Raw genomic sequence first — 43,099 nt, forward strand, 5'->3', positions numbered from 1 at the left:
GTGGAAATGGAAGTGCGCGAGCTGCTCTCGAAGTACGACTTCCCGGGCGACGACACCCCGATCATCAAGGGTTCGGCCAAGCTGGCGCTGGAAGGCGACAAGGGCGACCTGGGCGAGCAGGCGATCATGCGCCTGGCCGACGCACTGGACACGTACATCCCGACGCCGGAGCGCGCTGTGGACGGTACGTTCCTGATGCCGGTGGAAGACGTGTTCTCGATCTCGGGCCGCGGTACCGTGGTGACCGGCCGTATCGAGCGTGGCGTGGTGAAGGTCGGTGAAGAAATCGAAATCGTCGGTATCCGTCCGACGGTCAAGACCACCTGCACGGGCGTGGAAATGTTCCGCAAGCTGCTGGACCAGGGTCAGGCTGGCGACAACGTGGGTCTGCTGCTGCGCGGCACGAAGCGCGAAGACGTCGAGCGCGGCCAGGTGCTGTGCAAGCCGGGTTCGATCAAGCCGCACACCCACTTCACCGGTGAGGTGTACATCCTGTCGAAGGACGAAGGTGGCCGTCACACGCCGTTCTTCAACAACTACCGCCCGCAGTTCTACTTCCGTACGACCGACGTGACTGGCTCGATCGAGCTGCCGAAGGACAAGGAAATGGTAATGCCGGGTGACAACGTGTCGATCACCGTCAAGCTGATCGCCCCGATCGCCATGGAAGAAGGTCTGCGCTTCGCTATCCGCGAAGGTGGCCGTACCGTCGGCGCCGGCGTTGTGGCAAAGATCCTCGACTAATTAGTCGAACTGGCGAACGCAGCACCAACCGGCTGCGTTCGTTTGCCAGAGGGGTTGGCTATGCCAACCCCAAAGTAGTTTTAGGGGTATAGCTCAACTGGCAGAGCGTCGGTCTCCAAAACCGAAGGTTGGGGGTTCGATTCCCTCTGCCCCTGCCAAATTAATCAGCCGCGTCGCGAGGAATAATCGTGACGCGGCTTAGTCTCGTTTGCGAAACATGGCCAATCCCAATGTCGAAACCGTAGGCGCCTCCAGTGGCAAGTGGCTGCTTGGCGTAGCGGTGCTCCTGGTGGTTGCCGGGGTCATCGGCTTCTACGTGCTCGCACAGCAGCCCTCGTACGTGCGAGGCGCCGCGCTGTTTGCCGGTATCGCGCTAGGCGTTGTTGTGGCGCTGGTGTCGGCACCGGGCAAGGACTTCGTGGGTTTTGCCCGTGAATCGTATCGGGAAGTTCGCAAGGTCGTATGGCCGACGCGCAAGGAAGCCGGCCAGATGACCGGGCTCGTGTTTGCGTTCGTCGTAATCATGGCGCTGTTCCTGTGGTCGGCTGACAAGCTCATCGAGTGGGTGATTTTCTCCCTCGTGCTGGGCTGGAAATAAGAGGTAGCACATGACGGATAACGCTCAGCAGGAAACCACGGCCGCGGAATCGCCTTCGTCGAAGAAGCGCTGGTATGTGGTGCACGCCTACTCCGGCATGGAGAAGAGTGTGCAGCGCGCGCTGCAGGAGCGCATCGAGCGCGCCGAGATGCAGGACAAGTTCGGCCGCATCCTGGTGCCCTCGGAAGAAGTCGTCGAGATCAAGGGCGGCCACAAGTCGGTCACCGAGCGTCGTTTCTTCCCCGGCTATGTGCTGGTGGAAATGGAAATGACCGATGAGACCTGGCACCTGGTGAAGAACACCAGCAAGGTGACCGGTTTCGTGGGCGGTGCACGCAACCGTCCGAGCCCGATTTCCCAGCGGGAAGTCGACAAGATCATGACCCAGATGCAGGAAGGGGTCGAGAAGCCGCGTCCCAAGACGCTGTTCGAAGTGGGCGAAATGGTTCGCGTCAAGGACGGTCCTTTCACCGATTTCAACGGCAACGTCGAAGAAGTGAACTACGAAAAGTCGCGCCTGCGCGTGACGGTCACGATCTTCGGGCGCGCTACGCCGGTCGAACTCGAGTTCGGTCAGGTCGAGAAGGTTTAAGTATTTTTGGCTGCTGCGCTCCGTAAGGAAGGCGGCAGCCAGGATAGGGCAAGCGAAAGCGAGCCCAAGAGGAGCGCGAGGTTGTGCCAAGCGGTACAACGACAGCGCGTTACGACTCAACAGGATCTGATTCCCGAAGGAACGGATCCGGATTGGAGTAAAGATGGCCAAGAAGATCGTTGGCTTTATCAAGCTGCAAATCCCGGCTGGTAAAGCAAATCCCTCCCCGCCCGTTGGTCCCGCACTGGGTCAGCGTGGTCTGAACATCATGGAGTTCTGCAAGGCGTTCAACGCCCAGACCCAGGGTATGGAACCTGGTCTGCCGGTGCCGGTGGTGATTACCGCCTTCGCCGACAAGAGCTTCACCTTCGTGATGAAGTCGCCGCCGGCGACCGTGCTGATCAAGAAGGCAGCAGGCATCACCAAGGGTTCGCCCAAGCCGCACACCGACAAGGTTGGCAAGATCACCCGTGCCCAGGCTGAAGAAATCGCCAAGGCCAAGAACGCTGACCTCACCGCCGCTGACCTCGACGCCGCCGTGCGTACGATCGCTGGTTCGGCGCGTTCGATGGGCATCACCGTGGAGGGTCTGTAAATGGCTAAGGTTTCCAAGCGCGTCGCCGCCAACAAGGCGAAGATCGAGCGTACCAAGTTCTACCCGATCGACGAGGCCCTGGGCCTGGTGAAGAGCTGCGCTTCGGCGAAGTTCGACGAGTCGATCGACGTTGCCGTGCAACTGGGCATCGACGCCAAGAAGTCGGACCAGGTGGTGCGTGGTTCCGTGGTGCTGCCGGCTGGTACCGGCAAGTCGGTTCGCGTGGCCGTGTTCGCTCAGGGCGAAAAGGCTGAAGCCGCCAAGGCTGCCGGTGCTGACATCGTTGGCATGGAAGACCTGGCCGAGCAAGTGAAGGCCGGTAACCTGAACTTTGACGTCGTGATCGCTTCGCCGGACACGATGCGTATCGTCGGTACGCTGGGCCAGATCCTCGGCCCGCGCGGCCTGATGCCGAACCCGAAGGTTGGCACCGTGACGCCGGACGTGGCCCAGGCTGTGAAGAACGCCAAGGCTGGTCAGGTGCAATTCCGTGTCGACAAGGCCGGTATCATCCACGCCACCATTGGCCGTCGCTCGTTCGAAGACGCCGCGCTGAAGAGCAACCTGAGCGCCCTACTGGACGCCCTGGTCAAGGCCAAGCCGGCAACGAGCAAGGGTGTGTACCTGCGCAAGATCGCCGTGTCGTCCACGATGGGCGTTGGCGTTCGCGTCGAACAGACCTCGCTGTCGGCCTGAGCTGACGGCAATCACCTGACCGGATCCCGATAACACCGGCCAGGGCAGGAATTGAAGATCCCGGCATTGCCGGGGTCGTCTCCGGCGCCGGAAGGCGATGGAGGATGGCTTTGGGCAGTGGCCTCGGCCGTGCGATGAGCGCAGGCAGATGCCGCTGGTTATCAAAGACCGCTGGTGTTCACACCGCCGTAGTCTGGCAGCGTGGACTTAATCGGTCGGCACGTGCGGGGCATGCCCCGACGACAGCCGTCCCGCCAGCGCAGATGGCGCACCCGAAGGGATTGATGAAGCCGGGCATGACCCGGGTGATTCGGGCCAATCGGACGCCGTTCGTTTGGACTGATGTGTTTGTGCCAGGTTCGCCTGGTGTATTCGCATCGTTTTGGAGCTTAACCGTGCCACTCAATATTGAAGATAAGAAGGCCGTCGTTGCTGAGGTTTCGGCGCAAGTCGCCAAGGCCCAGACCATCGTCGTGGCCGAATATCGCGGCATCACGGTTGGCGATCTGACCAAGCTGCGTGCCGCCGCTCGTCAGCAAGGCGTGTACCTGCGCGTTCTGAAGAACACGCTGGCTCGCCGTGCTGTCGAAGGTACGCCGTTTGCAGGCCTCGCAGAGCAGATGACCGGTCCGCTGATCTACGGTATTTCCGAAGATGCAGTGTCCTCGGCCAAGGTTCTGAACGACTTTGCCAAGACCAACGACAAGCTGGTCCTGCGCGCAGGGTCGTATAACGGCAACGTTCTCGATGCTGGCGCCGTGAAGGCCCTGGCTTCGATCCCGAGCCGTGACGAACTGATCGCTCAGCTGCTTGGCGTGATGCAGGCACCGGTGTCGGGCTTTGCCCGTCTGCTGGCTGCACTGGCCGCCAAGAAGGCAGAAGGTGCTCCCGCGGAAGCGGAAGCTCCGGCCGCCTGAGCCGTTGCATAGACAGATCGCATTACCGATCCCGAATCAAATCTAGTAGGAGTAATCCAAATGGCAATCACTAAAGACGACATCCTGGAAGCCGTAGGCGCGATGTCCGTGATGGAACTGAACGACCTGGTCAAGGCGTTCGAAGAGAAGTTTGGCGTGTCGGCTGCTGCCATGGCTGTGGCTGCTGCTCCGGGCGCTGGCGGTGCCGCCGCTGCTGAAGAACAGACCGAGTTCAACGTGATTCTGGCCGAAGTTGGCTCGAACAAGGTTGGCGTGATCAAGGCCGTGCGCGAAATCACCGGCCTGGGTCTGAAGGAAGCCAAGGACCTGGTCGATGGCGCACCGAAGCCCGTCAAGGAAGGCGTGGACAAGGCTACTGCCGCCGACGCGAAGAAGAAGCTGGAAGACGCTGGCGCAAAGGCCGACGTCAAGTAAGTGGTACCACGCGTGCCCTCTGGGGCACGCGGATGGGGCTGGCAAAGGGAAATTCCCGGCGCCAGCCTTTTTGCGCTTCTGTGGGGTGTGTTTGACAGTGCACCCAAAAGGCGCAAAGGTGCGCGAAATGCGCCAAGAAGTGCGGCATAAGATGCTTGGCAAGCGACAATTATTCGCTGCCTTAGCAGAAGCCAAACATCAGTGGCACACTAGGTGGTTGCTGATGTTTGTCTTCTGAACCGACTGCAGAAGACAAGTTTGGTCGGGTGTCCCCCGGGCGAGTACAGGCATTGCGCCGTGCAATGACCACACCGCCCGCAGCGTGCGGGCACCGTCAGCCAGAGGTTGGTAGCGGCCAACCGCCAAATCCCCTCCCAGTCGCTGAACACCTCAGGTGCCGGCCAGGTCCAGCCAGCCCTGCGATGATTCGGAGATCCCATGGCGTACAGCTTCACCGAAAAGAAGCGCATTCGCAAATCCTTTGCGAAGCGTGCGACTGTTCATCAGGTTCCATTCCTGCTTGCCACGCAGATTGAATCCTACACCCAGTTCTTGCAAGAGGATACGCCGCCCGCGCGTCGTAAGACCGAGGGCCTGCAGGCCGCTTTCAACGCGATTTTCCCTATCTCCTCCCATAACGGGCTTGCCCGTATGGAGTTTGTCTCGTATCACCTGTCCAACCCGCCGTTCGACGTCAAGGAATGCCAGCAGCGTGGCCTGACGTTCCACTCGGCACTGCGCGCGAAGGTTCGCCTGATCATCAATGATCGCGAGAACCCGGGCAAGGTGAAGGAAGTGAAGGAACAGGAAGTCTACATGGGCGAAATCCCGCTCATGACTTCGACCGGTTCCTTCGTGATCAACGGCACCGAGCGTGTCATCGTCAGCCAGCTGCACCGTTCGCCGGGCGTGTTCTTCGAGCACGACAAGGGCAAGACGCACAGCTCGGGCAAGCTGCTGTTCTCGGCACGGATCATCCCGTACCGTGGCTCGTGGCTCGACTTCGAATTCGACCCGAAGGATATCCTGTACTTCCGCGTTGACCGCCGCCGCAAGATGCCGGTGACGATCCTGCTGAAGTCGATCGGCCTGACGCCGGAACAGATCCTGGCCCACTTCTTCGTGTTCGACAACTTCACGCTGCAGAGCGAAGGCGCACAACTCGAGTTCGTGCCCGAGCGCCTGCGCGGTGAAGTCGCGCGCTTCGACATCGTCGACAAGAACGGCCGCGTGGTCGTGGAGAAGGACAAGCGGATCAACGCCAAGCACATCCGCGACCTGGACTCCGCCGGCACCAAGCTGATCAGCGTGCCGGAAGACTACCTGCTGGGCCGCGTGCTGGCCAAGAACATCATCGATCCGGATACCGGTGAGGTGATCGCCAACGCCAACGACGAGCTGACCGAGTCGCTGCTGGAAAACCTGCGCGAAGCCGGCGTCAAGGACATCCAGACGCTGTACACGAACGATCTGGACCAGGGCCCGTACATCTCGCAAACGCTGCGTGTGGACGATACCGCCGACCAGACGGCCGCGCGTATCGCCATCTACCGCATGATGCGCCCGGGCGAGCCGCCGACCGAGGACGCCGTCGAAGCGCTGTTCCAGCGCCTGTTCTACAGCGAAGAATCGTACGATCTGTCGCGCGTTGGCCGCATGAAGGTCAACAGCCGTCTGTCGCGCCCGAGCGGCGAGGGCAGCATGGTGCTGCAGGACGAGGACATCCTCGAAACGATCAAGATCCTGGTGAACCTGCGTAACGGCAAGGGCGAAGTCGATGATATCGACCACCTGGGCAATCGTCGCGTGCGTTGCGTCGGCGAACTGGCCGAAAACCAGTTCCGTGCCGGCCTGTCGCGCGTCGAGCGCGCCGTGAAGGAGCGTCTGGGCCAGGCCGAGACCGAGAACCTGATGCCGCACGACCTGATCAACTCGAAGCCGATTTCGTCGGCGATTCGCGAGTTCTTCGGTTCGTCGCAGCTGTCGCAGTTCATGGACCAGACCAACCCGCTGTCGGAAATTACCCACAAGCGCCGTGTTTCGGCCCTTGGCCCGGGTGGTCTGACGCGCGAGCGCGCCGGCTTTGAAGTCCGTGACGTGCACCCGACCCACTATGGCCGCGTGTGCCCGATCGAAACGCCGGAAGGTCCGAACATTGGTCTGATCAACTCGCTGGCTCTGTACGCTCGCCTGAACGAGTACGGCTTCCTGGAAACGCCGTACCGCAAGGTCGAGAACAGCAAGCTGACCGACCAGGTGGACTACCTGTCGGCCATCGAGGAAGGCAAGTACGTGGTGGCCCAGGCCAACGCTACCGTTGACGCCGAAGGCAACCTGACCGACGAACTGGTGTCGGCGCGTGAAGGTTCCGAGCGTGAAACGCGTATGGTCACCCCGGACCGCGTGCAGTACATCGACGTGGCGCCGTCGCAGATCGTGTCGGCCGCAGCTTCGCTGGTGCCGTTCCTCGAACACGATGACGCGAACCGTGCACTGATGGGCGCGAACATGCAGCGTCAGGCCGTGCCTTGCCTGCGTCCGGACAAGCCGCTGGTTGGTACCGGCATCGAGCGCACCGTGGCCGTTGACTCGGGTACGGCCGTGCAGGCGATGCGTGGCGGCGTGGTCGACTACGTCGACGCGATGCGCGTGGTGATCCGCGTGAACGACGACGAAGCCGTGGCCGGTGAAGTCGGCGTGGACATCTACAACCTGATCAAGTACACGCGTTCGAACCAGAACACCAACATCAACCAGCGTCCGATGGTGAAGGTTGGCGATATCGTTGCCCGCGGCGACGTGATCGCTGACGGCGCCTCGACCGACCTGGGCGAGCTGGCTCTGGGCCAGAACATGCTGGTCGCGTTCATGCCGTGGAACGGCTACAACTTCGAGGATTCGATCCTGATCTCGGAGCGTGTGGTGGCCGAAGACCGCTATACCTCGATCCACATCGAGGAACTGTCGGTCGTTGCCCGTGACACGAAGCTCGGACCCGAGGAAATCACGCGCGACATCTCGAACCTGGCCGAAGCGCAACTGGCGCGTCTGGACGAGTCGGGCATCACGTACATCGGCGCCGAAGTGGAAGCCGGTGACGTGCTGGTGGGCAAGGTAACGCCGAAGGGCGAAACCCAGCTCACGCCGGAAGAGAAGCTGCTGCGCGCAATCTTCGGCGAGAAGGCTTCTGACGTGAAGGACACGTCGCTGCGCGTGCCGTCGGGCATGAGCGGTATCGTGATCGACGTGCAGGTCTTCACGCGTGAAGGCGTGACGCGCGACAAGCGTGCCCAGTCGATCATCGACGACGAACTGAAGCGTTACCGCCTGGACCTGAACGACCAGCTCCGTATCGTGGAAGGCGATGCGTTCCAGCGTCTGGAGCGCCTGCTGCTCGACAAGACCGTCAACGGCGGTCCGAAGAAGCTGGCCAAGGGCGCCAAGCTGACCCGCGAGTACCTGGCCGATCTGGACAAGTACCACTGGTTCGACATTCGTCCGGCCGACGAGGAAGTGGCCGCCCAGCTCGAGGCCGTGAAGGAAGCCATCGAGCAGAAGCGTCACGAGTTCGACCTGGCCTTCGAAGAGAAGCGCAAGAAGCTGACGCAGGGCGACGAACTGCCGCCGGGCGTGATCAAGATGGTCAAGGTGTACCTGGCCGTGAAGCGCCGCCTGCAGCCTGGCGACAAGATGGCCGGCCGTCACGGTAACAAGGGTGTGGTGTCGAAGATCGTCCCGATCGAAGACATGCCGTACATGGCTGACGGTACGCCGGCAGACATCGTGCTGAACCCGCTGGGCGTGCCGTCGCGGATGAACGTGGGCCAGATTCTGGAAACCCACCTGGGCTGGGCCGCTCGCGGTCTGGGCCAGCGCATCGGCGACATGCTCAAGGCACAGGCCAAGGCACAGGAACTTCGCGCACTGCTCGCTCAGATCTACAACGAGAGCGGCAAGCCGGAAGACCTGGACAGCCTGTCCGACGCCGAAGTGCTGGAACTGGCCACCAACCTGAAGAAGGGTGTGCCGTTCGCCACGCCGGTGTTCGATGGCGCGCATGAAGACGAAATCCGCCGCATGCTCGACCTGGCCTACCCGGACGAGATCGCACGCGAGCGCGGCCTGACCGCATCGAAGCAGCAGGTCACGCTGCACGACGGCCGCACCGGCGAAGCGTTCGAGCGTCCGGTCACGCTGGGTGTGATGCACATGCTGAAGCTGCACCACCTGGTCGACGACAAGATGCACGCCCGCTCGACCGGCCCGTACTCGCTGGTGACGCAGCAGCCGCTGGGCGGTAAGGCCCAGTTCGGTGGCCAGCGTTTCGGTGAGATGGAAGTGTGGGCACTGGAAGCCTATGGCGCGTCGTACGTGCTGCAGGAAATGCTGACGGTCAAGTCCGATGACGTGAACGGCCGTACGAAGGTGTACGAAAACATCGTCAAGGGCGAGCACTCGATCGATGCCGGCATGCCGGAGTCGTTCAACGTGCTGGTGAAGGAAATCCGCTCGCTGGGTATCGACATCGACCTGGATCGCTACTGATCCACGGATGGATGCGGGTACCGGCTGCGGCCGGTACCCACCAGAGCAGGTTTCCCCACAGGATTGAATGCCGCTGCCCCGGACAGACTCCGGGCCGGCGGCGAAACAAGGAGTTGCAATGAAAGCATTGCTCGATCTCTTTAAGCAGGTACAGCAGGAAGAGCAGTTCGACGCGATCAAGATCGGCCTGGCCTCGCCCGAGAAGATCCGTTCGTGGTCGTACGGTGAAGTGAAGAAGCCGGAAACGATCAACTACCGTACGTTCAAGCCGGAACGCGATGGTCTGTTCTGCGCCAAGATCTTTGGCCCGATCAAGGACTACGAGTGCCTGTGCGGCAAGTACAAGCGCCTGAAGCACCGCGGCGTGATCTGCGAGAAGTGCGGCGTGGAAGTGACGCTGGCCAAGGTGCGCCGCGAGCGCATGGGCCACATCGAACTGGCCGCTCCGACCGCTCACATCTGGTTCCTGAAGTCGCTGCCGTCGCGTCTGGGCATGGTGCTCGACATGACGCTGCGCGACATCGAACGCGTGCTGTACTTCGAAGCGTTCGTGGTGCTGGAACCCGGCATGACCCCGCTCAAGAAGAGCCAGATCATGTCGGAAGACGACTACATCGCGAAGTGCGATGAGTACGGCGAAGGCGAATTCGTGGCGATGATGGGTGCCGAGGGCATCCGTGAACTGCTGCGCGGCATCGATATCGAGAAGCAGATCGAACAGATCCGCGCCGAGCTGCAGGCCACCGGTTCCGAAGCCAAGATCAAGAAGTTCGCCAAGCGCCTGAAGGTGCTCGAGGCGTTCCAGCGTTCGGGCATCAAGCCGGAATGGATGATCCTGGAAGTGCTGCCGGTGCTGCCGCCCGAACTGCGTCCGCTGGTTCCGCTCGATGGCGGCCGTTTCGCAACGTCGGACCTGAACGACCTGTATCGCCGCGTCATCAACCGTAACAACCGTCTGAAGCGCCTGCTGGAGCTGAAGGCCCCTGAAATCATCGTGCGCAACGAAAAGCGCATGCTGCAGGAAGCCGTCGACTCGCTGCTGGACAACGGCCGTCGCGGCAAGGCGATGACCGGCGCGAACAAGCGTCCGCTGAAGTCGCTGGCCGAAATGATCAAGGGTAAGGGCGGTCGTTTCCGTCAGAACCTGCTGGGCAAGCGCGTGGACTACTCGGGCCGTTCGGTGATCGTGGTGGGGCCGACGCTGAAGCTGCACCAGTGCGGTCTGCCCAAGCTGATGGCCCTGGAGTTGTTCAAGCCGTTCATCTTCCACAAGCTGGAAACGATGGGCATCGCCACGACGATCAAGGCTGCCAAGAAGGAAGTGGAAAGCCAGACGCCGGTGGTGTGGGACATCCTCGAAGAGGTGATCCGCGAGCATCCGGTGATGCTGAACCGTGCCCCGACGCTGCACCGTCTGGGTATCCAGGCGTTCGAGCCGGTGCTGATCGAAGGCAAGGCCATCCAGCTGCACCCGCTGGTCTGCGCGGCGTTCAACGCCGACTTCGACGGTGACCAGATGGCCGTTCACGTGCCGCTGTCGCTGGAAGCCCAGATGGAAGCCCGCACGCTGATGCTGGCTTCGAACAACGTGCTGTTCCCGGCCAACGGCGATCCGTCGATCGTGCCGTCGCAGGACGTGGTGCTGGGTCTGTACTACACGACCCGCGACAAGATCAACGGCAAGGGTGAAGGCATGACCTTCGCTGACATCAGCGAAGTCCTGCGCGCCTACGAGAACAAGGAAGTCGAACTCGCTTCGCGCGTGAACGTGCGGATCACCGAGTACGAACTCGTGAACAAGGATGCCGACGGCGACGCCCGTTTCGCACCGAAGATCACGCTGCAGGCCACTACGGTCGGCCGCGCGATCCTGTCCGAGATCCTGCCGAAGGGCCTGCCGTTCTCGGTGCTGAACAAGCCGCTGAAGAAGAAGGAAATCTCGCGCCTGATCAACACGGCGTTCCGCAAGTGCGGTCTGCGCGAAACCGTGATCTTCGCCGACAAGCTGCTGCAGTCGGGCTTCCGCCTGGCAACGCGCGCCGGTATCTCGATCGCCATCGACGACATGCTGGTGCCGCCGCAGAAGGAGAAGATCATCTCCGACGCTGCTGCCAAGGTGAAGGAATACGACAAGCAGTACATGTCCGGTCTGGTGACGGACCAGGAGCGTTACAACAACGTCGTGGACATCTGGGGCGCCGCTGGTGACCAGGTGGGCAAGGCGATGATGGAGCAGCTCCAGCACGAAGACGTGGTCGACCGTAACGGCAACACCGTCAAGCAGGAATCGTTCAACTCGATCTACATGATGGCGGACTCGGGTGCTCGCGGTAGCGCGGCCCAGATTCGTCAGCTGGCTGGTATGCGTGGCCTGATGGCCAAGCCGGATGGCTCGATCATCGAAACGCCGATTACGGCGAACTTCCGTGAAGGCCTGAACGTTCTGCAGTACTTCATCTCGACCCACGGCGCCCGTAAGGGTCTGGCCGATACGGCACTGAAGACCGCAAACTCGGGTTACCTGACCCGTCGTCTGGTCGATGTGACGCAGGATCTGGTCGTGGTGGAAGACGATTGCGGCACCTCCAACGGCGTGGCCATGAAGGCCCTGGTCGAAGGCGGTGAAGTGATCGAAGCGCTGCGCGACCGTATCCTGGGTCGTGTGACGGTGGCCGATGTCGTGAATCCTGAAACCCAGGAAACCGCGATCGAAACGGGCACGCTGCTGGACGAAGACCTGGTCGAACTGATCGACAACATCGGCGTGGACGAAGTCAAGGTCCGTACGCCGCTGTCGTGCGACACGCGCTACGGCCTGTGCGCCAAGTGCTACGGCCGTGACCTCGGCCGCGGTGTGCTGGTGAACTCGGGCGAAGCGGTGGGCGTGATCGCTGCACAGTCGATCGGTGAGCCGGGTACCCAGCTGACCATGCGTACGTTCCACATCGGTGGTGCGGCATCGCGTGCGGCAGTGGCATCGAGCGTGGAAGCCAAGGCGACCGGCACGATCCGCTTCACGGTGACCATGCGTTACGTGACGAACGCCAAGGGCGAACTGATCGTGATCTCGCGTTCGGGCGAGGCACTGATCATGGACGACCATGGCCGCGAGCGCGAGCGCCACAAGATCCCGTACGGCGCCACGCTGCTGGTGCAGGACGGCCAGGCCATCAAGGCTGGTACGCAACTGGCCACGTGGGACGCACTGACTCGTCCGATCGTTTCCGAGTACTCGGGCACGATCAAGTTCGAGAACGTGGAAGAAGGCGTGACCGTCGCCAAGCAGATGGACGAAGTCACCGGCCTGTCGACCCTCGTGGTGATCGACGCCAAGCGCCGTACGGCTGCCACCAAGGGTCTGCGCCCGCAGGTGAAGCTGCTCGACGCGAACAACCAGGAAGTGAAGATCCCGGGCACGGACCATTCCGTGACCATCGGCTTCCAGGTGGGCGCGCTGATTACCGTGAAGGACGGCCAGCAGGTTCACGTGGGTGAAGTGCTTGCACGTATCCCGACCGAATCGCAGAAGACCCGTGACATTACCGGTGGTCTGCCGCGTGTGGCCGAGCTGTTCGAAGCACGTTCGCCGAAGGACGCCGCCGTGCTGGCGGAAGTCACCGGTACCGTGTCGTTCGGCAAGGACACCAAGGGCAAGCAGCGCCTGGTGATTACGGACCTGGACGGCAACGCCCACGAGTTCCTGATCGCCAAGGAAAAGCAGGTGCTGGTGCACGACGGCCAGGTGGTGAACAAGGGCGAAATGATCGTGGAAGGTCCGGCGGACCCGCACGACATCCTGCGTCTGAAGGGCATCGAGGAACTGGCGCACTACATCGTGGACGAAGTGCAGGACGTGTACCGTCTGCAGGGCGTGAAGATCAACGACAAGCACATCGAAGTGATTGTTCGTCAGATGTTGCGCCGCGTGCAGATCGCCGATGTTGGCGATACCAAGTTCATCCCGGGTGAACAGGTGGAGCGTTCGGATCTGCTTGACGAGAACGATCGCGTGATCGCCGATGGCAAGCGTCCGGCGGTGCACGAAAACCTGCTGCTGGGTATTACCAAGGCGTCGCTGTCGACCGACAGCTTCATCTCGGCTGCATCGTTCCAGGAAACGACGCGCGTGCTGACCGAGGCCGCGATCATGGGCAAGACCGACGACCTGCGTGGTCTGAAGGAAAACGTGATCGTGGGTCGTCTGATCCCGGCTGGTACCGGCCTGGCCTACCACCGTGCCCGCAAGGCACGCGAGGCCTCCGAGCGCGAACGCGCCCAGGCGATCACCGAAGAAGAGCAGTCGCTCTTCATCGAGCCGCCGGTGGTGCAAGCGACCGAAGGCGAGGGCGACGCAGTCTGAAGCGCGTCACGCTCAGTAGTTCAGTAGTAGAAAAACCCGGCTCCCCGAGCCGGGTTTTTTTTCGTCCGTACGATCAGGCGCCTGACCTGCTCATGTCAGGAGCAGGTCAGCCGAGCGCGCGTGCCGCCGCATCCATGCCTTGCGGTGTGGCGAGTGGCCATGCCGTGATCCGTGGCGCGATGCGTCTGCACAGGCCGGTCAGCACCTCACCCGGCCCCACTTCAAGCACGTGCGATGCCCCGGCGGCCGTCATGCGATTCACGGTTTCGGTCCAACGCACCGGGCTGGTCAACTGCGCGACAAGCTCCGGCTTGATCGACGCGGCGGTTGCCACCGCCATGCTGCTGTTATGCAGCACCGGCAGAGCTGGCGGGCGAACATCGATCATGTCGAGCGCCATCGCAAGAGCGCTGGCAGCCGGCTGCATCAAGGAGCTATGGAACGGACCGCTGACAGGCAGCATGAAGACCATCTTCGCCCCGGCATCGCGCGCTGCGGACTTGAGTCGCTCGATGGCCGATACATGGCCAGCGACCACCACCTGACCCGGTGCGTTGTAGTTGACCGGCTCCAGAACGCCGTCTTCCGCGCAGCGCGTGCACAACTGCTGCACAGTTGCATCGTCGAGTCCAAGCACGGCGGCCATCGTACCCGTGCCTTCCGCTACCGCGGCGCTCATCGCGAGAGCACGTCGCCGCGCGATGCGCATGGCGTCCGAAAGCGATAGCGATTGCGCCGCTACGAGCGCGCCGAGTTCGCCAACGCTGTGCCCGGCCGCAAATGCGATGCGCCTGGTGCAGCGCTGTCGCCATGCCCTCCACAATGCCGCAGACACGGCAACCATCAGCGGTTGGGTGTTGATCGTGAGCGCCAACGCTGCCGCATCCCCGGCTTCGCTCAGTTGCCAAAGATCCAGCCCCAATGCATCGGATGCTTCCGTCATGGTGTCGACCACCAAGCGGTCCCCCTGCCACGGCGCGAGCATGCCTGCGGATTGCGATCCCTGTCCCGGGAACACGGCGGCGATGAGAGGAGCGCGGGTCATTTACGCGCTCCGCGTTGTTTCGCATGCGCGCAGCCAAAGCACCACCGCCGCACAGTGAAGCAGGCCGATACCCAATGACACTAGCGAGGACCAGAGATCAAACGCCGAAATCCGGGTGCCGGCCAGCCATACGGGCAACAGCAATGCGCCGCGCAGCGTGTAGACCGCCGCAATACCGATCAGCGCAACTCGCATGTAGGGCAACGAAGGAAACAGGCCGGCGCCAGCCGCGAAGTAGGCAGCAAAGACGAGGAACACCACGGTAATGCCGGCTGTCAGCAGACCAGGAAGCCACGAGCCTCGCTCCGCCATGGTGGCCAGTGTTTCGCCGGCGCCAAAGAATCGATACGCCCATGGCCCCTTGACGATGATGTAGACGTGAAGCAGAGCGGCCAGCAAACTGCATACCGACGAGATCAGCATCAGATTTCGAATCAGCATTGCGCAACATTCCTTTCCTGAAAGATTCCATTGAGGGACGCGAGAATTCAGAAGCTGTGACTGAGATTGACCTGAACCGCGCTGTCCTGGCAGATCGGTGCGAACGGACTATTGGCGCCGCAGGAAGCCTTGCGAGCCTCGAGGGAGAGTCGAACGGATTGCCCAAAACGCCGGCTGAACTCAAGCCGGTGCATCAGCACCTGGCTGGCTCGGTCATGCAGGATGCCGTACAGGAGCTCGGCGTCCCCGGACTCGTTGAAACGCAGCCGCACGCCGCCGAAGATCGCCTGCTTGTAGAGGGCGGGCGGCGCGCTGCTGTCGCGATCGTCATTCAGCAATTCGAGCAGCAGAGAGATATCCGAGCTCGACTGGTTAATCGTGTATTCGCCGCCAGCAATCCACGACCAGAACGGGCGACCCTGACCACGGCGATAAATCGCCTCGCCCTTCCATAGCATGTTGCCCACCGGCAATTGCGCGGTCAGCCCCAGTTGGCGGATACGCCGGTAGCTGGTCGTCAGGTCCGCTGAATAATCCGGCTCACGAGACATACCGTTGAAGACATAGGCGCTGAAGTCGGCATTGCCAACCGTACCTGACCAGCGAACGGCCATGTCGTCGGTACGCAACCACGGCGCCAGGCCATGCGGGGCCGGCTCTGGTGCCACTGGGCCGACACGCTGACGGCTACCGGCGCCCAACAGCGGTCGAGGACGGAACCATGGCATCCAGTACGCGGAAAAACGTCCGTACGTGGAGCTGAAGCGTGTATAGGACAGCATCGGTTGCCCAAGCTTCGCCTCGAGATCGACATCGGCCCGAGGGTCGAGCTGGTTGATGATGTTGACGGGGTGGCTGGACTCCATCACGCTCCAGTCAACGGTCTCCATACCCGCCTGCCAGAGGTTGTCGCCATCCTGAAAGCGCATGGTGGCCTCTCGAAGGTCGAAATAGCGCATCGCTGAATCCGCGGTGTCCAGACGTGCATAAACCGTCAGCCGCGCCGACAACCCGGGGTTTGACGGAAATGACGCGATCCAGCCGGGGTTCAGTACCAACGCGCCGGCATGCCGGCGCTGCTCGGGAAACACAGGCGGCCGGTTGAATAGCCGCGCTTCAATCCCAACGCTTCCGGTTGTTTCGATGACCGGCATGGCTTCGATACTGGCGCACTGCACACCCATTCCCACTGCGGCGAGCCAGCGTGCACCGAACCATTCGTTAGCGCACATACTCCAGCCGTTGCGGAAGGAAATCCTGGCGACTGATGCCGGCATCGCGGAACTTGTAGCCGCTCATGTTGATGCGCGTGGATTTCCCGGTCTGGTGGTTCTGCATCGTCATCCAGGCAGGTTTCAGCAGCCCGCCCTCGTAGCGTTCATACCCACCCGTCTCCAGGGTTTTCTGAAGCGCGCCGCGACGGTCGTAGAACTCCGTCTTCAGAGTGACCAGTCGTTCCTTGTCGATCCAGAGTAGCTGGCGGGTATAGCCAGAGCCCTCGTACCGAGGTACTCGCTCCAGCTTGAAGGTCGTCCGATCGGCCACGGTCTCCTCGGCAATGTACGTGTGGCTGAACTTGCGCGGCAGCTGGGATGTGAGGTCCTCGAACGAAAACTCGCTTCCCAGGAAAGATCCTGACTTGCTGTCAGAAGCAATGCGCCGCGTGCGCTTGAGCGAAGGCAGGTAAAGCCACTGGTCGTCGGGTTTGTCTGCGTGAGAGAAGGTCAGGAAAGCCGTGTGCTTGATATCGGCGGGTGCCTGGAACACGATCAGGTGCTTGTCTCCGTCACCGCTCACTTCGAGCACCGTACCTTGCATCCTTCGCACGCTTTCCTGACCTTGCCGGTCACGCAGGATCATCTCCATGTCCATTCTGTAGCTCTCAAAGCCACGCTCGCGGGCATATACGTCCGCCGCGATCGCCTCGCCGCGGGTTTCCGCGTCGGTCGGCCCCGCACTGGCGAAGGGGGCAGTGAACAGGCAAAGCAGAATGGCAAGCTGTGGAATCCGTCTGATCATGATGACAACTTCCCCTCGGTCATGGTTGAGCACGGTGTGTGCGGCGTTTCGCCTGTAGTGCGTCGATCCATCACGTAGAGCAACGGCGGAAGCAGTACGAGATCGATCAGCCCGGCCATGCCGATGGTAAACATAGACATCATTCCCAGATCCGCATTGAGATCAAAATGCGAGAAGGTAAGCACGCCGAAACCTGTCACCAATACGGCCGTCGTGAGAACCAGCGCGATTCCCGAGTTGCTGTACGCGTACTCGATCGCCGCCCTCGACCCCAGCCCATGTCTGGTGCGCGCGATGTGGTACTTGTAGACGCTGTGAATCGTGTCGTCGACGATGATCCCGTAGGTCAGCACGCCAACCACGGCGACGGACAACCCCACATGTCCGACCATCGCCCCCCAGATTCCGAACGCCAGCAGAGACGGCAGAACATTGGGAAGAAGGCTGGCCAAGCCAAGGCGCACGCTGCGCATGGCCACGCCGATCACCAGCGAGATCAGAAGGATCTGAAGCACGTAGCCTTTCAGGGTCCCGGCGACGTTCAATTCCCCAATGCGCGAAAACATCATCGACGGGCCCGTGCCATACGTCGCCATGCCCGGCAGCAGGTTTGTGCCCATCCAGTCGTGCACCCGGCGGTCGAAGTCCACCAGCGCGACGGATGTGATGTTGCCCAACACGACCGTGAGTTTGCTGGCGGATCGATCAACCCGGATCTGATCGTTGAGATCCAGTCCGGGAGGCAACGACATCTCGAAAAGCAGCAACATCTGCGCCGCCTGCAAGTCGTCATCGGGAATGCGGTAAGCACTCGGTGAATCGTTCTCGATGGTGCGGTGGATCCGCTTCACGATGTCGGATAGCGCATCGACATGGTGAACTTCCGGCTGGGCCCGCAGCCAGGTGGCGAAACGATCCAGCGCCTGCAAGTAGCTGGCCGAGGCAACCGTCGTCCCGGCCGGTGCCGGTACCGAGTAGTACACGGTGTGCACGCCGGTCAGGTGCGCATTGATGAAATCGGTGTCACGCCGGAACTCAACGGCCGGGCTGAAGTATTCGACGAAGTTGTCTTCGAGTTGATTGCGCGAAGTGAACCAGGCGCCGAGTATTGCCAGCACTGAAACGCAGACAAAAATGGATCGTCGCCAATCCACCAGCGCGGCCGCCAGTCTGCCCAGTGCATTGCCCTGCCGCAACAGCGCGCGGCTGCCTTTCAGAGGCAGCAGTGCAAGGCAGGCGGGTAGAAAAGTCGTCGTGAAGACAAAGACTGCCAGCGCCCCGACTCCAAGTATCACACCGAAGGCGGCAATCGGCGGCACGTCCGACAGACACATGCTGAAGAAGCCGAGTGCATCCGTACCGCAAGCCATCGCAACGATCGGCATGTTGACGGCCACTGACTCACGTACGGCATCGAGTCGCTGAATGCCCGCCGCCATGCGTCTGCTTGCGTAGACAATGATATGCAGACAGCTTGCAACGGCGATGGTGGTCAGGATGGTTGGCGCGGAAACCGACACCGCGGTGAGCTTGAGGCCAAGCCAACCCGTCACGCCGAGGGACGCGAGGATCGACAGGGTCATCACCAGCAATGCCGCCAGCACACCCATCGCGCTCCGCAGCGCTATGAACATGACGATCAGAATGAGCCCATACATCATGGGAATAAGGGTCTCGAGATCGCCCTGCGCTTGCTCTTCGAAAGCGGTATCCAGCAGAATGCCGCCGCTGGCCAGAACCCGTATCTCCGGAAACTCTGCGCGATGTGTCTCGATCAACCTGCGCAATGCATGCACCGATTCCGGCGTGCTGACTTCGGTGGGGGCGGGGAGCGTGAAGTTGATGCTCACGCCGGCCACGGCGCCATCCGGTGAAACCAGCCTGCCAACCAGGGCCGACTCGCTCAACGCGATCGCGCGCACTCTTTCGACGCCTTCGGCCTTTTCGGCGGCTTGAGACTGATAGAGCGGGCGGACGCGCAGAAGATCCTCATCCGCTTCTGCGTGCTGATAGTTCGTCAGGCTGTCGACGCGTCGTGCGTGCGGCAGTTCCCACGCCTTCTCCGTGAACTGCGCGATGGCTGCCAGCGCTTGCTTCGAGAAGACTGTGCCATCAGCCGGCACAAAGGCAACCAGCGCGTCGAAATCATCCGAATACGCGCTACGCAGCGCTTCGTGTGCCAGCAGTTGTGGATCGTCGGGCTGAAAGAAGTCACGGTAATCACTGCTGAAGCCCAGACGGCTGAGTCCGGTCGCGGTCGCGACGCATAGCAGCGTCGACATCACCAGCACCAGCCAACGGTGACGTATCAGCCAGGCCGCGTAGCCTTCCGACCAGCGACCACCACGCACTTCACGTTCGATGCAATTGGTTTGTGCCATAGCCGCTCAATCAAGGAAGAACCCGTTCCGCCTCATCTCTGTCAGTGACTGCCTGAAGGCATCGCATACGTGTTCGAGATCGGCAAGGCTATGGGCGTGGCTCAAGGCCAGGAAATGCAGTTCTGGCATGTACACGCCATGGGTGCGCATGTAGTAGGCCAGCGCGATGCCGGCCTTGTAATTGCTGCCACCCTGAATCTCACGGTAGTAGCGCGTCTCGCGATGGGAAAAGCTGATCGTGAAGATGGTGTGCAACATGACAGTCCCCGGGGCTTAGTAGACAAGCGACGCGGATGCGACTGACATGCCGGAACTACCCATCCAGAACCCGAATCGTTCGCCGCGCGAAAGCGATCCATCCTGTGCATGCAGGGCGATGGAAGCCGGGATGGAGGCGGCGCCAAGATTGCCGTACTCGGGGTAAATGAAGCGCACGCAGTCGCCGAAACCTGCTTCCTCTGCCCACGACTGGATGATGGGCACGGAGCCGCCGGTGTGTGCAAACACATGGCGAATGCTGTCGCGAAACGGCTCAAGCTTGCGGAGCACGTCCACCATGAATGGATGGGCGTGATTGAACACCTGGGAGCTGAACGACGTGAAGGCGCCAAGCCCATTCAGGCCGATGCGTTCGCTTGGCATGGCACGCCCGGCATGGCCTGCCAACGGGATGGTGCACAGATCTGCAGTGCCCTTGTCAGACAGGTAATTGAACGTCCAGGGGCGATCCGGATCAGCACGCAGCAATGTGGCAGTGGTGCCATCGCCGCCGCAGTAAGCCGAGAAACAGTAGGCAATGTCGCGCGTGCTTTCCAGGGTGAAGTTGCTTGGGTAAGCCACGCCTCCCGGAAGGTAGAACGATTCCGCGTTCACGATCAGCGCAGTACGGTAGCGGCCACTCTGGAAGAAACCTTGCGTGACATCGCAGGCGCGTGTCCAGGCCATGCATGCGTCAAGGATGTCAAAGCAGTGGACGTTATTCATTCCAAGGGCATGGGCGATGAAGTAAGCATCGGCTGGTTCCATGAAGCCTCGGCAGTTGCCGGCGTAGATCAGCAGATCCACGTCGTTTGGGCGGCACCCTGCCTGTTCAAGCGCCTCATTGCAGGCTTTCAGCATGGGTTCCAGTGGCCGTTCGCCTTCGCTGAACCAATAGCGCGTGCGGGAGCCGATCTCCTCCAGCATCCACTGAATATAGTTGAGTGCCTGCTGCAGATCGCCCTTGAAGCCGGGTTCGCTCAGCTGACGAATCTCCTCAAGGATGTCCGAGTTGGTCATCTTGCGCGAGGCAGGAATGAACGAAATGCCATCGATACGCATTGACGTTTCTCCGGTTGCAATATTCAGGTGTTGGAATTTGGCGCGTGCCGCTGGTCGATCATCGCCACCAGGTTGCCCACACGAATGACGGGTTCCTGTCCGACGAGTACCGCACCGCTGAGCACCATGGCGTTGTCCAGAAGCCGCTCGATCCGCCCTTCGAGTGTCAGCACGGTGTCGAACGGAATGGGGCGGAGCAGTTCTACGCCGCTGATGGCGCCTAGCAGGATGTCCGCCGGCGAGACATCGCTCCTGCTCAGGAAGCAGAGCGCGATGCCCGCCTGTCCGAGAGATTCGATGGCAAGCCCGGACGGATAGTTGGCGGGCGCATTGCGTCCCAGCAGCGGCGAGTCGCGGTGAATGACTTTGCTTGCGCGGATACTGGCGCCTGCCCTGTAGGTGTGAATCCTGTCGAGCAGAAGAAATGGATAGCGGTGCGGCAGTACACGGGCAATATCGCGATGCGACAGCGCTTGCGCTGCGTCTGGCATGTCCAGGCTCGGCAAAGGCTCAGCGGCGGGTGGGGTACATCCGCAGGTAATGGTCGCCCTGGCGTGGATCTCTCCGCGAACGCTGGCGGTTGCCGTGACGGTTGCCGAACCCGCATCCATGGCCTTGATGGATGCGTCGAGACTCACCACGTCACCGGGCAGTACAGGGGCCAGAAACTGAATGCGATCGACGGCCTTGGCGCTGGCGGCCATGCCAAGGGTGCGACTGGTCAGCTTGACCGAAAGCTGGAGCAGATGGTCCAGTAGCAGCACGCCGGGATAAATCGGATTGCCAGGGTAGTGTCCCAGCGAAAATAGGTCGCCACCGCTCACGTACAGCGTTTCGTGCGACGTGGCGTCCTGAGGTTGTTGCGAAATGTCTGCGAGTCTGGTCATGTCATCGATACCGGCACGAGTTCCTTCCGAGTTGATCGACGCGAAGCCAACGGACCGGTGTAGGGCGGCCACACGCAAATGGAGGCTTCACGGCCATGAGGGCTCCTAGCCGCAGCCTCCGGCATGGTCGAATATGGTGGATGCGCGTGGGGCGTTACCGGTGCGCATGTCGGTGGCGCCAGTGAGGCGCGGTGTTTCGTTGATGGCGGCAAGGAACTCGTTCAGGCGGTCGATCCCCCAGAATGCGTTCCGGCCGACGGTGAAGTACGGCACGCCAAACACGCCCGCATCTATGCAGGATTTCAGGTGTGCAAGGCCTGACTCGCGCGCCGCAGCGTTGGTTTGCGCGCCGGCAAGTGAATCGGGGTCGAGCCCGAGTTCCGAGGCAATTCGGGCAACTATCTCCGGATCGCAGATATCCAGCCCTTCATGCCAGCGCGCATGCGTTGCCCGCACGAGAAAGTCCAGCCCCTTTCCTGCCGCATCGGCGAGCACCCAGGCCAGATGTGGTACCTCCCAGTTCGGCGAAGCGTCTAGCGGCCAGGTGGGGCGCAGCCCGCGCCTGGCCGCCAGCCGCGCGACATCCCTGAGGATGTAGAGATGCTTCTCGCGCGACATCGTGCTGTAGAGGAAGGCCTGGCCCGACTGGCCAAGCTGAGCCTGGTACTCGGCGTCCGGCTCCCAGAATGGCACCAGACGCAGTTGGGCGAGGAGCTTGGGATCTGCTTGCCGCAGATCATGCAGCGCCAGCCACGAGTAGGGACTGCGCAGCGAAAAGTAGAAGACTGGAGTGGCTCGCACGGCTTGCCCTCCTTAGCCTGCTGCCTGACGGCCGCCGGCGCGCAGCGCGTTCGAAACCTCCTCATCAAACGTCACCAGCGACCAGTCGCGACGGCCATCCACGGCGGCGTAGCCGTGGGTGATGACTCCGGTAGCCGTGTGAACCAGTTCGCCGTTGCGCTCCACGTAGCAGTCCATGCGCGACCGGTAAGTGGTGTCCTTGAAGATGTCTTCCACCGTGAAGACCGTGTAGAGCGTCTCCTCCATCATGGCTTCCTGCAGGATCTGCAGGCTGGCCTGTGGCACCACGGGAATCCACCGTTTCTTGGTCAGCAATGTACGGATGGAGATGCCTCGCTCGGCCACGAAGAGATCGAGCACTTCCTCCATCAGCCGCAGGTAGCCCGAGTGCTGGAGCCGGTCGTTGTAATGACAGTAGAAGTAGGGAACCCGCCATTGCCAGACGAAGCAGTTGGCGTTGTCAGGGGCCAGGGCGTGTCGCACATCTGGCGGTATCGCGCCGGGTTGCCGTGCGGTTGCCAGACCGGCATCTGGAATGTTGCGAGGCTGGCCGCGCACGATACGCGAACAGGTGTATGGCGCCAGCTGTGGGTCACCCGCTGCAGGTTGAGCGGTGACGACGCTGTCATCGAGGCGGAAGACGACATCCACGGTCCCGGTCACGGCCTTGAGTGGCTTGCCTTCGCGCGGCACCGTCACGGTAACGGCAACCCTGAGCGCACCGGGGGGAGCCTTGGCATCCGGCTCGACCTCGATGTCTACCAGGTCATCAATGTGCAATGCATGCAGGATGCGCACGCTTGAATCAACGATCTCCAGGCACAGACCCTTCTGCTCGTACAACTGGCGCGGGCCCATATCGTGCGCGCGGAAGTGTTCAAGAACAGCTTCCTCTACACAGTACATGACGTGCTTGAAGCCAATCCAGGCGCAGATGTTGCACCCCTCGAAGCGCGGCTTGATCTGCGTGCGCGTACGGTTGAAGGTCGCGTTTGCCGGAGTTTGCTGAGTCATAGGGTTACCTCCATGAAATGGGATGGTTCGGTGCCGGTACCGCGCGCGGCGCAGAGGCCGGTTGGCGTTGGGCAATGAGCGGCCAGGAACTGCTCGGTCTTCTCGACGATTGCCTGGCGACGGCTGCTGATCAGGAAATGCCCCGCGTCCTGGACTACGTCGAGCGTGGCGGCGGGAAGGTCGGTGGCCAGTTTCGTGACGTCGGACAGCCGGGAGCAAAGGTCATCGGCGCCGGTGATGACAAGTGCCTGCTGCCGTATGGGGTGCAGCGAAAGGAATGGCATTGACGAGAACAGCCGCCAGAACTCGATCCAGGCATGGCTGCCGAAGCTCTCGCACGCGGCTCTTGTCATTCGGGTGAGCACGTCGGGCGACAGCGTCCTCGAAGTGCGAGCGAGGATGCTCTGCTCGACGAACGCGGGGAACTCGTCGATGTAGCGCTTTAGCAAGTGCCAGGTAACGCCACGGCGCGATGGTGCGTAGAACGGCGATATCAGGGAGGCGGGTGCCGTCGCTCCGGGAAACGTTCGATCCTTTGCAAGCAGGCTCACGAGCGTGCTTGCACCGAATGAATGGGCGATCCAGGCATCGGGCTGGATGTCGAAGCGCCTTACGCCTTCGGAAAGCCATTGCTCTGGCGCCAGAACGCTTCCCCACAAGCCGTCTTGCTGGCCGTTCCAAGGCATGGCCAGTGCGATACATCGGTAGCGCGCCGAGAGTTGCTGAACAAGTGGGTGCCAGACGTCGACGGATTCCATCATGCCGTGTACGAACACCACCTGGGGGGCATCGACCGGGCCGCAGGCGTGGAAGTCGAGCGTGTAGCCGTCTATGCGCGTGGATTCCGCAGTCATGACGCGATGCCCTGTGGCTCGATGGCCATGGCGCTGCAACGTCCATCGCCCCAGCCCGGCCCACTGACTATCATCGCCCCGCTTCGGGCGCTTGGTGTGCCGGCTCGCGCCTGTTCGCAATGGTGAACCAGCGCCAGAAGCGGGCTGCAGCCGTATGTTCGGTCGGTGAGCGGGCCCATGTCGATCGACATATGCTCCGGCTCAAGCCACGCCGGCATGTTCGTCCGATGCAGATGGCTGCGCGATACGTAGCTTCGCTTGGGCGAAAGCCTGGCCAGCAGGCCATGCAGATCGGGAGTTCCGCTCGAATCTGCGCGGCCAAAGGCGTAGTCGCCCATTCTGGCCACGCCGCGCGACGCGTCGCCGGAGGTGCCCTCGAGAACCACCGCTGCCGCAGAATCGAGCACGGCGGCATCCCCTTCGTCATTAACCGATCGTTGTCCGGCGAGAAGGCTGCGCACGGCAGGCCCGTCTGTTTCCACGGCTACCACGAGCATGCGTCTGGCGCGCCCGTTGCGGATGGCATTGGAGGCCAGAACCAGTGCGTCGATTGCCGCAGAAGCGCCCGAGCAGACTGTCAGGTTGATGGCACCCAGGCCAAAGCGAATGGCAATGGCGGCAGACACCACGTTGCTCGATGCATTGGGAAGGTCCATCACGCTGGTGGCATTGACGTGCTCGCGGCGAATGATCTCCGCGGCGCGGCAGACGGTATCCAGGTTGCAGGTGTTCGTGGCCACGACAACGCCAAACTCGGCATCGCCCAGCGGTTGGCCTGATGCGTCGGAAAAGCCGGCATCGGCGAGTGCTTGGCTGCATGCGCAAAGTGCAAGCAGCGTGGCGCGCTCCTTGTAGCGGAGGCCCTTTTTTCCAAGCTGCAGCGCGGGATCGAACAGAGCCTCCGACGCGGGCCCGGCGGCCAGTGCGTCGGAGAGCGTGGCGTGACCATGAAAGGCAGGAATCTCCCAGCCCGCGCCGGTGACGACTACCGAAGGCTTGGACTGGATCATGATCCTCGCTCCAGGATGGCAACAGCGTTCACACCACCAAAGCCGAACGCGTTGACCTGCGCCAGCTCCGCGTTGATGGGGACACTTTCATTGACGATATTCATCGACCTGGCCTCTGGCATCAGGTGTTCCAGGCCGATGGTGGGTGGCAGAAGCCCGCTGTCGAGCGCTTCGATGGCCGTGACCACGCCCACCAGCCCCGACGCGCCGGAGGTGTGTCCGGTCATCGACTTGATTGCGGAGATTCGCGGATGAGAGGCCATCTCTTGCATGACCTGCTGCATGGCGACCGCCTCGGCCTTGTCATTCAACTGGGTGCCCGTTCCGTGAGCCATGACGATATCGATGTCATGCGGCGAGACAGCTGCTCGCTGGTAGGCATCCTGCATCGCGCGCATGATTCCGGCCGCGTCGGGCGCGGTCTCGTGCCAGGCATCGCAACTGGTGCCCACGCCGCGCAGCGTGGCCAGCACTTTCGCACCGCGTGCCAATGCGCCGTCTTGACGCTCCAGCACCACGGCGGCGGCGCCGTCGCCCATCAGCACGCCTTGCCGGTCTCGATCGAACGGCCGCACAGCATCAGGTCGAACGGGATTCACGTGATCGAGAAGCCCGAACATGCTTTTCGTAACGGTGTCGCAACCACCGACGATGGCATAGTCGAACGCGCCGTCACGCAGGAAGTCCTCGGCCACGGCCAATGCAAAATTCGAGGCCGAACAGGCATTTGCGAGAGTGACGACGGGGTAATCGACCCCCAGATGCTGTTGTACAGCCGCTTCGAAATGCAACTGGTCGATCGACATGGGCAGGCCGTCGGTCCAGAACAGTTCCAGGCTGCGTAGCTCGCGCAAGCCGGTGCCCACGACTATGACCGCGCGGCTGTTCTCCGGCAGGCGCGCTTCATGTACCGCTGACGCGATGGCCTTGCACAACAGGGAGGACGCCCGCAGCGGGCGGTCGATGCCGTCCGGTCGGTCGGCGATCTCGTAGGCATGCTGGACGTTGAAGTGAGTGGAGGTGAACGATTGCAGCGCCTTGCGGCCGGAGCGTCCGGAGCAGAGGCCTTCGAAGCACGCGGCCTTGTCGGCGCCAACGCTGGTCGTCATGGCGGAGCCGGTAATCACGCAGGTCATCGCGATTCCCCAGAGTGCGGGCCCACCTTGCGCACGATCATGCAGCCGACGTGGCCGGTTTCGGTGGTGGCCAGAACCATTCCAGCGGGCGAAGCGATGTCGTGTGCCCGTGCTTCCAGATGCGAGAGCAGGTGGCAGAGGGCAAGCGCGAATGTGGCGCTGTACGTGTCGCCGAACTGCTCGCTCAGAATGGTGTCGTGGACCGTGAGACCGGGTGCGCGCAGGGCATCCACCGCACGCCGCTCGTTATCCGCAGCAAGGGGTTCGGCGCCACCGCACAGGCAGCAGTCGGTCAGGTCGCCAGAATCCATTCCGGCCTGTTGCAGTGCGTCCCGGATACAGTCGAGAGCACCTTGCCGGGGATCGCCCGTAGCGGGGTCGTAATAGTGCCGATAGCACAATGCGGCAATCTCGAAACCATCGGTCACTCGTGGTTCGAGTACGAACATGCCGCAGCCTTCGCCAAGCGCCACATCGTTACGTTTTCCCTGGTGCATCAAGGCACGATGCGCCCAGGCCATCTGTGGGCTCATCTCCTCCACCGCACCGGTAAGCAGGCAGTCGGCGTAACCACGGCGGAGTATCTGCGAAGCGTAGTGCAGCGCCAGCAGGCCGGACAGCCTGCCGCCGGCAATGGTGGCATTGACCCCACGGGCCTTGAATCGAATGGCGCACTGACCCGCCGCGCAATTCATGACGGTGTTGGGAAACCGGGCCGGATTGACGCGGAAGGGCCGGTCCTGCACGAGTGAATCGCGCGTAAAGTCGCTGGAACTTCGGATGCTTCCCGTGCTGGTGCCGATGACAAATCCGACGCGTTCCGCTGGATCGCCGGAATACGGTCCGAGATCGCCGCGCAGCAGCTGCGCTGTGCCGAGTGCAAGCCCGGTGATGCGGTCGATGTTGCGAATCCCCTTCTCGCCGATCAGCCCGGCCAGATCGAGGTTGGCGGCGCGATACCTGACGTCTGCCGGGTAGTCCCCCTCGGGTGCCGGCATCTGTGGAATCGGCTGGCCATGATGGCGCAAGGCATCGGCACCCACGCCCATGGCGGAGATGGACTGCCAGCCAGTGATGGTGATGCGGCGAGGCGCCCGGGTTGGGCCGGGATACGGTTCAGTGGTGTCTTGTTTCATGGCGCCCGTAAATGGTGATGGCGTTGTTGCCGCCAAATGCGAAGCCGTTGTTCTGCACGATGCGCAGGTTCGCGGGCCTGGAATGGTTCGGCACACAGTCGACGTCGCAGCGATCGTCCGTCGTATCGTGGTTGATCGTGGCGGGCAGGAAGCCCGAGTCGATGGCAACGGCGCAGGCAATGCTTGCCAGTGCGCTCGCTGCCCCCATGGTGTGGCCAATCATTGATTTGATCGACGACACCGGTGGCTTGTGCTGGCCGAATACGTCAGCAATTGCTCCCGATTCCGTGATGTCGTTGGCAATCGTGCCGGTGCCGTGTGCGCAGATGTAGTCGATCTCGCTGGCGTCCACGCCTGCATTCCGATGGGCCAGCCGGATACACCGTGCAATGCTGTCCTGATTGGGCGCGACCATGTGCTCGGCATCGCAAGTCAATCCATAGCCGAGCACCTCGGCATAGATGCGTGCGCCCCGGGCCAGCGCGCTGTCAAGCGACTCGAGCAGCAGCACGCCTGCGCCTTCTCCGGTAAGGAGTCCCTTGCGGTTCTTGTCGAACGGCTGGCACAGAGATGGGGCAATGGCGCCTAGCCGGTAGAAGCCCGCAAACGTCTTCCGGCAGACCGAGTCGGCGCCACCGCAGAGCATGACGTCGCTGTCGCCCAGGCCGATGCAGTCGTACGCGTACCCGATGGCATAGTTGCCGGCCGAGCACGCCGTGGGGATGGTCATGACGCCGCCGCGCAGCTTGAACGCACGAGCGATGGCAAACGAGATGTGATGCGATGGCACCTGCCGGACCAGGGCGGTGTCGATGGAGGCGTAGCCTCCGCGCACCGCCTGCTCCGTCAGCTGGTCGATGATCTGGGATTCACCATCCGTGGTGCCGATCGAAACGCCACAGCGGCCATCCGCAAGCTGTGCGGCGCTGATACCGCTGTCACGAATAGCCATGCCGGCGGCTGCCACCGCGAACTGGGCGCTACTTCCGATTGTGGCTGGGTCGATTCCCGTGATCCAGTCGCTCGGCACGAACTGCTGCACTTCGCAGCCACGGTGACTCGCGAATCCCGTGGTGTCGAATGATCGAATATCCGACACGCCGCACGTACCCGCGCGTAGTGCCTTGGCGAAGGCCTGGACGCCCATGCCGATGCTGCTGACGGCACCCATGCCTGTTATGACGACGCGTCGCATGATGGTCTCCGTGACGCGTCAGGCCGTCTTCGACGCAGCTTCGTCGACCACCTCGCAGACGCCCTGCAGGTTCACCATCCGTGCCAGGGCATCCTGCCTGATCTCCAGGCGGAACGCTTTCTCAAGGCTGGCGAGAATCTCGATGGCGCGCAGTGAGTCTGCGTCGTGATCCTCCTTGAACAAGCTCGTCATCGTCATTTCGGCTGGATCGATTTCGAGGATCTCGGCGACGATTTGCTTGATGGTCGTGATGCGGTCGGATGAAGTCATGTTGAGCTCCTGGTTGGGCGGAAGAATTTCAAAAACGGCCGCAGACGAACGCCAGGAATCGGCGCTCATGAACGGCCACGAGAAGAATTGGTGCGTCACTTAGAAGTGCGGGAAGCGCAGAAAGCATCGGTGCCAGAGCGCCGGGGCCTGTGCATGTGCTCACCTCGACGTTAGTGCCGAGTACCCGTGGCAACGCGAGGACAAGGGGCGCCGCAGATTCGTCGTGGGCGTTTGCGATAACGATGACGGTTGGGGAAGCCGTTACAGCGAATTGCCCGAGCCCTTGCAAGAGCCGCCGGCCAAGATCGCGAGGCGATGCCGCGCGGCCCCAGCAGAGCGTTGCCAGACGGCGGCAGGGCCAGGCTGATTCATCATTCGCCAGACGCAGTGCTACGGCTCCTGGCAGTACGTCGTCGCCGGTATCGATCGGGAGCGCTTCCTCGGTTGCAATAGCGATGACGTTGTCAGCATGTCCGGCACGAATCGCATGTATGCCGAACCATAACGCCTCGAATCCCGACAAGAACGGCGAAGTGAACGTGGAACAGAAAGCGCGAGCCTGAAGTGCGACGGCCACCCGTGTGGCAGCCATGTTCGCGGAAAAACTCGGCGTGCTGACAGCGTTCAGCGCATCGCCGCCATCGGTGAGCACAGTTCTGTCCATGTCGTCGCGTGCTGCGTAGTCGGCAACAGACGTGCCAAGACAGATGGCCAGCCGCTCGGGCCGGTCTGCAGGCCCGGTAGTGCAGCACGCCGCTGCGGCAAATGCGTAGCGGGCGCTATCGCTCCAGTAGCGCTGACGAGCGGCGCGCGCATTGCGCGACGCCTCGAACCAATCGACGGTGTGCGCTGAGGCGGGACGGCTGGTCGTCTTCGGAATGTCCTCAACCGACAAGATTCCGGGCGCGATCACACCATGCGATTCCAGATAGATGTTGGTCACGCTGAGGCTCCCTGCAGAACCAGCGCCACGTTGTTGCCACCGAACGCGCTGGCCTGGACGAGCGCGCGCAGCGAATGCTTCTGCGCCAGAGGCGCCGTCATGCGTATTGGAATCGCCGGATCAGGCTGCTCGCACCGACCGCCTGCCGGCAATTGACGACGTGCCAGCGCGTAAGTGGCCGCGAGCAGCGAGAACATCCCCGATGCTCCTGCGGTGTGACCGATGTGGGCCTTGATCGACAGCAGCGGTGGTATCGCCGCATTGCCGCCGAAAACGTTGGCCAATGCCTCGGCCTCGATCCGATCGTTGGTCTCGGTGCCTGTTCCATGCGGGACGACGAAGTCGATCTCGTCAGGTGATGTCCGCGCGCTGCGCAGCGCCAGATCAATGGCGCGTGCGATGTCGCGGCCGTCTGGGTGAGGTGCGGTAGGGTGATAGGCGTCGCAACTGAGACCTATGCCGGATATGCGGCAATAGGTGTTCGCTTCCGATGTCTCAGAAGGCCGCCGGATGAGTACCGCGGCTGCAGCGCCTTCGCCGAGAACGGTGCCGCGACGCCGCTTGTCGAATGGGCGGCAGCGATCGGGGTCGAGCGCATTCATGCGCTGGAAGCCGGCCTGGCTGACACGAGACAGACAATCAAACGCGAGCACGATCATCGTATCCGCCTGGCCTGCCAGAAGCAGCTGCGCAGCGTGGGCGACGGCGTATAGCCCGGCCGTGCACGCGTTGGCGTTCACGAAGCATGGTCCGTCGATTGTCGCGGGCAGCGTGTCCGGCAGTGTGGAGATCGTCCGGTATGGATTGCTGCCGGCAAACGCGTATGCAATGCCATCGGCACGCATCTGCTCGACCGTCCTCGTATCGCCAGCAGCCGTGCCGAGCGCCAGTCCGGTGATGCCGCGGTGCGGGGCGATGCCGCGAAGCTGCGCGTCCTGCAGCGCTTCAACGATTGCAGCACGCGCCAACGCGTCGAAGTCATCGACCTGCCCGGCGGACGCCGGAATCCGGTAGGCGTGGCGCAACGCCTTACTCTGGGCGGGTGGAAAGGGAATGGCGTTTTGGTCCGGTCCGTTGGGTGGATCGAACAGTGCTTCCCAAAAGGCTGCGGTGCTCTGGCCGGCAGCACTGATGGCGCCCACGCCCGCGATGTGGATCTCCTGCGTGCCATTCATCGGGAGACCTCCCCGCGCGGCACAGCACCAGCGGAGATGCTGAAAGCCATCAGTGAGCCGAAGCTGGCAACGATCCGGTCTTCGACGCACGACACTCCCGCCAGATGCGCGATATTGCGACCAACGCTCGTGAGCTGGATCTCGTGACGCAGTTGATCTCCTGGCAGCGCATTTGAGCCGAACTGAATATCGCGGAACTCTCCGAACAACATCAACGATGGCTGTGATGACCCGGAGCCGAGGAAGCCTCTGCGGGACAGCAGCAGTCCGGCACCCTGTGCGAACGATTCCACGATCAAGGCCGGTGGGTAAGCCAACTCGCCCGCGCCCGTGTCATGTCCGGCGTCGCGGTAGCAGGGCTCGTTGATGGTGACGTTCTTGTAGGCAGTGGCGCGATCCTTGTCGCATCTGTCCAGGGCAAAGCCATCGACCAGCAGCATGGGGTAGCGATGCGGGAGCACTTCAACGGGAAGGACACCGTCGCGGGCGATGGCCGGTGCAGAGCCGGTGTGCTTCCGAAACGCGCCTCGATCCGGTTCGCCGATGCCGATCACGCCATGCGCGACGTTGGTGCCGGCCTTTGTGAAGGCGATTTGAATTTGCTCGGGGTCTTCCCAGTGCAATCGCAGGACGCACGTGTCTCCGGGCAGGATGGGGTTCACGAAGCGCAGCCTTGAAACGCTGCGGATCTGGTGGCCCGGCATTGCAGCCTGTTCCAGCGCGTACTCGGCCGCCCGTATTGCCATTTCAAGCAGGAATACGCCGGGCAGTACCGGGTGGCCCGGGAAATGTCCGCGAAAACACTCGTCGTCGGCGGCAAATTGCCAGACGAACTGCCAATCGCACGGTGCGTATTGCGTGCACGAGCGGAATGAACGAATTCCACGTGCGATGGGAGCGGAGAAGGTTGCCATGCTGGTCACGCGCACTCAGATGACCATGCCGCCGTCGATCTGGAATACCTGGCCAGTGACATAGGCGGCGTCCGGAGAGGCGAGATAGCGGACCATGGATGCCACCTCCGCGGCCGTGCCGAATCGCCGCATCGGGATCTGGGTCAGGGCGGCAGCAACGACGCTCGATGGCAAGCGCGCGGTCATGTCGGACTCGATAAAGCCGGGCGCGACCGCATTGACGCGAATGCCGAATCGGGCAACTTCCTTGGCAAGGGAGCGCGTGAATCCGATCATGCCTGCCTTCGAAGCCGCATAGTTGGTCTGCGTGGCATTGCCATACACGCCGGCAATCGACGAGAGGTTGATGATCACCCCCGACTTCTGCTTCATGAAATGGAAGACAACCGCGCGGGAGAGATTGAAGGTGCCGGTCAGATTGGTGTCGATGACGGTGTCCCATGCATCCTGGGTCATCGTTGCGAGCGGAGCATCGCGGGTAACTCCCGCGTTGTTGACCAGTACGTCGATTCGGCCAAAGCGGGAAAGCGCTGCGGCGACGAATGCGTTGCAGGCGGTGCTGTCTGAAACGTCGCACTCAAGTGCCATCGCAGGAAGGTTCGCGTCAGTCAGTTGCGAGAGCGTTTCCAGGGAAGAGTCGCTGACCTTGCTGTAGCAGTAGGCGATGGCGTAGCCCGCGTTGGCAAGTGCCAGGGATATGCCTTGGCCGATGCCGCGTGACCCACCGCTGATCAACGCGACGGGTCGCGAAGAGAGAGAGTTGCTGATCATGCTGACTTGTTCCTTGTCGGAAGTTTGTCAGAATTTCAGCAAAACAATCTAGCTACAACAACTAGCAGATCTGGTAGGTGCGACGGTGTTTTTGCGGAAGCGCAAAGATGCGCACGTTCATAGCCAGCCGAGTCGAGTAGCTCGAACAACGGCACACGTCTTGTTCGGAGCATCCAGTTTGACGACTGCATTGCGGATATGAAAATTCACCGTGTGCTCGGACACGGAAAGCAGGCGCGAAATCTCCGCTGATGTTTTACCTTCGGCCGCACGCCGCAGTACCTCGCGTTCGCGTTCTGTCAGTGGTGAAAGGCGTTCCTGCGGATGACGCACAGTGATCTCGCGCGCGAGCGCCAGAAGTGCGACGCAGGCAAACCAGGACTCTCTGATCTCGCGTTGATCCAGTCTCCCGTTCCTCCGAAACAACCGACCGATTCTGAGAAGTGTGTTCTCGCGTCGGCCGCTTTCTGAATTCGGGTGCGGCGTCGCGCTGCTGCTAAGGCCAAAGGCCTGGGCAATGTGCAGAAGCGCATTGCTTCGTGCCGACAACGATTCGGCGCAGATCTCAAAGCCGAGCAGCCTGGCGGCGGACGTAATCTTGTCCAGAACCTCTTGCTCTGATGCGGCTCGTACGCTAATGCAATTGAGATGGTCTTGCCAGCTGTTCATTGCTGTCCTCGCGCGACGAAGAAACTTCAAATTGGAGTCTCGAGGTCATTCTGTGCGCAATCATCAATTATTGAAATATGACGCGGTCAGGCAATTTCTGAGTTCTTTGATGACACGCGGCAGCTTCGCCATCTTTCGGTGAAGGCACACGCATCAGCTACGCGCCTGAGTCGGCCTACCGGTTCGGCGTACAGATCGATTCAACGCAACCGTGCCCATCACAATTCCAATGGCATCCCCCCTCTCGCAGAAGCTTCCGATGGCACATTGGATGCATCGCTGTTTGGATGACTGACCAGGGAGGTATCAGACGATGCTCGCGAGGACCATAGTTGCGGCATTCTTGACCAGCGCCTCGGGCGCGCTGCTAGCGATGACCGCTGAAGACCTGAAGCGTGCGGATGCGCTGTACCAGGCCAACTGCGCGGTATGCCATTCGGCCAGCCGGGGTGGCTACGTTGGGCCCGCCTTGCACAAGGACAGGCTCGTCCAGAGCGAGGCCGCGTTGCGTGGCACGATCATGACCGGCATCCCCGACACCCTGATGCCGCCGTTCCATTCCCGTCTGGCGGACGCGGACATTCGCCTGCTGGCGCAGTACATCCACACGCAACCCGTAGGCCGGCCGGAATGGTCGATGCAACAGATTCGCGACAGTCTTGAAGTTCTGGTCGACGAAACCACGCTTCCATCGAAACCGAGCTATGCGATCGAATCCGTCTACGACTTGATGGTGGTCATGGCACGCGGACGCTATGGGCGCGGTACCGGCGCGGATAACGCGAAGACGGTATTCCTCGATGGCAGGACGAACAGGATAGTTGGCGAGATTGCTACGCCTGTCGCGCCTCACATCATGGAGTTCAGCCCGGTTGACCAACGGTGGGCGTGGCTCAAGAGCGATGACGGCCATGTCTACAAGATCGACCTGTACTCGCTCAAGGTTGTGCGCAAGATTCGCACCGGCTTGACCGGACCGGGCATCGCCGTATCGAACGACGGCAAGTGGCTGGCAGCAAGCTCGTTTGTGCCGAACCTCGTCGTGATCCTGAAGGCAGACACGCTGGAGCCCGTGAAGTATCTGCGCCTGGAGGGCAGGGACCCTGATGGCAAGTTCATTCAGTCGGCCGGTGGGCCAGTGATCGGCAGCCGGATCAACAACAAGTTTGCGCTGACGCTGCGACAGGCCGGGCAGATCTGGATCGTCGACCCGGATCGGGAGGGCATGCCTGTCACCAGGCTGGAGGCGGTCGGCCGCATGCTGCACGACACCTTCCTGACGCCCGATGGACGGTATTCGATGGTTGCATCCTATGGCGACAACAAGATCGTCGCCATCGATCTCAAGGAAGACAAGGTGGCCCGCGATATTCCCGCGGGCTGCCAGCCCCACGTTGGCTCCGGCGCGGTGACGCCGGTTGGCGGCCGGATGCTCGCGTTCGGTACCAACATCGGCCAATGCGAGAAGGGTGACGTGGTAACGGTCTGGGATACCAGCGATTTCTCGGTGGTGAAGAACATCCCGGTGGCCGGCCCCACGGAGTCGCCGGCGGCCCACCCCGATGCGCCGTATGTTGCGGTCGATATCGTCAGCAAGGACAAGAAGGCTTCGCTGATCCAGCTTATCGACAAGCAGTCGCTCGAGGTTGTACGCACGCTCGATGCCGGAGGCCATGCGTTCTTTCCGGAGTACTCGCGTGATGGGAAGTATCTCTACGTGAGCGCGGGCTACTACGGTGACCGGGTTCGTATCTACGACAGCAAGACGCTGGAACTGGTGGCCGAGCACAAGATGGAAAGCCCGGCGGGCATCTTCTCGCGCGCCCGGACGCAATGGATTTCCGTGGGTTTGCCGCCCACACGCAAGCACTGATGGGGAGCGACTGCCATGATCGATTTCCGCTTGAACCGCAGCGCCGCCACGCTTGCATTGCTGATGCTTTCGGGAGGGCTTTGCGCCGAGACCACGAAGCTCGATGAGAAGGTGTCCGCGATCCTGCCGCTGTGTGCCTCGTGCCATGGCATTGACGGCATCAGCAGCGTCGGGCTGTATCCGAACCTGGCCGGGCAGCAGCCCGAGTACCTGGCCAAGCAGCTGCACGACTTCAAGACTGGCCGCCGCCAGGACCCGGTGATGCGGCCGATGGCAGAGCCGCTCGACGATGCCACCATCGGTGCGCTGTCTCGGTACTTCGGCACGAAGACACCTTTGCGCTGAACCATCAGGCTGAGGTGGCCTCCGGTGAGAGGCTCCCGACCCGGGCAGCCAGCGCAGATTTGAGCAGGCCCATGGCCTCGCTGATCTGGCTGGCTGTCAGCGAGGCATAGCCCAGCAGCACGACACGATCAGTTTTCGCCGAAGCCTGCCCGCATCCGGCGTCCGCCAGCGGGTAGATTCGGATGCCGCTGGCCAGCGCGTATCGTGCAATGTCGGTGGCGCGCGGGCCTTCGGCCGGCAGGTGCAGGGCGACATGCATGCCCGTGGCAATCCCGCTGATCCGGCAATCATCGCCCCAGATGGCGCGCAAGCCTGTCAGCAGCGTGTCGCGCTGCACACGGTATCGCTGGCGCAATTTGTACAGGTGCCGGCTGTAGTCGCCGTACTCGATCAATCGGGCCAGCACTGCCTGCTCGAGCCACGGGCATCCGTGGTTCAGCAGCGCCTTCCGATGCGCGACCGCCTCTGCCAGCCCCGGCGGGCACACCATGAAGCCGAGCCGAAGACCCGGGCCCAGCACCTTGGAGAAGGTGCCCAGGTAGACCACACGCTCGGGATCGAGCGTCATCAGTGGAGGCAGGGGCGCGCCGTCGTAGGAGAAGTCCCCATCGTAATCGTCTTCAATCACGCAGGCCCCGACGCGCGCAGCCCAGGCCAGCAATGCGCGTCGACGGCTGATCGACATCGTGTAGCCAAGCGGATACTGGTGCGATGGCGTTGTGTAGACCAACTGCACGGGCGCCTCGGGAAGCGCGTCGGTGTTTAGCCCCTGAGTGTCCACCGGCACGGCTGTCTGCGTGGCGCTTGCCAGTGATGGCAGATTGCAGAAGCCGGCATAGACGGGGGATTCCATGACGACGTGGCCGCCGGGGCGGACGAGGTGCGCGGCAAGCAGGTGCAGCGCCTCCTGCACACCGGCAACGATGACGATCTGTGCGGGGTCGACGGCCAGTGCGCGCGTGGCAGCGAGATAGTCCGCGATCTGTACGCGCAGCCCCCAGAGTCCTTCGGCTGGGGTGTACTCGGTGAGCGCGTGGCCCATGTGGCGCAACAGAGGGTTCGCCAGGCTGGCCCAGCGTCGCGCCGGGAAGGCGTCCGGGGCGGGGCGCCCGATCTTGAAGTCGAAGCGCACCGGAGAGGCGGGCGGAACCGCATGGATGCCCGGAGTACGCAGCGCCACGCCGGTATCACCGAACTTTCGCGTTGGCGCGGCGGCCATCAAAGCTGTCTGTCCAGCCGCGGGCAGCGAGGGTAGGCGCGGCGTATCGGTGGCGACGAAGAACCCCCGGCCCGGCTCGCCGCGCAGAAGGCCGGCGTCGGTCAGTCCTTCATAAGCGCCGACCACCGTGTTGCGTGAGACACGCAGCATTCCCATCAGGCAGGCAATCGAGGGTAGGCGGTTACCGGGCTGCAGCCGGCCCGACACGATCAGCCACTCGATCTGGCGCATGATCTGCCGCTTGTAGGGTTCGGCACCGTCGCGCGTAATTGCAATCGGCAAGCTGAAGGCGTGGTGCTGCATTACTGTGAGGACTCGCTGACCAATGCCCGCGTCGAATGCGCGGCTCGGGTCATCCTATGGCCGATGCGCAGCCCGCATCTTGTGCTGGGGCAATTGGCATCCGATTGCGCAAAGACCTTGTTGCCGCGTGTTGACATGCATGCCACGCAGCGATGGTTCGATGCGGGCCAGCCCGGACCTTAGTGGTATGGTTACGCCTTTCCCGGCTTTCCGATTCCCGCTGTCCCATGTCGCGCGCCCTGGCGATCCTCAAAGAAGTCTTCGGCTACCACGCTTTCCGTGGCCGGCAGGGGGAGATCATCGATCACGTTGCAGACGGCGGTGACTGTCTGGTGCTGATGCCCACCGGCGGTGGCAAATCGCTCTGCTATCAGATTCCGGCGTTGCTGCGTCAGCAGGCAGGGCAGGGTGTGGGGATCGTCGTATCGCCGTTGATCGCGCTGATGCAGGATCAGGTTGCGGCATTGACAGAGGCGGGTGTGCGCGCCGCGGTGCTCAATTCGACCTTGAGCAGCAGCGAGGCCTCGGCAGTCGAGCGCGACTTGCTGGCCGGGCGCCTCGAAATCCTCTATGTGGCGCCAGAGCGGCTGATGACGCCGCGCTTCCTCGACCTGCTCGAGCGCACACGCGTGGGCCTTTTCGCGATCGATGAGGCGCACTGCGTGTCGCAATGGGGCCACGATTTCCGGCCCGAGTACATCCAGCTATCGGTCCTGCACGAGCGCTTTCCCAGCGTGCCGCGCATCGCATTGACGGCCACGGCCGACGCGCTGACGCGCCAGGAGATCGTCGAGCGCCTGGCGCTGGACGACGCGCGCGTGTTTATTTCCAGCTTCGACCGCCCCAATATTCGCTATCGCATCGTCGAAAAAGACAACGCGCGCCAGCAGCTGCTTGCCTTCATCAAGGCCGAGCACATGAACGGCAATGGCGGGCACGACAGCGGCATCGTCTATTGCCTGTCGCGAAAGAAGGTCGAAGACACCGCGGCGTGGCTGTCCAGCCACGGCATCAACGCGCTGGCCTACCACGCCGGGATGGACGCCCAGGTGCGGCAGGTTCACCAGGCGCGCTTCCGCGAGGAGGAGGGCATCGTCATGGTGGCCACCATCGCGTTCGGCATGGGTATCGACAAGCCTGACGTGCGATTTGTCGCGCATCTGGACCTGCCCAAGAGCATGGAGGGGTACTACCAGGAAACGGGCCGCGCCGGGCGCGACGGCCTGCCAGCCAACGCGTGGATGGCCTACGGCCTGGGCGATGTGGTGCAGCAGAAGCGCATGATCGACGAATCCGAGGCGGACGATGCGCACAAACGTGTGTCGTCATCCAAGCTCGATGCCTTGCTGGGTTTGTGCGAAACGGCCGGGTGCCGGCGCGTGCGGATTCTGGCCTACTTCGAAGAATCGGCCGAGTCCTGCGGAAACTGCGACACCTGCCTGGAGCCGCCCGCTACCTGGGACGGCACGCGCGAGGCCCAGATGGCGCTGTCCTGCGTTTACCGGACCGCCCAGGCCAGCCGGGTGCATTTCGGCGCCACGCATCTGGTCGACGTGCTGCGCGGCAATGCCAACGAGAAGATCCGGCAGTGGGGGCACGACAAGGTGTCGACGTTCGGCATCGGCAAGGATCGCTCGGTGGCCGAATGGCATGCGATCTTCCGCCAGCTTATCGCCCAGGGGCTGCTGGTCATCGACCACGGCGGACACGGTGCGCTGCTGCTGGGCGAATCCGCGCGTGCTGTGCTCAAGGGTGAGCATTCGATCATATTGCGCCGGCAGGTCAGCAAACCGGGGAAGTCCGGCGAGCGCGGAACGCGAGGCGCGCGCACCGACCATACCGCCACGATGGATGCCGATACGTTGGCCAACTGGGAAGCCCTGCGCAGTTGGCGGACCGCCGCCGCCCGCGAGCACGGCGTGCCGGCCTACGTGATCTTCCACGACGCCACGCTGGCCGAACTGGCGCGCAGCGCCCCCGAATCCCTCGACGAACTGGCTGAAGTGCCCGGGATTGGTGCATCAAAGCTCGAACGCTACGGCGAGGAAATCCTCGAAATCCTGCAGGCGGTCTGAGCTGGGCCCGGACATAGCGGCCGGTACGCGGCCGCTATGTATACGGCGGGTATACCGCTTGACCGTTGTCAAGCCGCCTGCTAGAGTGCCAGATTCGAGTTTTTGGCTTTGGATTTCGCTCGCCCGTCGGATTTGTGACCTCAGGTTCGCAGCCGGGCAGGGCGACAGCGGGATCCGGGCGAGCTCGCGCTCTTTGGCAAGTCTGTCACTTCACAGCCCTTCCTCCTGAGCGTTCGCTCTCCTTTCCCGTCCGAAACCCGTAGTTGCTCCTCTGGTCACCCGCTGACCGAGGGGTGTTTTTGTAAAACCAAGCTGGATTGAACAATGCCAACTATCAACCAACTGGTTCGCAAGCCGCGCGTCTCTGAAATCATCAAGAGCAAGAGCCCGGCGCTTGAGAACTGCCCGCAGCGTCGCGGCGTGTGCACCCGCGTGTACACCACGACGCCGAAGAAGCCGAACTCGGCACTGCGTAAGGTCGCCAAGGTGCGCCTGACCAACGGTTTCGAAGTCATTTCGTACATCGGCGGTGAAGGCCACAACCTGCAGGAACACTCGGTCGTGCTGATTCGCGGCGGCCGTGTGAAGGACTTGCCGGGTGTGCGTTACCACATCGTCCGTGGCTCGCTGGATCTGCAAGGCGTGAAGGACCGCAAGCAGGCCCGTTCGAAGTACGGTGCGAAGCGTCCGAAGGCTGCCTAAGCTTCTACGCAAAGCAATATCCGACAGCTGTGGCGCAAGTCATGGAGCTGTCACCAGGCGGCGGTACAACGGAGCGTTTTTCGTGCGCCGTGCCGTCGAGTAAGTGGTCACCCGGCGAATTTGCCCAATCAGTTGGCAAGCTAGTTGGTGGCCGGAGAAGCGGAAATATCTGTCCGCCTCTCAACTGAATCTAAAGGAAAGAAGATGCCACGTCGTCGTGAAGTCCCCAAGCGGGATGTTTTGCCTGATCCGAAGTTCGGTAACGTTGAAGTTGCCAAGTTCATGAACGTGCTGATGCTGGACGGCAAGAAGTCGGTTGCCGAACGTATCGTGTACGGCGCATTCGACCAGATCGAAAAGAAGGCAGGCAAGGCCCCCATCGAAGTGTTCTCCGTTGCCATCAACAACGTGAAGCCGGTGGTGGAAGTGAAGAGCCGTCGCGTGGGCGGCGCCAACTATCAGGTTCCGGTCGAAGTCCGTCCGTCGCGTCGTTTGGCATTGGCGATGCGTTGGCTGCGCGAGGCCGCGAAGAAACGCAGCGAGAAGTCGATGGCGCTGCGCCTGGCAGGTGAGCTGCTGGAAGCTGCTGAAGGCCGTGGTGGCGCGATGAAGAAGCGCGACGAAGTGCACCGCATGGCCGAAGCCAACAAGGCGTTCTCGCACTTCCGCTTCTAAGGCGCGCGAAAAACGCTGTTGGTTGCCGGGCGGGCTGTGTTTTCACACATCTCGCCCGTTTGTGTTAAGGGCGCAGGTCATGAGATTTCTGCGCCTCATGGACGAATAGAGGATTAAAGTGGCTCGTAAGACTCCTATTGAGCGCTACCGTAACATCGGTATTTCGGCTCACATTGACGCGGGTAAAACCACCACGACCGAGCGGATCCTGTTCTACACCGGTGTGAACCACAAGATCGGTGAAGTGCATGATGGCGCGGCCACCATGGACTGGATGGAGCAGGAGCAGGAGCGTGGCATCACGATTACCTCCGCTGCTACCACCGCCTTCTGGAAGGGCATGGGCGGCAACTACCCCGAGCACCGCTTCAACATCATCGACACCCCGGGACACGTGGACTTCACCATCGAGGTGGAGCGTTCCATGCGCGTGCTGGACGGCGCGTGCATGGTGTACTGCGCAGTGGGTGGCGTGCAGCCGCAGTCGGAGACTGTCTGGCGTCAGGCCAACAAGTACCGCGTGCCGCGTCTGGCGTTCGTCAACAAGATGGACCGTACCGGCGCGAACTTCTTCAAGGTCTATGACCAGCTGAAGACCCGCCTGAAGGCCAACCCCGTGCCCGTCGTGGTGCCGATCGGCGCTGAAGACGGCTTCCAGGGCGTCGTCGATCTGCTGGAAATGAAGGCGATCATTTGGGACGAAGCCAGCCAGGGCGTGAAGTTCGAATACCAGGACATCCCGGCCGAGCTGCAAGCCACCGCTGACGAATGGCGCGAAAAGATGGTCGAGTCCGCCGCCGAAGCCAGCGAAGAGCTGATGGAAAAGTACCTGGGCGGCGAAGAGCTGACCCGCGCCGAGATCGTCAAGGCATTGCGTGACCGTACCATCGCCTGCGAAATCCAGCCGATGCTGTGCGGCACCGCGTTCAAGAACAAGGGCGTGCAGCGTATGCTCGACGCCGTGATCGACTTCCTGCCGTCGCCGGTGGACATTCCGCCGGTTACGGGTACTGACGAGGACGACAGCGAGAAGAAGCTCGAGCGCAAGGCTGACGACAGCGAGAAGTTCTCGGCGCTGGCGTTCAAGATCATGACCGACCCGTTCGTTGGTCAGCTGATCTTCTTCCGCGTCTACTCGGGCAAGATCAATTCGGGCGACACCGTGTACAACCCGGTGAAGCAGAAGAAGGAGCGTCTGGGCCGTATTCTGCAGATGCACGCCAACCAGCGCGAAGAAATCAAGGAAGTGCTGGCCGGCGACATCGCCGCTGCAGTGGGCCTGAAGGATGCCACCACGGGCGACACGCTGTGCGATCCGGCTGCCCCGATCGTGCTCGAGCGCATGGTGTTCCCGGAGCCGGTGATCTCGCAGGCTGTCGAGCCGAAGACCAAGGCTGACCAGGAAAAGATGGGCATCGCCCTGAACCGCCTGGCCGCTGAAGATCCTTCGTTCCGCGTGCGTACCGATGAAGAATCGGGCCAGACCATCATTTCGGGCATGGGCGAGCTCCACCTGGAAATTCTGGTCGACCGCATGAAGCGCGAATTCGGCGTGGAAGCCAACATCGGCGCGCCGCAGGTTGCCTACCGCGAAACCATTCGCAAGAAGGCCGAAGACGTCGAAGGCAAGTTCGTCAAGCAGTCGGGCGGCCGCGGCCAGTACGGTCACGCTGTGATCACGCTGGAACCGCAAGAGCCGGGCAAGGGCTTCGAGTTCATCGACGCCATCAAGGGCGGTGTGATTCCTCGCGAATACATCCCGGCGGTCGAGAAGGGTATCGTCGACACGCTGCCGTCCGGTATTCTGGCTGGCTTCCCGGTGGTGGACGTGAAGGTCACGCTGACGTTCGGTTCGTACCACGACGTGGACTCGAACGAAAACGCGTTCCGCATGGCCGGCTCGATGGCTTTCAAGGAAGCCATGCGCAAGGCCAGCCCGGTTCTGCTCGAGCCGATGATGGCCGTGGAAGTGGAAACGCCGGAAGACTACACGGGTACCGTGATGGGCGACTTGTCGTCCCGCCGCGGCATCGTGCAGGGCATGGACGACATGGTGGGCGGCGGCAAGATCATCAAGGCCGAAGTCCCGCTGTCGGAAATGTTCGGTTATTCCACGGCGCTGCGCTCGGCCACGCAAGGCCGCGCCACGTACACCATGGAATTCAAGCACTACGCTGAGGCACCGAAGAACATCGCCGAAGCCGTGATGACGGCCAAGGGCAAGCAGTAAAAGCTTTGCCGCCACGCCTTATCCGGCGTGGCGGTGTAATGAATCGAATCTCACTGTATTCCATTAGGAGCTGAAACATGGCAAAGGAAAAGTTCGAGCGGACCAAGCCGCACGTGAACGTAGGTACGATTGGTCACGTTGACCACGGCAAGACGACGCTGACGGCAGCGATTGCCACGGTGCTGGCCGCGAAGTTCGGCGGCGCAGCCAAGAA

At 62.1% G+C, this 43,099-nt stretch carries 37 protein-coding genes, 1 tRNA gene and 1 pseudogene; 17 read left to right on the forward strand and 22 right to left on the reverse strand.

The features are described 5' to 3' along the window. The 10 genes from B552_RS0105310 to rpoC form a co-directional block, all read left to right on the forward strand. Positions 1 to 744 (forward strand): EF-Tu/IF-2/RF-3 family GTPase (locus tag B552_RS0105310; RefSeq protein WP_019447976.1); only part of this gene is annotated, 744 nt, incomplete at its 5' end. Positions 745 to 826: 82 nt separating this feature from the next. Continuing rightward, positions 827 to 902: transfer RNA gene (locus tag B552_RS0105315), tRNA-Trp, on the forward strand. 59 nt (positions 903 to 961) lie between these two features. Then, positions 962 to 1,342, forward strand: a complete 381-nt coding sequence (gene secE / locus B552_RS0105320) for a preprotein translocase subunit SecE (RefSeq protein ID WP_019447977.1) — start codon at positions 962 to 964, stop codon at positions 1,340 to 1,342. Between the two features lie 10 nt (positions 1,343 to 1,352). Beyond that, the gene (nusG, locus tag B552_RS0105325) at positions 1,353 to 1,934 is read left to right on the forward strand and encodes a transcription termination/antitermination protein NusG (protein WP_008649197.1); all 582 of its coding nucleotides are present in this window, start codon (positions 1,353 to 1,355) and stop codon (positions 1,932 to 1,934) included. A gap of 163 nt (positions 1,935 to 2,097) precedes the next feature. After that, entirely contained in the window at positions 2,098 to 2,529 is a 432-nt protein-coding gene (gene rplK, locus B552_RS0105330; protein ID WP_019447978.1) for a 50S ribosomal protein L11, read from the forward strand. After that, positions 2,530 to 3,225 (forward strand): 50S ribosomal protein L1, encoded by a 696-nt coding sequence (rplA, locus tag B552_RS0105335; protein WP_019447979.1) that lies wholly within the window; start codon positions 2,530 to 2,532, stop codon positions 3,223 to 3,225. Positions 3,226 to 3,620: 395 nt separating this feature from the next. Next, the gene (gene rplJ, locus B552_RS0105340; RefSeq protein WP_019447980.1) at positions 3,621 to 4,142 is read left to right on the forward strand and encodes a 50S ribosomal protein L10; all 522 of its coding nucleotides are present in this window, start codon (positions 3,621 to 3,623) and stop codon (positions 4,140 to 4,142) included. A gap of 60 nt (positions 4,143 to 4,202) precedes the next feature. Beyond that, the gene (rplL, locus tag B552_RS0105345) at positions 4,203 to 4,577 is read left to right on the forward strand and encodes a 50S ribosomal protein L7/L12 (RefSeq protein ID WP_019447981.1); all 375 of its coding nucleotides are present in this window, start codon (positions 4,203 to 4,205) and stop codon (positions 4,575 to 4,577) included. Positions 4,578 to 5,015: 438 nt separating this feature from the next. Beyond that, entirely contained in the window at positions 5,016 to 9,122 is a 4,107-nt protein-coding gene (gene rpoB, locus B552_RS0105350; RefSeq protein WP_019447982.1) for a DNA-directed RNA polymerase subunit beta, read from the forward strand. 118 nt (positions 9,123 to 9,240) lie between these two features. Further along, positions 9,241 to 13,482: a DNA-directed RNA polymerase subunit beta' gene (gene rpoC, locus B552_RS0105355; protein WP_019447983.1), complete on the forward strand. Its 4,242-nt coding sequence runs from the start codon at positions 9,241 to 9,243 to the stop codon at positions 13,480 to 13,482. Positions 13,483 to 13,588: 106 nt separating this feature from the next. On the opposite strand, the gene fabD is transcribed toward rpoC, so the two are convergent. The 21 genes and pseudogenes from fabD to B552_RS29425 form a co-directional block, all read right to left on the reverse strand. Continuing rightward, positions 13,589 to 14,527: an ACP S-malonyltransferase gene (gene fabD, locus B552_RS0105360; RefSeq protein WP_019447984.1), complete on the reverse strand. Its 939-nt coding sequence runs from the start codon at positions 14,525 to 14,527 to the stop codon at positions 13,589 to 13,591. Continuing rightward, entirely contained in the window at positions 14,528 to 14,968 is a 441-nt protein-coding gene (locus B552_RS0105365; protein ID WP_019447985.1) for a hypothetical protein, read from the reverse strand. A gap of 47 nt (positions 14,969 to 15,015) precedes the next feature. Beyond that, complete coding sequence (locus tag B552_RS27200; protein WP_162137613.1) at positions 15,016 to 16,245, reverse strand: hypothetical protein; 1,230 nt, start codon at positions 16,243 to 16,245, stop codon at positions 15,016 to 15,018. After that, the gene (locus tag B552_RS27205; RefSeq protein WP_157160193.1) at positions 16,190 to 17,020 is read right to left on the reverse strand and encodes an outer membrane lipoprotein-sorting protein; all 831 of its coding nucleotides are present in this window, start codon (positions 17,018 to 17,020) and stop codon (positions 16,190 to 16,192) included. Before B552_RS27205 ends, B552_RS27200 begins: the two co-directional genes overlap by 56 nt. Next, positions 16,984 to 19,368 carry an MMPL family transporter gene (locus B552_RS27210; RefSeq protein ID WP_019447988.1) on the reverse strand — a complete coding sequence of 795 codons (2,385 nt, stop codon included), beginning with the start codon at positions 19,366 to 19,368 and terminating at the stop codon, positions 16,984 to 16,986. Before B552_RS27210 ends, B552_RS27205 begins: the two co-directional genes overlap by 37 nt. A 6-nt stretch (positions 19,369 to 19,374) precedes the next feature. Continuing rightward, positions 19,375 to 19,626, reverse strand: coding sequence for a hypothetical protein (locus B552_RS0105385; RefSeq protein ID WP_019447989.1), 252 nt, complete (start codon positions 19,624 to 19,626; stop codon positions 19,375 to 19,377). A 15-nt stretch (positions 19,627 to 19,641) separates the two neighbouring features. After that, a complete protein-coding gene (locus tag B552_RS0105390; RefSeq protein ID WP_162137614.1) occupies positions 19,642 to 20,646 on the reverse strand; it encodes a 3-oxoacyl-[acyl-carrier-protein] synthase III C-terminal domain-containing protein in 1,005 nt (334 codons plus the stop codon). Between the two features lie 65 nt (positions 20,647 to 20,711). After that, complete coding sequence (locus tag B552_RS0105395; RefSeq protein ID WP_019447991.1) at positions 20,712 to 21,575, reverse strand: hypothetical protein; 864 nt, start codon at positions 21,573 to 21,575, stop codon at positions 20,712 to 20,714. Between the two features lie 105 nt (positions 21,576 to 21,680). Continuing rightward, entirely contained in the window at positions 21,681 to 22,376 is a 696-nt protein-coding gene (locus B552_RS0105400) for a DsbA family protein (RefSeq protein ID WP_019447992.1), read from the reverse strand. 12 nt (positions 22,377 to 22,388) lie between these two features. Continuing rightward, the gene (locus B552_RS27215) at positions 22,389 to 23,390 is read right to left on the reverse strand and encodes a hypothetical protein (protein ID WP_019447993.1); all 1,002 of its coding nucleotides are present in this window, start codon (positions 23,388 to 23,390) and stop codon (positions 22,389 to 22,391) included. Continuing rightward, a complete protein-coding gene (locus tag B552_RS0105410; RefSeq protein WP_019447994.1) occupies positions 23,387 to 24,244 on the reverse strand; it encodes an alpha/beta hydrolase in 858 nt (285 codons plus the stop codon). Before B552_RS0105410 ends, B552_RS27215 begins: the two co-directional genes overlap by 4 nt. Beyond that, positions 24,241 to 25,254, reverse strand: coding sequence for a beta-ketoacyl synthase N-terminal-like domain-containing protein (locus B552_RS27220; protein WP_019447995.1), 1,014 nt, complete (start codon positions 25,252 to 25,254; stop codon positions 24,241 to 24,243). The genes B552_RS0105410 and B552_RS27220 overlap by 4 nt, the downstream gene beginning before the upstream one ends. Beyond that, positions 25,251 to 26,390, reverse strand: coding sequence for a beta-ketoacyl synthase N-terminal-like domain-containing protein (locus B552_RS0105420; protein WP_019447996.1), 1,140 nt, complete (start codon positions 26,388 to 26,390; stop codon positions 25,251 to 25,253). The genes B552_RS27220 and B552_RS0105420 overlap by 4 nt, the downstream gene beginning before the upstream one ends. After that, positions 26,387 to 27,562, reverse strand: a complete 1,176-nt coding sequence (locus B552_RS28080) for a beta-ketoacyl synthase N-terminal-like domain-containing protein (RefSeq protein WP_237718170.1) — start codon at positions 27,560 to 27,562, stop codon at positions 26,387 to 26,389. Before B552_RS28080 ends, B552_RS0105420 begins: the two co-directional genes overlap by 4 nt. Then, positions 27,507 to 28,721: a beta-ketoacyl-[acyl-carrier-protein] synthase family protein gene (locus tag B552_RS0105430; RefSeq protein ID WP_035879472.1), complete on the reverse strand. Its 1,215-nt coding sequence runs from the start codon at positions 28,719 to 28,721 to the stop codon at positions 27,507 to 27,509. Before B552_RS0105430 ends, B552_RS28080 begins: the two co-directional genes overlap by 56 nt. A gap of 18 nt (positions 28,722 to 28,739) precedes the next feature. Beyond that, positions 28,740 to 28,991: an acyl carrier protein gene (locus B552_RS0105435; RefSeq protein ID WP_019447999.1), complete on the reverse strand. Its 252-nt coding sequence runs from the start codon at positions 28,989 to 28,991 to the stop codon at positions 28,740 to 28,742. A 28-nt stretch (positions 28,992 to 29,019) separates the two neighbouring features. Then, the gene (locus tag B552_RS28085) at positions 29,020 to 29,934 is read right to left on the reverse strand and encodes a beta-ketoacyl synthase N-terminal-like domain-containing protein (RefSeq protein WP_019448000.1); all 915 of its coding nucleotides are present in this window, start codon (positions 29,932 to 29,934) and stop codon (positions 29,020 to 29,022) included. Then, positions 29,931 to 31,109 carry a beta-ketoacyl synthase N-terminal-like domain-containing protein gene (locus B552_RS0105445; RefSeq protein ID WP_019448001.1) on the reverse strand — a complete coding sequence of 393 codons (1,179 nt, stop codon included), beginning with the start codon at positions 31,107 to 31,109 and terminating at the stop codon, positions 29,931 to 29,933. Before B552_RS0105445 ends, B552_RS28085 begins: the two co-directional genes overlap by 4 nt. Next, positions 31,106 to 32,023, reverse strand: a complete 918-nt coding sequence (locus B552_RS28090) for a hypothetical protein (RefSeq protein ID WP_157160194.1) — start codon at positions 32,021 to 32,023, stop codon at positions 31,106 to 31,108. The genes B552_RS0105445 and B552_RS28090 overlap by 4 nt, the downstream gene beginning before the upstream one ends. A 15-nt stretch (positions 32,024 to 32,038) precedes the next feature. After that, on the reverse strand, positions 32,039 to 32,794 hold the full coding sequence (gene fabG, locus B552_RS0105455) for a 3-oxoacyl-[acyl-carrier-protein] reductase (protein WP_019448003.1): 756 nt from the start codon (positions 32,792 to 32,794) through the stop codon (positions 32,039 to 32,041). Between the two features lie 117 nt (positions 32,795 to 32,911). Further along, positions 32,912 to 33,097 (reverse strand): annotated as a pseudogene (locus B552_RS29425) (helix-turn-helix transcriptional regulator); the annotation flags it as partial. Positions 33,098 to 33,776: 679 nt separating this feature from the next. Here B552_RS29425 and B552_RS0105460 point away from each other — a divergent pair. Beyond that, positions 33,777 to 35,336, forward strand: a complete 1,560-nt coding sequence (locus tag B552_RS0105460) for a nitrite reductase (RefSeq protein ID WP_026035361.1) — start codon at positions 33,777 to 33,779, stop codon at positions 35,334 to 35,336. Positions 35,337 to 35,351: 15 nt separating this feature from the next. Beyond that, positions 35,352 to 35,681 (forward strand): cytochrome c, encoded by a 330-nt coding sequence (locus B552_RS0105465; RefSeq protein WP_019448005.1) that lies wholly within the window; start codon positions 35,352 to 35,354, stop codon positions 35,679 to 35,681. Positions 35,682 to 35,685: 4 nt separating this feature from the next. On the opposite strand, the gene B552_RS0105470 is transcribed toward B552_RS0105465, so the two are convergent. Further along, positions 35,686 to 37,203 carry a PLP-dependent aminotransferase family protein gene (locus B552_RS0105470; RefSeq protein WP_019448006.1) on the reverse strand — a complete coding sequence of 506 codons (1,518 nt, stop codon included), beginning with the start codon at positions 37,201 to 37,203 and terminating at the stop codon, positions 35,686 to 35,688. 227 nt (positions 37,204 to 37,430) lie between these two features. Between B552_RS0105470 and recQ the strand changes: the two genes are divergently transcribed. The 5 genes from recQ to B552_RS0105495 all read left to right on the forward strand — a co-directional run. Beyond that, positions 37,431 to 39,278: a DNA helicase RecQ gene (gene recQ / locus B552_RS0105475; protein WP_019448007.1), complete on the forward strand. Its 1,848-nt coding sequence runs from the start codon at positions 37,431 to 37,433 to the stop codon at positions 39,276 to 39,278. Between the two features lie 324 nt (positions 39,279 to 39,602). Continuing rightward, entirely contained in the window at positions 39,603 to 39,980 is a 378-nt protein-coding gene (gene rpsL, locus B552_RS0105480) for a 30S ribosomal protein S12 (RefSeq protein WP_019448008.1), read from the forward strand. Between the two features lie 204 nt (positions 39,981 to 40,184). Then, positions 40,185 to 40,655, forward strand: coding sequence for a 30S ribosomal protein S7 (gene rpsG, locus B552_RS0105485; protein ID WP_012354147.1), 471 nt, complete (start codon positions 40,185 to 40,187; stop codon positions 40,653 to 40,655). 118 nt (positions 40,656 to 40,773) lie between these two features. Beyond that, positions 40,774 to 42,885, forward strand: coding sequence for an elongation factor G (fusA, locus tag B552_RS0105490; RefSeq protein ID WP_026035362.1), 2,112 nt, complete (start codon positions 40,774 to 40,776; stop codon positions 42,883 to 42,885). 77 nt (positions 42,886 to 42,962) lie between these two features. Further along, positions 42,963 to 43,099: GTP-binding protein (locus B552_RS0105495; protein ID WP_019448010.1), on the forward strand; the 137-nt coding region annotated here is incomplete at its 3' end.

The sequence above is a fragment of the Cupriavidus sp. BIS7 genome (genome assembly GCF_000292345.1).
In the GTDB taxonomy this organism is placed as follows: Bacteria; Pseudomonadota; Gammaproteobacteria; order Burkholderiales; family Burkholderiaceae; genus Cupriavidus.

Excerpts from the sequence above, each read along its gene's own strand:
- B552_RS0105430 (WP_035879472.1), bottom strand. The coding sequence starts at position 28,721 with ATGCGACGCGTCGTCATAACAGGCATGGGTGCCGTCAGCAGCATCGGC.
- B552_RS0105465 (WP_019448005.1), top strand. The coding sequence starts at position 35,352 with ATGATCGATTTCCGCTTGAACCGCAGCGCCGCCACGCTTGCATTGCTG.
- rpsG (WP_012354147.1), top strand. The coding sequence starts at position 40,185 with ATGCCACGTCGTCGTGAAGTCCCCAAGCGGGATGTTTTGCCTGATCCG.
- B552_RS27210 (WP_019447988.1), bottom strand. The coding sequence starts at position 19,368 with ATGGCACAAACCAATTGCATCGAACGTGAAGTGCGTGGTGGTCGCTGG.
- rplK (WP_019447978.1), top strand. The coding sequence starts at position 2,098 with ATGGCCAAGAAGATCGTTGGCTTTATCAAGCTGCAAATCCCGGCTGGT.
- B552_RS0105420 (WP_019447996.1), bottom strand. The coding sequence starts at position 26,390 with ATGACCTGCGTGATTACCGGCTCCGCCATGACGACCAGCGTTGGCGCC.
- nusG (WP_008649197.1), top strand. The coding sequence starts at position 1,353 with ATGACGGATAACGCTCAGCAGGAAACCACGGCCGCGGAATCGCCTTCG.
- B552_RS0105365 (WP_019447985.1), bottom strand. The coding sequence starts at position 14,968 with ATGCTGATTCGAAATCTGATGCTGATCTCGTCGGTATGCAGTTTGCTG.
- recQ (WP_019448007.1), top strand. The coding sequence starts at position 37,431 with ATGTCGCGCGCCCTGGCGATCCTCAAAGAAGTCTTCGGCTACCACGCT.
- B552_RS0105470 (WP_019448006.1), bottom strand. The coding sequence starts at position 37,203 with ATGCAGCACCACGCCTTCAGCTTGCCGATTGCAATTACGCGCGACGGT.
- secE (WP_019447977.1), top strand. The coding sequence starts at position 962 with ATGGCCAATCCCAATGTCGAAACCGTAGGCGCCTCCAGTGGCAAGTGG.
- rplL (WP_019447981.1), top strand. The coding sequence starts at position 4,203 with ATGGCAATCACTAAAGACGACATCCTGGAAGCCGTAGGCGCGATGTCC.
- B552_RS0105435 (WP_019447999.1), bottom strand. The coding sequence starts at position 28,991 with ATGACTTCATCCGACCGCATCACGACCATCAAGCAAATCGTCGCCGAG.
- B552_RS0105410 (WP_019447994.1), bottom strand. The coding sequence starts at position 24,244 with ATGACTGCGGAATCCACGCGCATAGACGGCTACACGCTCGACTTCCAC.
- B552_RS0105460 (WP_026035361.1), top strand. The coding sequence starts at position 33,777 with ATGCTCGCGAGGACCATAGTTGCGGCATTCTTGACCAGCGCCTCGGGC.
- rplA (WP_019447979.1), top strand. The coding sequence starts at position 2,530 with ATGGCTAAGGTTTCCAAGCGCGTCGCCGCCAACAAGGCGAAGATCGAG.
- fabD (WP_019447984.1), bottom strand. The coding sequence starts at position 14,527 with ATGACCCGCGCTCCTCTCATCGCCGCCGTGTTCCCGGGACAGGGATCG.
- rpsL (WP_019448008.1), top strand. The coding sequence starts at position 39,603 with ATGCCAACTATCAACCAACTGGTTCGCAAGCCGCGCGTCTCTGAAATC.
- B552_RS28090 (WP_157160194.1), bottom strand. The coding sequence starts at position 32,023 with ATGGCAACCTTCTCCGCTCCCATCGCACGTGGAATTCGTTCATTCCGC.
- B552_RS0105395 (WP_019447991.1), bottom strand. The coding sequence starts at position 21,575 with ATGACCAGACTCGCAGACATTTCGCAACAACCTCAGGACGCCACGTCG.
- B552_RS27200 (WP_162137613.1), bottom strand. The coding sequence starts at position 16,245 with ATGCCGGCATCAGTCGCCAGGATTTCCTTCCGCAACGGCTGGAGTATG.
- B552_RS0105390 (WP_162137614.1), bottom strand. The coding sequence starts at position 20,646 with ATGACCAACTCGGACATCCTTGAGGAGATTCGTCAGCTGAGCGAACCC.
- B552_RS27215 (WP_019447993.1), bottom strand. The coding sequence starts at position 23,390 with ATGACTCAGCAAACTCCGGCAAACGCGACCTTCAACCGTACGCGCACG.
- fabG (WP_019448003.1), bottom strand. The coding sequence starts at position 32,794 with ATGATCAGCAACTCTCTCTCTTCGCGACCCGTCGCGTTGATCAGCGGT.
- B552_RS27220 (WP_019447995.1), bottom strand. The coding sequence starts at position 25,254 with ATGATCCAGTCCAAGCCTTCGGTAGTCGTCACCGGCGCGGGCTGGGAG.
- B552_RS0105385 (WP_019447989.1), bottom strand. The coding sequence starts at position 19,626 with ATGTTGCACACCATCTTCACGATCAGCTTTTCCCATCGCGAGACGCGC.
- rpoC (WP_019447983.1), top strand. The coding sequence starts at position 9,241 with ATGAAAGCATTGCTCGATCTCTTTAAGCAGGTACAGCAGGAAGAGCAG.
- rpoB (WP_019447982.1), top strand. The coding sequence starts at position 5,016 with ATGGCGTACAGCTTCACCGAAAAGAAGCGCATTCGCAAATCCTTTGCG.
- B552_RS0105445 (WP_019448001.1), bottom strand. The coding sequence starts at position 31,109 with ATGAATGGCACGCAGGAGATCCACATCGCGGGCGTGGGCGCCATCAGT.